This window comes from Micromonospora sp. NPDC050200, from assembly GCF_040656135.1.
Taxonomy (GTDB): Bacteria; Actinomycetota; Actinomycetes; order Mycobacteriales; family Micromonosporaceae; genus Micromonospora.
In genome coordinates this window covers 57,477-101,534 of the sequence record NZ_JBFALG010000023.1, presented here as the reverse complement: position 1 = coordinate 101,534, position 44,058 = coordinate 57,477, and the positions used below count along the sequence as shown (strand labels likewise).

Below are 44,058 nucleotides of genomic sequence, written 5' to 3'. Positions count from 1 at the left end.
GGAGAAGAGCCAGGTCAGCCGGAGCCCGACCCGCTCCGGGCGGTCAGGCTTGATCCCTGCGCGGGTCGGGCTCCGGCGAAAACCGTCCTGGTCCCGCTCTGCCCGTGAGTTCTGCTCTCCGGCGGGGCGGGGTCTTTTTGGTGGTCCGGCTCCTGCGGCTGTTCGGCGGACAGGTGGCTGCGGTCTGGGCGATAATTCTCCGGAAACGGTCGTACTCGGACGGAGGGGTTATGCCGCACTTTCCGGTGAACCACCCGGCCCGCCCGCTGTACCGGGTCTTCGCCGGCCTCGTCGGGCTCTACATCCTCGTCTTCGGCGTCTGGGGCGTCGTGCAGACCCTGGGACAGCCGCTGTTCCACCAGGGCCACGACTGGGTCCTCGGGCTCCGCACCAACCTGGCGTTCTCGCTGGTCTCGGTGCTCTTCGGGGCCTTCCTGATCATCGGCGCGTCCCGGCGCAGCAACCTCGGCCACTACATGAACCTGACCGCCGGGATCGTCTTCCTGGCCACCGCCCTCGGCATGATGGCCGTCCTGCAGACCACCGCGAACTTCCTCAACTTCTCCATGTCCACGGTGATCGTGTCGATGCTCTTCGGGCTGCTGCTGCTCGCCACCGGCCTCTACGACAAGGTCGGCCCGGACGAGCACGCCGAGGCGGAACGGCGCCACCGGCAACACCGGATCTCCGGGGCCGGCGCCCGCTGAACCGACCCGGCAGCCACGGTCAGGCCCGCTTACGGGTGATCAACCCCGGCTTCGCCTCCAGGTGCGACAGCCCGTTCCACGACAGGTTCACCAGGTGCGCCGCCACCGTCTCCTTGCGCGGCTTGCGCACCTCCAGCCACCAACGGCCGGTCAACGCCACCATCCCGACCAGCGCCTGCGAGTAGAGCTCGGCCAGCTTCGGGTCGTAGCCCCGACTGGAGAACTCAGCCGCCAGGATGTGCTCCACCTGGTGCCCGACGTCGTTCATCACGCTGCTGAAGTTGCCCGTCGCCGACATCAGCGGCGACTCCCGGACCAGCACCCGAAACCCGCTGGTCTCCTCCTCGATGTAGGTGAGCAGGGCCAACGCCGCCTGCTCCAGCAACTCCCGCGGGTGCCCGGCGGTCAACGCGGTGGTGATCCGGTCCAACAGGGCCCGCACCTCGCGGTCGACCACCACCGCGTAGAGGCCCTCCTTGCCGCCGAAGTGCTCGTAGACCACCGGCTTGGAGACCTTGGCGCGGGACGCCACCTCCTCGATGGAGGTGGCGTCGAAACCGCGCTCGGCGAAGATCTGCCGGCCGATCGTGATCAGCTGCTCCCGCCGCTGGGCGGCGGACATGCGTACCCGGGAGGTGGGCTTCGCGGCCGCCGCCGTCGTCGCCCGTCGTCGCCCGTCGGTGGCCTCGTCCGCCATTGCGTCACCTCGCCGGCGCTCGGTGACGCCCTGTCGTGGGATGTTCCTGCCGCCGTGCCCGTCTGCCTCGGTCACCCGGCCATCCTGCCAGGTGACCTTCGCGGGCACCGCCCGGTTTCAGCGCCGTGCCACCGGCTTCACCAGCTTGGCGGCGATCCGTTCCGGCTTCGGCCAGCGGACGTCCCGCGCCGCGCCCGCCTTCTCCAGCAGCCAGATCACCCGGGCGGAGATGTCCACCTGGCCGCGCAGCACGCCGTGCCGGGCGCTCGTCGGGTCGGCGTGGTGCAGGTTGTGCCAGCTCTCGCCGAACGACAGGATCGCCAACGGCCAGAAGTTCGACGCCCGGTCGCCCTGGCGCATCGCGAACGGCCGCTCACCGTAGACGTGGCAGACCGAGTTGATCGACCAGGTCACGTGGTGCAGCAGCGCGATGCGGACCAGGCCGCCCCAGAAGAGCGCCGTCCACGCCCCGGACCAGGACCAGGTCGCCAGGCCGCCCATCATGGCCGGCCCCAGCACCGAGACCACCACCAGCAGCGGGAAGAGCCGGTCCACCCGCCGGGTGTCCCGGTCGGCCAGCAGGTCCGGGGCGAAGCGGGCCCGGTTGGACAGCTCACGGCCGAAGAGCCAGCCCACGTGGGCGTGGAACAGACCCCTGGCCAGCCCGCGGACACTCGCGCCGTAGCGCCACGGCGAGTGGGGATCACCCTCGGCGTCGGAGAAGGCGTGGTGCCGGCGGTGGTCGGCGACCCACTGGATGACCTCGCCCTGGACGGCGAACGAGCCCGCCACCGCCAACGCGACCCGCACCGGGCGCGGCGCCTTGAACGAACCGTGGGTGAAGTACCGGTGGTAGCCGATGGTGATGCCCAGTCCGGAGAGCAGGTACCAGAACGCGGCGACCGCCAGGTCCGTCCCGCTCAGCCAGCCGCCCCAGGCGACCGGCACGGCCGCGAGCAGGGCCAGGAAGGGTACGACCACGAACGCCCACAGGGCGATCAGGATGCCGGTGGACTGCGGGCCCTGGGTGAGCGGCTTCGGGCCGGTGGCACTCTGGTCCGTCAGGGAGATCACATCGCACCTCGCAGAGGAGGAGTCACGCCTTCGTCACCGTACGCACGCCGCCGTCCGGGCGGGGTGAACAGTCGCGGACATGGATGAAGAGACTGTCGTACGGCCGTTCCAGTCTGCCGGTCGTGACCGATCCGATCGGCGCCGAGGTGCGCCGGCTGCGCGCCGAGGAAGGGCTGTCCGTCCGCGAGATCCGGGCCCGCACCGGGCTGGCACGCAACCGGGTGTACGAGTTGCTGCGCGGGGTGCCGCCGCCGGAGTGGACCCGGCGGCCCAACGCCAAGGACGAGCTGCGCGCGGAGGCGGTGGAGCTGCGGGGTCAGGGCTGCTCGGTCAACGACATCGCCCAGCAGTTCGGGGTGGCGAAGTCGACCGCGTACCAGTGGGTGAAGCATCTCCCGCTCGACTCCGACGAGGAGGTGGCGGCACGGCGCCGGGCCCACTCGAAGGGCACCAAGTCCAAACCCTGGCGACGCGCGGCTGCCTGGTGGTCGATGTGCCGCGTAGTCGGGAGCTGTACTGGAGGATCGAGGGACTCGTCGCAGGGCTTGATGAGGCGATCGCATAGGGGTGGGGGCACCTCAGGCGGAAGCGTTAAGCTGTCTTGCGTCACAATCGGCCGTGGTGTAATTGGCAACACCCGGGTCTTTGGTACCCGTGTTTCAGGTTCGAACCCTGGCGGCCGAGCCCTCCTCGCGTACGCGCCCCTCAGTCGGGGTATGGGACGAACCACCCGCGCAGCCTGGTTAGCATGGCCGCGAGACAGTCGCCTTCCCGACGGGAGCCACGTCGTGCCCCAGCCCCACCTCCGTACCGTTGTCGTGCTCGCCGCCGGTGAGGGCAAGCGGATGAAGTCGGCGCTGCCCAAGGTGCTGCACCCGCTGCTCGGTCGTACGCTCCTCGGCCACGTGCTGACCGCGGCCGCGCCGCTGGCCGCCGACCGCACCGTGGTCGTGGTCGGTCACGGTGCCGAGCAGGTCCGGGCGCACCTGACCGAGATCGCCCCGGACGCCACCCCGGTCCTGCAGGCGCAGCAGCTCGGCACCGGGCACGCCGTGCGGATCGCGCTGGAGGCGGTGCCGGAGGCCGCCGGCACGGTGGTCGTGATCAATGGCGACGTCCCGCTGCTGCGCGGCGAGACGGTGGCCGCGCTGGTGGCGGCGCACGAGGGCGAGGGTGCGGCGGCGACGGTGCTCGCGGCCGAGGTGCCCGACCCGACCGGCCTGGGCCGGATCGTTCGCGACGCCGCGGGCCGGCTGGAGCAGATCGTCGAGGAACGCGACGCCACCCCCGCGCAGCGCGCCCTGCGGGAGATCAACGCCGGCATCTACGCGTTCGACGCGGTGCGGCTGCGGGACGCGCTGGGCAAGCTCTCCACCGACAACGACCAGGGCGAGGAGTACCTGACCGACGTCTTCGGCCTGCTCGTCTCGGCCGGGGAGCCGGTGGGCGTGCACGTCGCCGCGGACCACGTCGAGACGCTGGGCTGCAACGACCGGGTGGAGCTGGCCGGGCTGCGCCGGCTGCTGCGCGACCGGGTCAACGAGGCGTGGATGCGGACCGGGGTGAGCATCCTCGACCCGGACACCACCTGGATCGACGTCACCGCCACCGTCGAGCGGGACGCGGTGATCGACCAGAACACCCAGTTGCGCGGCACGACCGTGGTCGGCGCGGAGGCGGTCGTCGGGCCGGACGTCACGCTGGTCGACACCGTGGTGGGCGCGGCGGCGACCGTGCTGCGCAGCCACGCGGTGGGCGCCGAGGTGGGTCCCGGGGCCAGTGTCGGGCCGTACGCGTACCTGCGCCCGGCCGCGCGGCTGGCCGAGAAGTCGAAGGTCGGCACGTTTGTCGAGGTGAAGAACTCCGAGGTCGGCCCGGGTGCGAAGGTGCCGCACCTGTCGTACGTGGGTGACGCGACGATCGGGGCGAAGGCCAACATCGGCGCGGCGACGATCTTCGTGAACTACGACGGGGTGAACAAGCACCGCACCACGGTGGGTGAGGCGGCCTTCATCGGCTGCGACACCAGCCTGATCGCGCCGGTCGAGGTGGGCGCGGGGGCGTACGTGGCGGCGGGCAGCGCGATCACGCAGGACGTGCCCCCGGGCGCGCTCGGGGTGACCCGGGCCCCGCAGCGCAGCATCGACGGCTGGGTGACCCGCAAGCGGGCCGGTACGGCGTCGGCTGCGGCGGCGGAGCGGGCGCTGGCGGAGGGTGCGTCGGCCGGTGGCCCGGTCGCAAGGGAAGGTGAGGCAATCCACGGGGGTGCGGAGACCGTGAGACGGGCGTCGGGCGCGGGGGATACTGCAACCGAATAGGCCCCGGCCACACACCGCCGCCGGGAACCACCGACCAACGGGAGCAGACGGGCCCATGGGCAGCATCGTCGCCGAAAACCGCAAGAGCCTGATGCTCTTTTCCGGACGTGGCTTTCCGGAGTTGGCCAAGGAGATCGGTGAGGTGCTCGGCGTCGCGCCAACGCCTTCCGACTCGTACGATTTCGCCAACGGTGAGATCTTCGTACGGTTCAAGGACTCGGTGCGTGGTTCGGACGCCTTCGTGGTGCAGTCCGTCACGCACGGGGTGAACACCTGGGTCATGGAGACCCTGATCATGATCGACGCGCTGAAGCGTGGTTCGGCCAAGCGGATCACCGTGGTGCTGCCGTTCTATCCGTACGCGCGGCAGGACAAGAAGCACCGGGGCCGGGAGCCGATCTCCGCCCGGCTGATCGCCGACCTGCTGAAGACCGCCGGGGCGAACCGCATCCTCACGGTCGACCTGCACACCGCCCAGATCCAGGGCTTCTTCGACGGCCCGGTGGACCACCTCTTCGCGATGGACATCCTCGCCGAGTACGTGGAACGCAAGTTCGCCGGCCGGCCGATGACCGTGGTCGCGCCGGACTCCGGCCGGGTGCGGGTGGCCGAGCGGTGGACCGACCGGCTGGGTGGCTGCCCGCTGGCGTTCATCCACAAGACGCGGGACCCGCTGAAGCCGAACCAGGTGGTGGCGAACCGGGTGGTCGGTGAGGTCGAGGGCCGGGTCTGCCTGATCGTCGACGACATGATCGACACGGGTGGCACGATCAGCAAGGCCGCCGACATCCTGAAGGAGTCCGGCGCGGCCGAGATCGTCGTCGCCTCCACCCACGCCCTGCTGTCGGACCCGGCGACCGAGCGGCTGAAGAACAGCCCGATCAGCGAGGTCGTGGTGACGAACACGCTGCCGCTGCCGCCGGAGAAGCAGCTCGACAAGCTCACCGTGCTGTCGATCGCGCCGCTGCTGGCCCGGGCGATCCGCGAGGTCTTCGACGACGGGTCGGTGACGACCCTCTTCGGTGGCCTGAGCTGACCTTCGCGCCGCGGCCGCGACCGTGGTGCGACACCGTTCCCGCCGGTCGGCGCGCCGGCGGGGACGGTGTGGAGGGGACTGCCGGAGGCCGCGGAATCAGCTCGGGTAGACTGGTGCGGTTGCCACGGCGAGGGTGCCCGGCGGGCCGCTGAAGAGCGCCGCACGGAGGCACCGTCATCGACGCGGTGCTCCGGGCAGTCGTTCATGACGCATGAGCCCCAGCGAGCCCCTCGCCCCAGCACCGCAAGTCGACAAGCCGCCGCAGCGAAAGCATCAGGAGTTTCCCCGTGTCCGAGGTAAAGATCAGCGCCGAGCCCCGTACCGAGTTCGGCAAGGGTGGTGCCCGCCGTACCCGCCGGGCCGGCAAGGTGCCCGCCGTGCTGTACGGCCACGGCGAGAAGCCCAAGCACATCGCGCTCCCGGCCCGCGAGTTCGCCGCCGCGATCCGCAAGGGCGGCGCGAACCAGCTCTTCGCGATCGAGGTCAGCGACGGCACCCAGGTGCTGGCGCTGCCGAAGGCGATCCAGCGTGACCCGATCAAGGACAGCTTCGAGCACGTCGACCTGCTGCTGGTCCGCCGTGGCGAGAAGGTCACCGTCGAGGTCCCGGTCCAGCTGATCGGCGAGGCCGCCAAGGACACCCTGATCGTGCACGACCACGACACCCTGTCGGTGACCGCCGACGCCACCAAGGTGCCGGACCACCTGGAGGCCTCGATCGAGGGCCTGCAGGCCGGCACCCAGGTGACCGCCGCCGACGTCGAGCTGCCGGCCGGCGTCGAGCTGGCCGCCGACTCGGAGATGGCCGTCGCCTCGGTGACCGCCGCCCCGACCGCCGAGCAGCTCGAGGCGACGCTCCCCGAGGTCGAGGTGGCCGACGAGGAGGCCGAGGCCGGGGTCGGCGAGGAGACCGCCGAGTCCTCCGAGGGCGCCGAGGTCGGCGCTCCGGCCGCCGCCGGGGGCGAGGAGAGCGCCGAGGCGCGGACCGAGGCCTGATCGGCTCGCATCATCGTTTTGCGGCAGGCGCTCCCGGCGGACACCGGGGGCGCCTGTCGGCGTATCGGGACACGTGTGGCGTTGACGCGGCGGCTGGGAGGGACGGGACGTGACGGACGAGGCGGGGCCGTGGCTGGTGGTCGGCCTGGGCAACCCCGGTCGGGAGTACGCCGGTAACCGGCACAACGTCGGTTTCATGGTCGCCGACCTGCTGGCCGGCCGGGTGGGCGCGAGGTTCGGCCGGCACAAGCGGGCGGTGGCGGACGTCGCCGAGGGGCGGCTGGGGTTCGGCGGGCCGAAGCTGGTGCTGGTCAAGCCGCTGACGTACATGAACCTCTCGGGCGGTCCGGTGGCCGGGCTGGCCCAGTTCCACAAGATTCCCGCCGAGCGGGTGGTCGCGGTGCACGACGAGCTGGACATCCCGTACGGCCAGCTGCGGATCAAGATCGGCGGCGGGGAGGGCGGGCACAACGGCCTCCGCTCGATGTCGAAGTCGCTGGGAACGAAGGAGTACGTCCGGGTGCGGTTCGGCATCGGCCGGCCGCCGGGGCGGCAGGACCCGGCGGACTACGTGCTGTCGGATTTCGGCGCCGCCGAGCGCAAGGAGCTGGAGTTCCTGGTGGACCGGGCGGCGGACGTGGTGGAGTCGGTGGTCACCAAGGGCGTGGAGCCGACGCAGAACGCGTACCACGGGGCCTGAGGGCGGGGCGTACCGGGAGGAAGGGCTGCTCCGGCCGGTAGTCTGCGCCTTCTGGCGTGGCGCGGCCCGCGACGCGGGTCGCGCCGAGGCGACGGGAGTGGTACGTGGGCAGTCCTCCGATGATCGACGGCGCGTTCGCCCGGTGGCTGGCGGCGCGGGCCGGGCAGTCGTTGCTGGGGTTGCGGGCCGAGCTGGGCTTCGCCGACCCGGGCGCGTTGAAGTCGGCGGGGGACAAGGTCTCGCACGAGCTGATCCGCACCGAGCTGGCCCGGTGGCGGCCGGGTGACGCGGTGCTCTCCGAGGAGGACGAGGGCTCGCGGCTGGCCTGGGCGGCGGAGGTGAACCCCGCGGCGGTGTCCCGGCTGACCGCCGACCGGGTGTGGATCGTGGACCCGCTGGACGGCACTCGGGAGTTCTCCGAGGAGGGGCGTTCGGACTGGGCGGTGCACGTGGCGCTCTGGGCGCGCAACGCGCCGACGCCGCACGGGCTGGTGGCGGGCGCGGTGGGGCTGCCGGCGCAGCATCGGGTGTTGGGCACGGACCACCCGCCGACGTACCCGCCGCTGACGTTGGAGGCGGCGACCTCAGGTGGCGGGCGGACGTTGCGCCTGGCGGCGAGCCGGAGCCGGCCGCCGGTGTTCCTGACCGATCTGGCGGAGGACGTGGGCGCCGACCTGGTGCCGATGGGTTCGGCGGGCGCGAAGATCGCCGCGGTGGTGACCGGTGAGGTGGACGCCTACATCCACGCCGGCGGCCAGTACGAGTGGGACTCGGCCGCCCCGGTCGCTGTGGCGACGGCCACCGGCCTGCACGCTTCCCGGATCGACGGTTCTGCGCTGGAATACAACGAGGCGGATCCGCGCCTGCCGGACCTGCTGGTCTGCCGCAAGGATCTCGCCACTCGGTTGCTTGCAGCATTGCAGAGGCATTCCGGGTAGCCTGAGCGCTTGTTCTTGATGTATCCGACCGGAAAGGTCTGGAATCCATGAGCGGATCCGCGCCGATCGAGACCGTGTCATGACCGCCCCCGCCCGCTTCTACCAGGTGTCCCACCTCGACGCGCTCGAGGCGGAGAGCATCTTCGTGATGCGTGAGGTGGTCGCGGAGATGGAGCGGCCGGTGCTGCTCTTCTCCGGCGGCAAGGACTCGATCGTCATGCTCCGGTTGGCGCAGAAGGCGTTCGCCCCGGCCAACATCCCCTTCCCGGTCATGCACGTGGACACCGGGCACAACTTCCCCGAGGTCCTGGAGTACCGCGACCAGCGGGTCGCCGAGCTGGGCCTGCACCTGGTCGTGGCCAGCGTGCCGGAGGCCCTGGCCAGCGGCATGGTCCGCGAGTCCGGCGACGGGATGCGCAACCGGATCCAGACCCCGGTGCTGCTGGACGCGGTGGAGAAGCACCGCTTCGACGCGCTCTTCGGCGGCGCCCGGCGCGACGAGGAGAAGGCCCGCGCCAAGGAGCGGGTGTTCAGCTTCCGCGACGAGTTCGGCCAGTGGGACCCGAAGAACCAGCGCCCCGAGCTGTGGTCGCTCTACAACGGCCGGCACCACCCGGGCGAGTCGATCCGGGTCTTCCCGCTGTCCAACTGGACCGAGCTGGACGTCTGGCACTACATCGCCCGCGAGCGCATCCCGCTGCCCCCGATCTACTACGCGCACGAGCGCGAGGTGGTCGAGCGCGACGGCATGCTCTACGCGGTGAACGAGTTCTTCCGCCCCCGCGCGGGGGAGGAGCGGTTCAAGGCCCAGGTGCGCTACCGCACCGTGGGCGACGCCTCCTGCACCGCGGCCGTCCGCTCGGACGCCGACACGGTGGAAAAGGTGATCGAGGAGGTGGCCGCCACGCGGATCACCGAGCGCGGTGCGACCCGCGGCGACGACCGGGTCAGCGAGGCCGCCATGGAGGACCGCAAGCGGGAGGGCTACTTCTGATGACCACCGAGACCGTGGCCCCGGCCGACGGCGTGACGGACGCCCGGGCTGCCACCGGGGCCGGGCCGGAGGCCCGGCCGATGGACCTGCTCCGCTTCGCCACCGCCGGCAGCGTGGACGACGGCAAGTCGACCCTGATCGGCCGGCTGCTGTACGACACCAAGTCGCTCTTCACCGACCAGCTCGCCGCGGTGGAGGCGGTCAGCGCGGCCCGGGGCGACGAGTACACCAACCTGGCGCTGCTCACCGACGGCCTGCGCGCCGAGCGGGAGCAGGGCATCACCATCGACGTGGCGTACCGCTACTTCGCCACCCCGCGGCGGAAGTTCATCATCGCCGACACCCCGGGGCACATCCAGTACACCCGGAACATGGTCACCGGCGCCTCCACCGCCGACCTGGCGCTGATCCTGGTGGACGCCCGCAAGGGCCTGGTGGAGCAGTCCCGCCGGCACGCCTTCCTCTGCTCGCTGCTGCGGGTGCCGCACCTGGTGCTCTGCGTCAACAAGATGGACCTGGTCGACTTCTCGCAGGAGGTCTTCGAGCGGATCTCCGACGAGTTCAGCGCGTTCGCCGCGAAGCTCGACGTGCCGGACCTGACCGTGGTGCCGATCTCCGCGCTGAAGGGCGACAACATCGTCACCCGCTCGGAGAACATGCCCTGGTACGAGGGGCCGTCGCTGCTGCACCACCTGGAGCGGGTGCACATCGCCTCCGATCGCAACCTGGTCGACGTGCGGTTCCCGGTGCAGTACGTGATCCGCCCGCAGTCGACCACCGTCACCGACTACCGCGGCTACGCCGGTCAGGTGGCCTCGGGCGTGCTCAAGCCCGGGGACGAGGTGAGGGTGCTGCCGTCCGGCTTCACCAGCCGGATCGCGTCCGTGGAGACGGCGGACGGCCCGGTGGACGAGGCGTTCCCGCCGATGTCGGTGACGGTCCGCCTGACCGACGAGATCGACATCTCGCGGGGCGACATGATCTGCCGGCCGAACAACTCGCCGGCGGTCTCGCAGGACATCGAGGCGATGGTCTGCTGGATGGACGAGACCCGCCCGCTCCAGGTCGGCGGCAAGTACGCGATCAAGCACACCACCCGGTCGGCGCGGGCCATCGTGCGCGGGCTGCACTACCGGCTGGACATCAACACGCTGCACCGGGACGAGGCGCCCGGCGAGCTGAAGCTCAACGAGATCGGCCGGGTGCGGCTGCGCACCACGATCCCGCTGCTGGCCGACGAATACCGCCGCAACCGCACCACCGGCGGCTTCGTCGTCATCGACGAGACCACCAACCGCACAGTCGCCGCCGGCATGATCCTCGACACCGCCTGACCGCACCCCCTCCGCACGTTGATCAAGAAGTTTGCGTCAGGAATCGCGCCGTTCCTGACGCAAACTTCTTGATCAACGTCGATGTGGAGCGGGGGGTCAGCTCAGGCGGGTGGCGCCGGGGGCGGGGAGGACCATGACGTGGGTGGGGGTGGGGAAGCCTCGGTCGGCGTAGGCGTCCGCCACGGCGTGGGCCACTGCGTCGGCCTGGTCGGCCTCGATGAGGGCGAGGACGCAGCCGCCGAAGCCGCCGCCGGTCATCCGGGCGCCGAGCGCGCCGGCCGCGAGGGCCGCCTCGACCGCGGTGTCGATCTCCGGGACGGTGATCTCGAAGTCGTCCCGCATCGAGGCGTGCGAGGCGGTGAGCAGCGGGCCGATCTCGCGTACCCGGCCGGCGCGGAGCAGGTCGACGGTGTCCAGGACCCGCTGGTCCTCGGTGACCACGTGCCGGACCCGGCGGCGGATCTCGTCGTCGTCGAGCCGGGCCAGCGCGCCGTCGAGGTCGGCGACCCCCACGTCCCGCAGCGCCGGCACCCCGAGCAGCGCGGCGGCCCGTTCGCAGGCCGCGCGGCGGGCGGCGTACTCGCCGTCGGCGTGCCGGTGCGGGGCGCGGCTGTCGACGACGAGCACGGCCAGCCCGGCGGCGTCGAGGTCGAACGGGACGTGCTCGACGGACTCGGAGCGGCAGTCCAGGAAGAGGGCGTGCCCCGCCCGGCAGCGGATCACCGCGGACTGGTCCATGATCCCGGTCGGCGCGCCGACGTAGGCGTTCTCGGCCCGCTGGGCCAGCCGGGGCTGCCGCTCGGCGGGCAGGTCCAGCCCGCCGAGGTCGACCAGGGCGGCGAGCACCGCCGCCTCGATGGCCGCCGAGGAGGAGAGGCCGGAGCCCACCGGCACGTCGGAGGCGATCGCCAGCCGGGCCCCGGGCACGTCGTACCCGGCCTCGCGCAGCGCCCAGACCACCCCGGCCACGTACGCCGCCCAGCCGGTGACCCGGCCCGGGGTGTCCAACTGCCCCCCATCGAACTCCACCGGCGGGTCGGAGAGCTCCGACCGGACCGTCCACCGCTCACCGGGCTGCGGGGCGGCGGCGACCACGGTCCGCAGGGTCAGCGCGAAGGGGAGCACGAAGCCGTCGTTGTAGTCGGTGTGCTCGCCGATCAGGTTGGCGCGGCCGGGAGCCGCCCAGCGGCCCGCCGGCTCCTCGCCGTACGCGGCGTGGAAGCCGGCGGCGGCGCGGTCCGCGACGTCGCCCGACGCGGCCGCCGGTGGCGCGGCGCTCGCGGCCGGCCCGTTCACCGCTGCCCCAGCACGTGCGCGCGGTAGAAGGCCCAGGCGTCGCCGACCATGTCGTGCAGGGTCGGCTTCTCCGGCGTCCAGCCCAGCTCCTCGCGGGCCAGCGCCGAGGAGGCGACCAGCTCGACCGGGTCGCCCTCGCGGCGCGGCGCGACCTCCACCGGCAGCGGGTGGCCGGTGACCTCGCGGACCACGTCGACCACCTGGCGGTTGGTGAAGCCGTTGCCGTTGCCCAGGTTGTAGATCCGGTGCCGGCCGGGCACGGCGGCGGTGAGCGCCAGCAGGTGGGCCTGGGCCAGGTCCGCCACGTGGATGTAGTCGCGTACGCAGGTGCCGTCCACGGTGGGGTAGTCGTCGCCGAAGAGTTGGAGCTTCTCCCGCCGGCCGGCGGCGACGTCCAGCGCGATCGGGATCAGGTGGGTCTCCGGGTCGTGCCGCTCGCCGAGCGCGACGTCGCCGCACAGGTACGCCCCGGCGACGTTGAAGTAGCGCAGCGAGACGGCGGCCAGGTCGTGGGCGATCGCCTCGGAGGTGAGCGCCAGGTCGACGGCGAGCTTGGTGGCCCCGTACGTGTTGGTGGGGGCCTTGACCGCGGTTTCCGGGATGGGCAGCTCGGTCGGGTTGCCGTAGACGGCGGCGGTGGAGGAGAAGACCAGGCGGGGCACCCGGGCGGCCCGGACCGCGTCGATCAGGGCGATCGAGCTGACCGTGTTGGCGTGCCAGTACAGCTCCGGCCGGACCATCGACTCGCCGGCGGCGATCAGCGCGGCGAGGTGCAGCACCCCGTCGAAGCCGGCCTCGGGGGTGAGCACCCGGGCGGCCTCGTGGACGGGCAGGTCGACGTGGGTGGCCTCCGGCGCGAGCGCCGCCCGGTGGCCGGTGCGCAGGTCGTCCAGGACCGTCACGTCGTGGCCGTTGTCGAGCAGCATCCGGGTCACCACGCTGCCGATGAAGCCGGCGCCGCCGGTGACGAGCAGTTTCACGTCGGGTCCTCCTGCCTGGCCGCGTCCCGTCGCGGCCGTTCGTGATCACCTTACGGCCGCACGCCGTGCGCGCGCTCAGCGTCGCGGCCCGCGCCATTCCATCATGAACCCTCACAGCTGAACAGATACGAACATCGGCCACCGTCGGTGACTCGCAGCCTTACCATCACTTCCATGCGGGAAGCGGGCGGTCCCGGGCTGCGCCGACGCGCGTCGGGGCGGGCCCGACGCCGACCCGGGCCGGTCGCCCGGGCGGTCGCCCGGCTCGTGGTCCGCGCCGCCGACGGCGCCACCCGCCGCGTCACCGACCTGCTCGGGGCCAGCCCGGCGGCCGGGCGGGAACGGATCAGCGAGGACGAGCTGCGCGACCTGGTCGCGGCCAACACCCTGCTCGACCCGGACGAGCGGCGGATCATCGACGAGGTGCTGGTCGCCGGGGCGAGCCTGGTCCGCGAGGTGATGATGCCCCGCACCGAGGTGGTCTTCCTCTCCGCCGGGCTGAGCATCGCCGAGGCCGAGCGGGTGGTCCGGGTTGAGACGCACACCCGCTACCCGGTGATCGACGGCACCCACGACGACGTGGTCGGCTTCGTGCACCTGCGGGACGTGCTGCTGCGCCCCGACCTCGACCCGTGCACCACGGTCGGCGAGCTGACCCGCGAGGTCAAACAGCTGCCCGGCAGCAAGCGGGTGCTCGCCGCGCTGACCGAGATGCGCCGGGAGGGGCACCACCTGGCGGTGGTGGTCGACGAGTACGGCGGCACCGCCGGCATCGTCACGTGCGAAGACCTGATCGAGGAACTGGTCGGGGAGATCCACGACGAGTACGACGCCGCCCCGGAGCCCGTGCACGCCGGCCTGCCCGCCGTGGTGGACGGCCGGCTCAACCTCGCCGACTTCGCCGAGCGGACCGGGGTGCCGCTGCCCGGCGGGCCGTACGAGACGGTCGGCGGCTACCTGATGGCGGCGCTCGGCCGGCTGCCGGTGGCCGGCGACGAGGTGCCGGTGTCCCCGGCCGACACCGCCGCGCCGGACGAGCCGGTCGGGGGCTGGCTGCTGCGGGTGCTTGCCCTGGAGGGGCGCCGGGTGTCCCGGGTGGCGGTCTCCGCCGCGCGCCTGCCCGAGCAGCGACGCGAGGCCCCCGCCCCCACCGCGCCGGCGGCGAGCCGACCCGCCGGCCCGTCATGACGGACGCCCGGCGTTGCTGACAGAATTGCCGGCATGTCCGACGTTCCCGCGCGCCCCCGCGTCTTCTCCGGCATCCAGCCGACGGCCGACTCGTTCCACCTCGGCAACTACCTCGGCGCGGTGCGGCACTGGGTGGCGCTCCAGGAGACCCACGACGCGTTCTACTGCGTGGTCGACCTGCACGCGATCACCGCGGGGCACGACCCGGCCGTGCTGAAGCAGCGGTCCCGGCTGGCCGCCGCGCAGCTCTTCGCGGTGGGGCTCGACCCCGACCGCAGCACCCTCTTCGTCCAGTCGCAGGTGCCCGAGCACTCGCAGCTGGCCTGGGTGCTCGGCTGCATCACCGGCTTCGGCGAGGCCAGCCGGATGACCCAGTTCAAGGACAAGTCGCAGAAGCAGGGCAGCGAACGGGCCAGCGTCGGCCTCTTCACGTACCCGATCCTGCAGGCCGCCGACATCCTGCTCTACCAGGCCAACGCGGTGCCGGTCGGCGAGGACCAGCGGCAGCACCTGGAGCTCTCCCGCGACCTGGCGCAGCGGTTCAACTCGCTGTTCGGCCCGACCTTCACGGTGCCCGCGCCGCACATCGTCAAGGACACCGCGAAGATCACCGACCTGCAGGACCCGACGGCCAAGATGTCGAAGTCGTCCTCCTCGCCGGCCGGCATCATCGACCTGCTGGAGGAGCCGGCCCGCTCGGCCAAGAAGATCCGCTCCGCGGTCACCGACACCGGCCGCGAGATCGTCTTCGACACCGAGACCAAGCCGGGCGTCTCCAACCTGCTGACCATCTACTCGGCGCTCTCCGGACGGGGCATCGACGACCTGGTCGCCGCGTACGCCGGCAAGGGCTACGGGGACCTCAAGAAGGACCTCGGCGAGGTGGTCCGGGAGTTCGTCACCCCGATCCAGGAGCGCACCGACGCCTACCTCGACGACCCGGCGCAGCTGGACAAGCTGCTCGAGACCGGCGCGGAGAAGGCCCGCGCGGTCGCCGCGGCGACGCTGCGGGCCGCGTACGACCGGATCGGGTTCTTCCCGCCGGTCCGCTTCGAGTAACGGCCCCGGGCCGACGGGTACGGGTGGAGGGGTGGCGCGGAGCGTGGATCGCAGGGACGGGGCGCCGGTGGCCGGCGGCACCATCCAGATCGGAATCGCGGTGGACGTCCCGGAGCCGTGGGGCGACATGCTCACCCGGCGCCGGGTCGAGGCGGGCGACCCTCAGGTGGTTCCGGCGCACGTGACGCTGCTCGGGCCCACCGAGATCCCGGTGGCGGGGCTGCCGGCGGTCGAGGAGCACCTGGCCCGGGTCGCCGCCACCCACCTGCCGTTCACCCTGCACCTGCGCGGCACCGGCACGTTCCGGCCGGTGACCCAGGTGGTCTTCGTGGCGGTGGCCGCCGGGATCAGCGAGTGCGAGCTGCTCGCCGCCGCCATCAACGCCGCGCCAGAGCTGCACCGGCAGGCCCGCTTCCCGTACCACCCGCACGTCACCGTCGCGCAGGACGTCGCCCCCGACGCGCTGGACCGGGCGTACGAGGACCTGGCCGACTTCTCGGCCATGTTCGAGGTCGACTCGTTCACCCTCTTCTCGCACAGCGGCGAGACCCGGTGGCAACCGCGCCGGGACTTCCGGCTCGGCGGCTGACCGGGCCGGGTGGCCACATGCCCGCCAAGGGGGCGGGAGATCGGCGAGGATGACGTGGTGGACGCGTGGGGCCGGCTGACGGCCGGCATCGACCGTCGGTTCACCGCGGCCCGGCACCGGTGGCCCCGCTTCGACCACCTGTGGCGGGCGATCGACCTGTACGGGAACGTGCTGGGCGGACGGCTGGCCGCAGCGATCGCCTACTACGGCTTCTTCGCGGTCTTCGCGCTCGCCCTGGTGGCGTACTCGGTCTTCGGGGCGGTCCTGAAGGACAACGACGGGGTCAGTCACGCCGCGGCCCGCTTCCTGCGGGAGAACCTGCCGTTCATCAACCCGCAGCAGGTCGCCGAGAGCAGCAAAGCGGTCGGGGTGGTCGGCCTGGTCATCCTGGTCTTCACCGGGATCGGCTGGGTGGAGGCGATCCGCTCCTCGCAGCGGCTGATGTACGGCTTCAACCAGCAGCCCGGCAACCTGGTGGTGCGCCGCCTGGTCGACCTGGGCGTGCTGGTGCTGGTCTTCGTGATGCTCGGCGTGTCGGTGGTGGCCGTCGACGCCCTGGGGTCCCTGCTGCGCTTCCTGCTGCGGGCCACCGGGTCGGTCGGGCTGACCACGGTCAGCGCGATGCTCAGCGTGCTGGTCAACGCGGTGCTGGTGACGGCGCTGCTGGTGGCGGTGCCCCGGCTGCGGATGAGTCGGCGGCGGCTGCGGCCGGTGGTGCTGATCGTCGCGGTGGGGATCACGCTGCTGAACACCGTCGGGCGCTACTACGTGATGCGGACCGAGCGGAACCCGGCGTACACGGTGGTGGCCGGTGCGGTGGGCCTGCTGCTCTACCTGTACCTGCTCAACCAGATGCTGCTCTTCGGCGCGGCGCTCGCCGCGACCAGCCGGCACGGGCGGGTGGTCGACCTTTCCGCCGGGCCCGCCCCGGCGGACCTCGACGTCGAGCTGGAGCCGGACACCGGTCCGGGTACGCCGGGAGGGGCTGGCTGACGTGCTGATCGAGATCGACCCGGGGTCGACGGTGCCCCCGTACGAGCAGGTGCGCGGGCAGTTGGCGGCGATGGTGGGCGACGGGCGGCTGCCGGTGGGCACCCGGCTGCCCCCGGTGCGCCAGTTCGCCGCCGAGTTGGGGCTGGCGGCGAACACGGTGGCCCGGGCGTACCGGGAGCTGGAGGCGGCCGGGCTGCTGGAGACCCGGGGGCGGCACGGGACGTACGTCGCGCCGGGCCGCGACGACGCGACCGACCGGTTGCAGCGGGCGGCGGCCCGGTACGCCGACGAGGCGGTGCGGCTCGGCGTGCCGCCGGACCGGGCGCTGGCCCTGGTCCGTGCCGCCCTCGACGCCGCCCGCCCGGGGTGAGCGGCACGGCCGGGACCTGGTGGAGAGGTCAGGAACCGACGATGCGCGAACCGGCAGTTGCGGCAAATGCCACTCACCTTTCCGCCCCGACCGGCCATGATGAGCGCGTGGGCGCACTCGTGACGTTGGACCTGCCGGACGACTCGCCGATGCTCGGCCTGCCGTGGATCATCACGTTCGGCCCGCTCGGCGACCCGGCGGAGTGGGAGCCGGTGGTCTGCGGCCCGTACGAGCGCCCGCACGCGCTGGCCCTGGCCGAGGCGGTGGTGGCCGAGGAACAGCTGATGGCGGTGGTCGAGCCGTTGGTGCCGGCGTTGTCGGCCGAGGAGGTGCGCGGCGAGATCGCCGCCGCGCAGCTCGCCGCCGCGGACGAGGCGGCCCGGATCGACGAGTCCGATCTCTACGGTGACTTCTCCGACGTCATCGACGAGGAGTTGGAGCAGGCCGCCGCGCGGGAGGAGCACCCGGCCGAGCCGCTGCCCGCGCCCAGCGAGGAGGAGCTGCGGGCCGGCTTCGACCGGATCGCCGAGCTGCTGCGGCGCAAGGGCCGCTGACCCCTCACCGCGGCGGGCGGTCCAGCACGCAGAACTCGTTGCTGGCGCGTCGGCGACGGAGCGGGCCGAACGGACACCGGCGCCCCGGGGAGTGGGCCCCCCGAGGCGCCGGTGCCACCTCACCCCCCACCACAAGGGGTCGGCGGCCCAGTCGCCCGTCGGCGCGGGGCACAACGAACGACCAGGTCAATGGCGGGTTACCCGGCTCAGCGCCGTTCGAACCACGCGGCTGCGTCCACCGGCAGGAGATGACCCGATCCCTGCTCGGTGAGTTCCTCGCTCGCGACAACCGGCCGGCCGTACCCCTCGACGAGGGCCGGGGCGCCGCTGATGTTGACCACGCAGGTCAGCGTGGTGTCGCCGCCGGTGCGGTGGAAGGCCAGCATGCCGGGCCCGCCCTCCAGCCAGGTCACCCCGCCGATCGTGCCGGCCAGCGCCGGGTGCTCGTGCCGGATCCGCAGCGCGGCGCGGTAGAGCTCCAAGGTGGACCCGGCGACGCCGGTCTGGGCGGCCACCGAGAGGGCACGCCAGGTCGCGGGGGCCGGCAGCCAGCTCAGCTCGCTGCCCTCCGGGCCGAAGCCGTACGGGGCCAGCTCGCCGCTCCACGGGATTGGCACCCGGCAGCCGTCGCGGCTCTCCCCGGTACGCAGGAACGCGGGGTCCTGGCGCAGCTCGTCGGGGAGGTCCAGCACCTCCGGCAGGCCCAGCTCCTCGCCCTGGTAGACGTAGGCGCAGCCGGGCAGGGCCAGCATCAGCAGCGCGGCGGCCCGGGCCCGGCGCAGGCCGACCTCGCCGTCGCCGTACCGGGTGACGTGCCGCTGCCGGTCGTGGTTGGAGAGCACCCAGGTGGTCGGGGCGCCGACGATGGTGGACTCGGCCAGCGCGGTGTCGACGACCTTGCGGAACGAGTCGGCCGACCAGGTGGCGTCGAGGAAGTCGAAGCTGAACGCCTGGTGCAGCTCGTCCGGGCCGATGTAGCGGGCCAGCCGCTGCGGGGTCTCCGCCCACGCCTCGGCCACGGCCATCCGGCCGCCCGGGTAGCTGTCCAGGATCGGCCGCCAGGCGCGGTAGATCTCGTGCACCTCGTCCTGGTCGAAGTAGGGCAGGGCGCCCTTGCCGAGCAGTTCGGACTGGCGCTGGCCGGTGGTCATCGAGCTGAAGCCGACGTCCGGCAGCCCCTCGGCCTTGATCATCCCGTGCGCCACGTCGATCCGGAAGCCGTCCACGCCCCGGTCCAGCCAGAAGCGCAGCACGTCCTCGAATTCGGCGCGCACCTCGGGGTGCCGCCAGTTCAGGTCGGGCTGGGCCGGGTCGAACAGGTGCAGGTACCACTGGCCGTCGGGCACCCGGGTCCAGGCCGGGCCGCCGAAGATGCTCTCCCAGTCGTTGGGGGGCAGCTCGCCCCGCTCGCCCCTGCCGTCGGCGAAGAGGTAGAACTCCCGCTCCGGCGAGTCCGGGCCGGCGGCCAGCGCGGCCTGGAACCACAGGTGCGCGCTGGAGGTGTGGTTGGGCACCAGGTCGACGATGATCCGCAGGCCCAGCGTGTGCGCGTCGGTGATCATCGCGTCGAAGTCGGTGAGCGTGCCGAACAGCGGGTCGACGTCGCGGTAGTCGGCGACGTCGTAGCCGGCGTCGATCTGCGGCGAGGTGTAGAAGGGGGTCAGCCAGAGCGCGTCGACCCCGAGGTCGCGCAGGTACGGCAGCCGCTCCCGGATGCCCCGGAGGTCACCCACGCCGTCGCCGTCGGCGTCGGCGAAGCTGCGGACGTAGACCTGGTAGACGACCGCGGAACGCCACCAGTCGTCGTCGGAGGTCAGCGGCGTGGGGTTGGTGGCGGTCATCGGTGACGATCCCCGTTTCTGTGGCGCGGGACGGCGAGCACCCGCACGCGGGCGGGTGGTGGGCGCGGGTGTCAGAGCAGAATGCCGCCCGATGGCTGCAAGAGTCAAGCATTCCTTGCGCAAGAAATGCTGTCGCTCGCTGTCAGGGCAGGGCGACGACCGTGCGAGCGCTCACAACCCGGGACGGCTGGCGTCGGGCGGGGAGGGCGGGCGCGAGTCAGGCGGGGACGACGAGCGCGGGCGGCGCCGGCCGCTGCCGCGCCTCGCCCGGAGCCGGGGTGGCGCCGGCCGGGCGGACGACCGCGGTGGAGCCCCGGACCACCAGTTCCGGGCGGAACAGGTACTCCGAGTGCGGCGCGCCGTGGCCGTTGATCTCGTCGACCAGGGCCCGCACCGCGGCGACCGCCATGGCGGCGACCGGCTGGCGCATGGTGGTCAGCGGCGGGTCGGTGAAGGCCATCAGCGGGGAGTCGTCGTAGCCGACCACGGAGAGGTCCCCCGGGACCGACATGCCGCGCTGCCGGGCCGCCCGGATCGCGCCGAGCGCCATCAGGTCGGATCCGCAGACGACGCCGGTGACCCCGCGCTCGATCAGCCGGCCGGCGGCCGCCTCGCCGCCCTCCACGCCGAAGAGCGAGAGCTCGGCCAGCTCCTCCAGGTCCCGCTCGGTCGCGCCGGCGAGCCGGGACATCGCGGTACGCCAGGCGGCCACCTTGCGCTGCACCGGGACGAACCGGTCCGGGCCGGTGATCAGGCCGATCCGGCGGTGGCCGAGTGCGACCAGGTGGGCGACGGCCAGTTCGGCGGCCTCGCCGTCGTCGCAGGAGACGAAGGGGGCGGCGATGTTCGGGACGTATCCGTTGATCATGACGACGGGCAGCGGGCGGGCGATCAGCGCGCGGTAGCGGTCGTGGTTGGCGGCGGTGTCGGCGTGCAGGCCGGAGACGAAGACGATCCCGGAGACCTGGCGGTCCAGCAGCATCTCGACGTACTCGTCCTCGGTGACCCCGCCGGGGGTCTGGGTGCACAGCACCGGGGTGAACCCGCTCTGGGCCAGGGTGGACTCGATGACCTGGGCGAACATCGGGAAGATCGGATTGTCCAGCTCGGGGACGACCAGCCCGACCAGCCCGGCGCTGCGCTTGCGCAGCCGGGCGGGGCGTTCGTAGCCGAGCACGTCGAGGGCGGTGAGGACGGCCTGCCGGGTCTCGGGGGCCACGCCGGGGCGGTCGTTGAGCACCCGCGACACCGTGGCCTCGCTGACTTCGGCCTGCTGGGCGATGTCGGACAGTCGAGCGCGCATGGCGGCACTTTAGCTCACCGGCAAGTTCTTGCGTACACTCCTGCAAGCCCTTCCATTATCTGAAACCTCTTGCTAACGTCCCCGCAACACGCGAGAGCAGCGGCGCAGCACCCCGCGCCGGTTGGCAAGAATTTACCGAGGATTCCACTGGCGGGCCCGGCCTTCCCCCCCGGCGGGTCGCCATGACGACAGGAGTACCGATGCGCATCCGTACCGCGGGTGTGGTCACCGTTCTCGGCCTGGCGCTCGCCGCCTCCGGCTGCGGCGGCGACAACAAGAACGACGAGCCGGCCGCCAAGGCGACCTCCCAGGCGGCGAGCGGCAAGCTCGTCATCTGGGCCGACGACAAGCGGACCGCGGCGCTCAAGCCGTTCGCCGAGAAGTTCGGCCAGGAGAACGGCGTCACCGTCGAGGTGCAGGCCGTCTCCAAGGACCTGCAGACGAACTTCGTCAGCGCGTCCGGTCAGGGCAGTGGCCCGGACGTCGTGGTCGGCGCGCACGACTGGATCGGCAACCTGGTGCAGAACGGCGCCATCGACCCGGTGCAGCTCGCGGCCGAGCAGAAGAGCGGGTTCAACGAGACCGCGATCAAGGCCGTGACCTTCAACGGTCAGCTCTTCGGCGTGCCCTATGCCCAGGAGAACCTGGCGCTGATCCGCAACACCGAGCTGGCCCCCGAGGCGCCGAAGACCATTGAGGACCTCGTCGCCACCGGCAAGAAGCTCAAGGCGGAGAAGAAGGTCACCGAGACCCTCTGCCTGCAGGTGGGCCAGAACGGCGACGCCTACCACATCTACCCGCTGTACACCTCGGCCGGCGGTTACCTCTTCGGCACCACCGCCAACGGTGACTACGACCCGAAGGACCTGGGCGTGGGCAAGCCGGAGTCGGTCGAGGCGTTCAAGAAGATCGGTGCCCTCGGCGAGAAGGGCGAGGGCGTGCTGAAGCGCTCCATCGCCGACACCAACTCGATCGCCACCTTCACCGGCAAGAAGTGCGCCTACCTGGTTTCCGGGCCGTGGGCCACCGCCGACGTCAAGAAGGCCGGCATCAAGTACGACATCTCCGCGATCCCCGGCTTCACCGGTGGCAAGGAGGCCCAGCCGTTCGTGGGCGTCCAGGCCTTCTACGTGGCCGCGAAGGCCAAGAACAAGGCCCTGGCCCAGGAGTTCGTCGCCAACTACGTGACCAAGCCGGAGCTGGCGGTGGCGCTGTACAACGCCGAACCGCGCCCGCCGGCGCTGACCGCCGCCCTCGACCAGGTCAAGGGCAGCGACCCGGACCTGGGCAAGTTCCAGGAGGCCGGCAAGAACGGCCAGGTGCTCCCGGCGATCCCGGCCATGGCCGCGATCTGGGACCCGTTCAGCAAGGCCGAGGCCGCCGTCATCGGTGGTGCCGACCCGGCCAAGACGATCACCTCGGCCGGTAAGACGATCTCCGGTCAGATCAAGTAATGAGCGCGTCGCTGTCCGGCCCGGGGTCTGCCACGCAGACCCCGGGCCGGGGGCCCGTCCGCTCCGGGCTCCCGCGCACGTCCCGCGACGCGCGGCACCACACGCCGATCACCCTGACCGGCCTTGCGGTCAAGGTGGTCCTGCTCGGCCTGGTGGCCGGGATCGCGATCTGGGCGGCGTTCCCGCTCATCGAGGCCGAGAAATGGCCCGCTCTGGCCGTGCTGGTGCTGACCACCGCCGGCCTGTTCTACCTCTACCTCACCCGCCGGCACATCCCGGCGAAGTACCTGGTTCCGGGCACGCTCTTCCTGATCGCCTTCCAGATCGTCCCGGTGCTCTACACCGCCAGCACCGCGTTCACCAACTTCGGCGACGGGCACCGCAGCAGCAAGGACGCCGCGGTCGTCGCCATTCAGAGCTCGTCGGTCAGGCAGGTCGCCGGCTCCACCGAGTACGCGCTCTCCGTCGCGACCAAGGGCGACCCGACCACCGGGCCGCTGGTCTTCCTGGTCACCGACCCGAAGACCGGTACGGTCTCCGCCGGGGACGCCGGCGGGCTGCGCCAGCTCGACGCCTCCGAGGTCACCGTCGCGCCGGGCGGCAAGGTAACCGCCGCCGAGGGCTACCAGGTGCTGAACTTCGGCCAGGCCAGCGCCCGCAGCAAGGACATCACGGACCTCATCGTCCCGACCGCCAGCGGCGCACTCCGCTCGTCCGGCCTGTCCCGGGCGTACGAGGGCAAGGCGGTCCGGGCGTACGACGCGGGCTGCGACTGCGTCACGGACAGCGAGACCGGCAAGACGTGGACCGCCGACGAGGAGGTGGGCGCCTTCGTCGCCGGCGACGGCGAGCGGCTGGCCCAGGGCTGGAAGGTCAACGTCGGCCTCTCGAACTTCACTCGGGTGCTCACCGACGAGAACATCTCCGGGCCGTTCCTCGGGACGCTGCTCTGGAACTTCGCCTTCGCCATCGGCTCCACCGGCGGCACGTTCGCCCTCGGCATGCTGATCGCGCTCGCGCTGCACTCGCCCCGGATGCGCGGCACCAACCTCTACCGGGTGCTGCTGATCCTGCCGTACGCCATGCCGTCGTTCGCGATGCTGCTGGTCTGGCGGGACATGTTCAACACCGACTTCGGCCTGATCAACAACCTGTTCGGGCTCGGGGTCGACTGGTTCGGCCAGGACTGGACGGCCCGCTTCGCGGTCATCCTGGTCCAGCTCTGGCTCGGCTACCCCTACATGTTCCTGGTGGCGACCGGTGCGTTGCAGGCCATCCCGCGGGAGCTGACCGAGGCGACCTCGGTCGACGGAGCCTCGCCGTGGCAGTCGTTCAAGGCGGTCACCCTGCCGCTGCTGCTGGTCGCGCTCTCCCCGCTGCTGATCTCGTCGTTCGCGTACAACTTCAACAACTTCAACGCGATCTACCTGACCACCGAGGGCGCGCCCTTCCCGGCGGGCAACCCGACCAACGGGGCGACCGACCTGCTGATCACCTACACCTACCGGCTGGCGTTCGGCGGACAGGGTGCCCAGTTCGGCTTCGCCGCGGCGATCTCGCTCTTCATCTTCACCATCGTCGCGGTCGTCTCGGCGATCAGCTTCCGGCGCACCCGCAAGCAGGAGGAGGTGTACGCATGACCACGCTCACCGGCGCCCCCGTCACGGGCGGCGCGGCCGGCTCCCAGCCGGTCAACCGCAAGGCGGGTCGGCGCGGGAACCGCTGGTTCGCGCAGGTCGGCTGGCGGCACCTGGTTGGCGCGCTCGGGGTCGCGTTCAGCCTCTTCCCGATCCTGTTCGTCATCTCCGCGGCGCTCAACCCGCTGGGCACCCTCTCCTCGACGGAGCTGGTGCCGACCGGCGGGGTGTCGTTCGGCAACTTCGGTGAGCTGTTCGCGCGTACCGCGTTCGAACGGTGGCTCGTCAACTCGCTGCTCATCGCGGGTGTCGCCTCGTTCGCGTCGGTCTTCCTATCCGCGCTCGCGGCGTACGCCTTCTCCCGGATGCGCTTCCGCGGCCGGCGGGTCGGGCTGCTCTCGGTGCTGCTGATCCAGATGTTCCCGCAGTTCCTGGCGATCGTGGCGATCTTCCTGATCTTCGGCACGATCACCGACCTGTGGCCGGCGATCGGCTTCAACACCCCGTGGGGCCTGCTGCTGCTCTACATGGGTGGCGCGCTCGGGGTGAACACCTGGCTGATGAAGGGCTTCTTCGACACGCTCCCACGGGAACTGGACGAGTCGGCCACCATGGACGGCGCCACGCACGCCCAGGTCTTCTTCCGGATCATGCTGCCGCTGGTGGCGCCGATCCTGGCGGTGACCGGCCTGCTCGCCTTCATCGGCACCACCAACGAGTTCCTGATGGCGAACGTCTTCCTCACCGACACGAACTCGAAGACCCTCGCGGTCGGCATGTACGGCATGTTGCAGGGCAACGAGCGCAACAACAACTTCGGGATCTTCGCGGCGGGCACCCTGCTCACCGCGATCCCGACCGTGCTGGTGTTCCAGTTCCTCCAGCGCTACATCGTCTCCGGCCTCACCTCCGGAGCCGTCAAGGGATAAACAGGAGGGGTGGCCACTCGCCGCGCGGCGCGAGGTGAGTGGTCCGGGGCCGCCGAGGGGCGGGGCGGTCCGCCGAGTGGCGGGGCCGCCCGCCGAAGGTGGGACCGCACCTCCGACGGTGGTTCGCACGCTGCGGCAAGGGCGTCGGGTCGACGTACACCGGAGCAGTCACGGGTTTGGCCGCCGCGGCCGGGAGACCGGCCGTGGCGGGCGAGCCCGCTCTCCCGATCCTCTCGACGCACGAAAGGTCTCGCCATGTCCTTGCAGCCGCACCACGACGGATCCGCCCTCCACGTACCCGAGCAGGAGCCCGCGCTCGGTCAGACCGTGCCGGTCTTCGTCCGAGTCCCGGCCGGCGCCGACGTGCGGACCGTGCACGTGCGGACCACCGGCGACGGTGAGCCCCGGTTCGCCGAGGCCGTCGTGGACCGACGCGCCGGCGGCGACGTCTGGTGGCGGGCCGACGTCGAGGTCCGCAACCCGGTCAGCAACTACCGCTTCATGCTCTCCGGGGCGACGGGCCACCGCTGGCTCAACGCCGCCGGCGTGGTCTCCCACGACGTGCCGGACAACGCCGACTTCAAGCTCGTCAGCTACGCCCCGCCGCCCGCCTGGGCGCGGGACGCGGTGATCTACCAGATCTTCCCGGACCGGTTCGCCCGCTCCGCCGCCGCCGACGGCCGCACTCCGCCGGACTGGGCCGTCCCGTGCGACTGGGACACCCCGGTGATCGGTCGCGGGCCGGAGACGCCGTACCAGTTCTACGGCGGGGACCTGGACGGCGTCACCGAGCGCCTGGACCACCTGGCGCGGCTCGGCGTGAACACCCTCTACCTCACCCCGATCTTCCCGGCCCGCTCCAACCACCGGTACGACGCGGCCAGCTTCGACACCGTCGACCCGCTGCTCGGCGGGGACGCCGCGCTGGCCCGGCTCGCCGACGCGGTCCACGCCCGGGGTTGGCGGCTGCTCGGCGACATCACCAGCAACCACACCGGCGACGCGCACGAGTGGTTCACCACCGCCGCGGCCGACGTGCGCGCCGCCGAGCGGGAGTTGTACTACTTCGACGAGGCCACCGGCGACTACGAGTCCTGGAACGGGGTCACCTCGCTGCCGAAGCTGAACTGGGGCAGCGCCGAGCTGCGCCGGCGCTTCGCCACCGCCGAGGACTCGCTGCTGCGGCGCTGGCTGCGCCCGCCGTACGGGCTGGACGGCTGGCGGGTCGACGTGGCCAACATGACCGGCCGGCGGGGCGCGGACGCGTACACCCACGAGGTGGCGCGGCTGCTGCGCGAGGTGGTCGCCGACACCCGCGCCGACGGCCTGCTGCTCGCCGAGCACGGCCACGACCACACCGGCGACCTGGACCGGGACGGCTGGCACGGCACCATGAACTACGTCGGCTTCACCGACCCGGTCTGGTCCTGGCTGCGGCGCGGCGCGGAGCCGGTGCCGAACTTCCTCGGCACCCCGGGCGGGGTGCGGCGGCGGGACGCCGACGCGGTGCTGGCCACCATGGACACCTACCGGTCGCTGATCTCCTGGCGCTCGTACACCCACTCGTGGCAGCTGCTCGGCTCGCACGACTCGGCCCGGATCCGCACCGTGGTCGGCGACGCCGCCCGGCAGGAGGTGGCCGCCGGCCTGCTCGCCACCATGCCGGGCACCCCGGTGGTCTTCGCCGGGGACGAGCTGGGGCTGACCGGCACCAACGGCGAGGGCTCGCGGACCCCGATGCCGTGGCACCGGCCGGAGAGCTGGGACCAGGCCACGCTCACCGCGTACCGGGGGCTGCTGGCGCTGCGCCGGGACGAGCCGGCGCTGCGCCACGGCGGCCTGCGCCGGGTGTACGCCGACGCCGACACCCTGGTCTTCCTCCGCGAGGCCCCGACCGGCGCGGTGCTGGTGCTGGCCCGCCGCGGCCCCGGCACGCCGGTCCGCCTCCCTGGCCTTCCGGCCGGCGAGAACATCTACGGCGGCGCCCCCGCCCTCCGCCCCGACTCGGCCGGCGCCATCACCCTCCCCGCGGACGGCCCCACCTTCCAGCTCTGGCGCCTCTGACCCTCACCCCCCTCAAGGTCCGCGCACTTTCGGAGAAAGAGTGGCTATCCGGCGCGGAATAGGCACTCTTTCTCGGAAAGTGCGGCAGAAGTGCGGGCCCGAGGCGGCGCCGGCCGCCGCGGAGATCACGGTATGGGCTCACCCCGCCGGGCGGCCTACTACAAACTGTCGTTGATGGGGGAGGATGGCCGGCGTGGAAGCTCTTCGGCTGGTACTTCTCTACGTTCATCTGATCGGGTTCGCGCTGCTGCTCGGCGGCGCGATCGCCCAGTACGTCAGCGGCCGGCTGCGGATCAACGCGGCCATGCTCTGGGGCTCGGTGATCGGTCTGCTCACCGGCATCGGCCTCGCCGCGCCGCTGCGCGACGGCGACGAGCCCGCACCCGCGAAGCTTGTTACCAAGTTGGTGCTGGCTCTGCTGATCTTCGTCATGGTCTTCTTCTCCCGTAAGCGGGAGCAGGTCGCCCGCGGCCACTTCCTCGCGATCATCGGGTTGACCCTGGTGAACGCCGCGGTGGCGGTGTTCTGGCGGTAGCCGTCCGGACCCGCCCGGGTCCCGGGGAAAGGGACGTTCGGGACGGCGGGCGGGTCATCTACCAGCACTGTGAGTGATCTGCCCCACGCCAGGGTTACGCCGGGATAACGAGCGTTCAACAGTCGTGCACGATTGGCGGCCGGTGGGTGGGCGCGGGCGTACGCTCCCGTCCGTAACGTGGGATGCCGGCAGCACAACGCTCGCTGGTTCAAGGGCTGCCACCGCACGAGGCGCGGTGTGCAATGGGAAGGAGACGTCTTGCGCTCTGTGCGTGGGATGCGGATCGCCTCCGCCATCGCGGCGGGTGGGCTGGTGCTGGGCGCCGCCGCGTGTGGTGAGGCCCCCAAGGACGACAACAACGCCGGCAGCGGTGCCAAGAAGTACAGCGCCTGCATGGTGACCGACGTCGGCGGCATCGACGACAAGTCCTTCAACACCTCGGCCTGGAAGGGGCTCCAGGAGGCGAAGAAGGCGAACGACAACATCGACATCAAGTACGTCGCGTCGAAGGCCGAGGCGGACTACGAGGTCAACCTGACCGGGTTCGTCAACCAGAAGTGCGACTTCATCCTGGCGGTCGGCGGCCTCATGACCGACGCCACCAAGAAGGCCGCCACCGCGAACCCGAACCAGCAGTTCGGCATCGTCGACTCGAACCCGGGTGTGGACAACATCTACCCGATGCAGTTCGACACCGCGCAGGCCGCGTTCCAGGCCGGCTACCTGGCCGCCGGGATGAGCAAGACCGGCAAGGTCGGGACTTACGGCGGTCTGCCGATCCCGCCGGTGACCATCTTCATGGACGGCTTCGCCGACGGCGTTGCGCACTACAACAAGGCCAAGGGCAAGAACGTCCAGGTCCTCGGTTGGGACAAGGCGACCCAGAAGGGCTCCTTCACCAACGACTTCGTCAAGCAGGACGAGGGCAAGAAGGTCTCCGACGCGCTGGTCGCCCAGGGCGCGGACATCGTCATGCCGGTCGCCGGTGGCGCCGGCCTCGGCACCACCGCCGCGGCCCAGGCCTCGGGCGGCAAGTACTCGGTGATCTGGGTGGACGTCGACGGCTGCGAGAGCACCCCGAACTGCCCGACGCTGGTGACGACCGTCGTGAAGAACATCCCGGACGCCGTCAAGGAGGCCGTGCTCAAGGCCGCCGGTGACGAGAAGCTCCAGGCCAAGCCGGGCTTCGTGGGCACCCTGGCCAACAACGGCGTCTCGATCGCCCCGTACCACGACTTCGACAGCAAGGTCCCGGCGGAGCTCAAGGCCGAGGTCGACAAGATCAAGGCGGACATCGCCGCCGGCACCATCACGGTCACCTCGAAGGCCCAGCCGACCAAGTGACCACCTCCCCGGCCGCCGCGATCGGAACATCGCCAGCGGGGGCCGGCGGGAACCAGGCACGACGATCGGCCGCCTCGGCGTACGTGGGACGACCCCTGTACGCCGGGGCGGCCGATCCGCTCCACCCGCACGGCCGGCCCCCCGGCGGCCGGCCGACCAGCAGCTAGGCTGCACCATCGCTCGCACTCCAGGAGGTTGCGCTGAGACTCGAACTGCGCGGCATCACCAAGCGGTTCGGTGATCTGGTCGCCAACGACCACATCGACCTGACGGTGGAGCCTGGAGAGATCCACGCCCTGCTCGGCGAGAACGGCGCCGGCAAGTCGACCCTGATGAACGTGCTCTACGGGCTCTACCAGCCCGACGAGGGCGAGATTCTGGTCGACGGCCAGCCGCTGAAGCTGAAGGGTCCGTCGGACGCGATCGCGGCCGGGATCGGCATGGTGCACCAGCACTTCATGCTGGTGCCGGTCTTCACGGTCGCCGAGAACATCATGCTCGGCGCCGAGCAGGTCAGGGGCGGCATCGCCGGGTTCCTGGACCGCCGGCGGGCCCGCCGCGAGGTGGCGGAGGTCTCCGAGCGGTACAACCTGCGGGTCGACCCGGACGCGGTGATCGAGGACCTGCCGGTCGGCATCCAGCAGCGGGTGGAGATCGTCAAGGCGCTCACCCGCGACGTCGACCTGCTCATCCTGGACGAGCCGACCGCGGTGCTCACCCCACAGGAGACCGAGGAACTGCTCACGGTCATGCGGTCGCTCAAGGCCGCCGGCAAGTCGATCGTCTTCATCACCCACAAGCTCGGCGAGGTCAAGGCCATCGCCGACCGGATCACCGTGATCCGGCGCGGGAAGACCGTCGGCACGGCCTCTCCGGAGGCCAGCCGGGACGAACTGGCCGCGCTGATGGTCGGCCGCAACGTCCGGCTGACGGTGGACAAGCAGCCCGCAACCCCGGGCAAGCCGATCCTGGAGGTCGCCGGCCTGGTCGTCGACGACGACCGGCAGATCCGCGCCGTCGACGGCGTCGACCTGACCGTGCACGCCGGTGAGGTGCTCGGCATCGCCGGTGTGCAGGGCAACGGGCAGACCGAGCTGATCGAGGCGATCATGGGCCTGCGGCCCACCCTCGCCGGCTCGATCACCCTGGACGGGCAGGCCGTGCACGGCTGGTCGACCAAGAAGGTGCTCCGCGCCGGGGTCGGCTACGTGCCGGAGGACCGCAGCGTCGACGGCCTGGTCAAGGAGTTCTCCGTCGCGGAGAACCTGGTCCTGGACATCTACGACCGGCCGCCCTTCGGTAAGGGCCTGGCGCTCAGGCCGGACGCGATCGTGAAGTCGGCGAAGGAGCGGATCGAGCAGTTCGACGTCCGTACCTCCTCGGCCGACGCCGCGGTGGGCACCCTCTCCGGCGGTAACCAGCAGAAGGTGATCGTGGCCCGGGAGCTGTCCCGGCCGCTGAAGCTCTTCATCGCCGCCCAGCCGACCCGGGGCGTGGACGTCGGCTCGATCGAGTTCATCCACAGCCGGGTCATCCGCGAGCGGGACGTCGGCACCGCCGTCATGGTCGTCTCCAGCGAGCTGGACGAGGTGATCGGCCTGGCCGACCGGATCGCGGTCATGTACCGCGGCCGGATCATCGGCGTCGTGGGCCCGGACACCCCGCGCGAGGAGATCGGCCTGCTGATGGCCGGCATCACCCCGGACACGCCCGGCGGCGCCGTGGCCCCGGCCCCCGAGAGCCCTGGTAACGAGGACGAGGCATGAGCGAGCGTCAGCGAGCGATTCATCGGTACGGCGCAGTGGTGCCTCATGCCGGCGCCGAGCGGAGCGAGGTGGCGGCATGAGCAACCCCAACCCGGCGTCGGGCTCCCCGGACAAGGAGCCGGCGACCGAGGCGGAGCTGACCGCAGCCGGCAAGGCCGACCGCGGCGCCACCATGACCGCCCCGAAGCAGCCCGCGGAACAGCCCCGGCCCACCCTGGGCCGGCTCTTCCTGGACAACCTCTGGGCCGCCAACACGGTCACCGTCACGGTGCTCGCGCTGGTCCTGGCGATGCTGGTCGGCGCGGTCCTGATCATCGTGTCGGACCCGGAGGTGCTGGCCACCTACGGCTACATCACCGCCCGGCCGGCCGACGCGATCAACTCCAGCTGGACGTTGGTCAGCGAGGCGTACGGGAACCTGTTCAAGGGCGCCGTCTTCGACCCCGAGGCGCGCGGCTTCCAAGCGGCGTTGAGCCCGATCTCCGAGACGCTCACCTACACCGCGCCGCTGGTCTTCACCGGCCTGTCGGTCGCGCTCGCCTTCCGGGGCGGCCTGTTCAACATCGGCGCCCAGGGCCAGGCGACCATGGGCGTCATCCTGGCCGCGGTCGCCGGCTTCGCCCTGCCGCTGCCGCCGGTGGTGCACCTGCTCGTCGCGCTGATCGCCGGTGCCGCCGGTGGCGCGATCTGGGGCTTCATCCCCGGCATCCTCAAGGCGCGGACCGGGGCGCACGAGGTGATCAACACGATCATGCTGAACTACGTCGCGGTCTACTTCCTCTCCTGGATCATCATCCAGAACGGGGTGCAGAACCCGGGCCGCTCCGACGCGATCAGCAAGCCGGTCGACACGGCGGCCCAGCTGCCCCGACTGCTCGGCGACAACCTGCGCGTGCACGCCGGCATCCTGGTCGCCGTGCTGGCCACCTGGTTCGTCGCCTGGCTGCTCAACCGCTCCACGCTCGGCTTCGAGCTGCGCGCCGTCGGCGCCAACCCGGACGCCGCCCGGACCGCCGGCATCAGCGTCACCCGGACGTACGTGCTGATCATGGTGATCGCCGGCCTGCTCGCCGGCCTGGGGGGCAGCCAGATGGTGCTCGGGTCCACCGCGAACGCGCTGACCCCGCTGGTCGTCGCGCAGATCGGCTTCGACGGCATCCTGGTGGCGCTGCTCGGCCGGGTGAAGCCGTGGGGCGTGCTGCTGGCCGCGCTGCTCTTCGGCGCGCTGCAGGCCGGCGGCAACCGGATGCAGTCGTACTCGGGGATCTCGCTGGAGCTGGTCACCGTGCTCCAGGCGCTGATCGTCATCTTCATCGCCGCGCCGGCCCTGGTGAAGGCGATCTTCCAGCTCCGGGCCGCCCGCGCCGCCCGGTTGCAGACGAGCCTGGCGAAGGGCTGGTAAGGCATGTCCACCATGGCTGTCCCCGACGTCGCCGTCGCAGCGGTCGACGAGGGCTTCTGGACGCGCAACCGCAAGATCGGCGCGGTCCTGCTGGCGCTGGGCGTGCTCGCCGCGGTGCTCTTCGGCGCGCTCGCCACCGACCGGCAGGCGCGCTTCACCCTCAGCGAGACCGAGGGCGGCGCGGCGCTGGAGATCAACGGCACGGTCGGCGCGATCCTCTTCGGGGTCATCACCGCCGCGGCCGGGGCCGCCCTGCTGGCCGGGATCCCGAAGCGTTGGTTCACCCTGGCGCTCGGCGTCGGGCTGGTCGCCTTCGTGCTGAGCTTCCTGTGCTGGCAGGTGTCGGCCGCCCCCGAGGGCCGCAACTTCATGCCGATGGTCAACATCGTCCGGGCCACCTTCGTCCTGGCCCTGCCGCTGATCTTCGGCGCCCTGGCCGGGGTGCTCTGCGAGCGGTCCGGCGTGGTCAACGTCGCCATCGAGGGCCAACTGCTGATGGGCGCGTTCAGCGGCGCGCTCTTCGGCAGCCTCACCGGCAGCGTCTGGGTGGGCCTGGTCGCCGCGGCGATCGGCGGTGCGTTCATCTCGCTGCTGCTGGCGGTCTTCGCGATCCGCTACCTGGTCGACCAGGTGGTCATGGGCGTCGTGCTGAACCTGCTGGCGGTCGGCGTCACCGGCTTCCTCTACGAGCGGCTGATGCAGACCGACGCGACGAAGTACAACAGCGCGCCGCGCTTCTCCAACTGGGAGATCCCGCTGCTCAGGGACATCCCGTTGATCGGGCCGGCGCTGTTCCGCAGCAACATCTTCCTCTACCTCGGCCTGCTGCTGGTGCTGGTCATCCACATCGCGCTGTTCCGTACCCGGTGGGGCCTGCGGACCCGCTCGGTGGGCGAGCATCCGACCGCGGCGGACACCCTCGGCGTCAAGGTGCTGGGACTGCGCTACCGCAACGTGCTGCTGGCGGGTGTGGTCGCCGGCATCGGGGGCGCCTCCTACACGCTGGCGCTCTACAGCTTCACCAAGAACATGATCGGCGGTAAGGGCTTCATCGCCCTGGCCGCGCTGATCTTCGGCCGGTGGAGCCCGACCGGGGCGCTGCTCGCGGCGCTCTTCTTCGGCTTCGCCGACCAGCTCGCCACCTACCTGGGCGCGATCGGCAGCAGCATCCCCAGCCAGTTCCTGGCGATGCTGCCGTACCTGGCGACGATCCTGGCCGTGGCCGGGCTGGTCGGCCGGGTCCGGGCGCCCGCGGCGGACGGCAAGCCGTACGTCAAGGGCTGAGCCCTCGGCAGACGCCTGTGATCCGTGCCCGGTGGGGATTCCCCGCCGGGCACGGTTGTTTCACGCCGACGCCGACGCCGGGTGCGGCCATTCGGACCCCGCTGGGCGCCGGGCAGGGCAGGCCCCCGGAGGGAAAGGGGCCAAGCGCCTCCAGGTCGGCGGACTCCATCGAGGCCCTTTGGAGCTGATGACACGAATGGATCAGGTGAGTCGTCCACATCATCAGCTCCAAAGCTTCCGACCACACCTGGCGAACGTCGCTCCCCGCGTCTCGCAACGCCCAGGTCGTCCCGATCCCCGTCCGGTATGCCCGCCGGCTTCCGGGTGCCCGCCGGTGTCGGCGGCCACCCGAGGGCGACCCTTCCCGCGCCCCACCAGGGGGGCTTGGGCAGAATGGTGGGATGACCGAGATCGACTGGGAGCGGCTGCGGGCCGCCGCCACCGAGGTGATGCGGCACGCGTACGTGCCGTACTCGAAGTTCCCGGTCGGGGCGGCCGCCCTGGTCGACGACGGCCGGGTGGTGACCGGCTGCAACGTGGAGAACGCCGGCTACGGCGTCACCCTCTGCGCCGAGTGCGGCGTCGTCTCCTCGTTGCACGCCACCGGCGGCGGCCGGCTCGTCGCGATGTCCTGCGTCGACGCCACCGGCGAGCCGCTGATGCCGTGCGGCCGCTGCCGGCAGCTGCTCTGGGAGAACGGCGGCCCGGAGTGTCTGATCGAGTCCAGGGGCGGCCCGCTGCGCATGGCGGAGCTGTTGCCGCACGCCTTCGACGTGGCCGACCTCGAGGCGGTGACCGGGGAACACCCGGTACCGGTGGTGCCGGAACGGCTGGCCGCCTGGCGTGGGCGGGGCACCGTCTTCGTGCACCCCGACATGTCCGCCGGGCAGCAGGTCTGGACGGCGTACTGGGAGCGGTCGGCGGGGGACGCCGAGGGCGCCGAGACCGGGGTGCTGGAGGAGGGCCCGAGCTGGGACGAACCCGCCGAGGCGATCACCTGGGGGCACGCCCGTACGCCCCGGGTGGTGGTGGTCGACGCGAGCGGCACCATCTTCTGGGCCGGCGAGGGCGAACCCCCGATGGAGATCCCCACCCGCTGGCCCGCCGGCTGAACCCTTCACGGCGTACCGCCGATCAGCAGAACTACCAAGCAGAGGAACTCGACGATGAGTGCGTTCACGGCGGTCGACGTCATCCGTACCAAGCGGGACGGGGGTGTGTTGAGCGACGCCCAGATCGACTGGGTGGTCGACGCGTACACCCGGGGGCTGGTTGCCGACGAGCAGATGGCGGCACTGGCCATGGCGATCCTGCTGCGCGGGATGACCCCGCCGGAGATCGCCCGGTGGACCGCCGCGATGATCGCCAGCGGCGAGCGGCTGGACCTGTCCCCGGTGGCCCGGCCGACCGTGGACAAGCACTCCACCGGTGGTGTCGGTGACAAGATCACCCTGCCGCTCACCCCGCTGGTCGCGGCGTGCGGCGGCGCGGTGCCGCAGCTCTCCGGGCGCGGCCTCGGGCACACCGGCGGCACGCTGGACAAGCTGGAGTCGATCCCCGGCTGGCGGGCGGCGCTGACCAACGACGAGTTCATCTCCCAACTGCGCGACGTCGGCGCGGTGATCTGCGCGGCCGGCGAGGGGCTGGCCCCGGCCGACCGCAAGCTGTACGCGCTGCGCGACGTCACCGGCACCGTCGAGGCGATCCCGCTGATCGCCAGCTCGATCATGAGCAAGAAGATCGCCGAGGGCACCGGCGCGCTGGTGCTCGACGTCAAGGTCGGCTCCGGCGCGTTCATGAAGTCCGTCGACGACGCCCGGGAACTGGCCCGGACCATGGTCGAGCTGGGCGGCGCGCACGGCGTGAAGACGGTCGCCCTGCTCACCGACATGTCCACCCCGCTCGGCCTGACCATCGGCAACGCGGTCGAGGTGACCGAGTCGGTGGAGGTGCTGGCCGGCGGCGGCCCCGCCGACGTGGTGGAGCTGACCCTCGCCCTGGCCCGGGAGATGCTGGACGCGGCCGGCCTGCCGGACACCGACCCGGCCGCCGCGCTGCGCGACGGGCGGGCGATGGACGCCTGGCGCAGGATGATCCGCGCGCAGGGCGGCGACCCGGACGCCCCGATGCCGACCGCCAACGAGGTCGAGGTGGTCCGCGCCCAGGCCGACGGCTTCGTCTCCTCCGTCGACGCGTACGCGATCGGGGTGGCCGCCTGGCGGCTCGGCGCCGGGCGGGCCCGCAAGGAGGACCCGGTCAGCGCCGCCGCGGGCGTGGTGCTGCACAAGCGCCCCGGCGACCCGGTCCGGGCCGGCGACCCGCTCTACGAGCTCCGGGCCGACCAGGCCACCCGGATCCCGGCGGCGCGGGCGGAGGCCGAGCGGGCGGTCCGCCTGGCGCCCACCGCGCCGGGCGCGTCGTCGCTGGTCATCGAGCGGATCGGCTGAACGGCCGACCGCCTGTGACTGGTCGGCCGGTGGGGGGATCTCGGCATGGTGCCGACCCGCCGCGGACGCTATCCTCCCAGCCCAGGGGGACAGGCCGGCGGTGACGCCGGAGCGAGCAGACAGGGACTTCGACCGTGTTGGTACCCGCCCCCGATCCCCGGGAAGTCCGTGAGGCGAGCCTGGACGAGCTGTCCCGGCTGCGCCTGCCGTTGCCGCCCGCCCAGTTCCCGCTGGTGTGGGAGCCGGGCGACGAGATCGAGTTGCGTCCCACCGGGGAGATCGAGGCGCGGATCGCGGTCCTGCACCTGATCCTGGCCCGCTGCTTCGGGATGCCGCCGCAGGCGGCGATGAGCTGGCTGCTCGACTCCCACCTGGTCGAGCTGGTCACTCCGCCGGAGTGGCAGTTCGTGATGGGCGGCAACGGTGACCACCGCTCGTTCGTGCTGCACCACGACGCGCTCTTCTCGCTGGCCTGGGTGCTCGGCCTGAGCAAGCAGCTCGACCCGACGATCCCGGTCGACGAGCGGCTGGTGGAGCGGATGCCGCACCTCGCCGCCGGGGAGACGTTCGGCCAGTGGCGGGCTCGGATCCTGGCCGCGCCGCAGCATCCGGCCGACGCCGCCGCCCTGCTCGACCTGCACTACTGCCTGGACTGGGCGTACCTGGAGGCGGAGGAGCGGGGCCTGGCGCTGCCCGGGCTGGTCGACGCCAACGCGATCGGTCAGCGGCGCTGGGCGCTGGAGTGGGCGGTGGTGCTGCGCGGGCCGTACCACGACGAGCCGCCGGGTTGGGAAGAGGTCGACCTGTCCACCTGACTCCGGGTCAGCGCGGGCGCCAGACGGTGAGCCGGACCGCGGCGGTGACCGCCACCGGCTCGGGCAGCGTGGCGACCCGGGCGGCGAGCCGGTCCGGGTCGGTGTGCCAGGCGCTGGGGCCCATCCCGACCAGGGTCGCCACCTCGGCCCGGGTCAGCCGGAGCCGGGCGGTGTGCACGCCGCTGCGCTCGTCGGTGAAGTGACCGGCCAGGCTGTCGGCGACCCGGTCCGCCTTGGCCGGGTCCACCCGAAGCAGGTCGAGCGCGTCGACCAGTTCGGCGAGGTGCGCGTCGGTCGGGGTGACCACCAGCAGCGCCCCGGCCGGGTCGAGCACCCGATGGAACTCCGCGCCGTTGCGCGGGGCGAAGACGTCCAGCAGCACGGCGGTCGAGGCGTCGGCGAGCGGCAGCCGCTGCCAGGTGTCGGCCAGCGCCGCCGCCGCCCGCGGGTGGGCCAGGGCCGCGCGGCGCAGCGCCGGCTTGGAGACGTCCAGGGCCAGACCCACGGCGTCGGGCAGCGCCGCCAGCACCGCGGCGAGGTGCCGCCCGGTGCCCGCCCCGGCGTCCACCACCAGCGGGTACGCCCCGACGCCCGGCTCCCCGTCCGCCCGCCGGCCGCCGGTCACCGGGGCGACGAACCGCGTCGCCGCCTCGGCCAGCGCGGCGGAGATGACGTCGTAGTGCCCGGCGGCCAGGAAGTCGGCCCGGGCGGCCACCATCTCGGCGGTGTCCCCGACGTGCGGGGCGCGGCCGGTGAGCAGGTTGACGTACCCCTGTCGGGCGACGTCGAAGCTGTGCCGGCGCGGGCAGCGCAGCGCGCGGGTGTCGGGGGCCGCGGCCAGCGGTTCGGCGCAGACCGGGCAGCGCAGCCGCGCCACCACCTGCGGGTGCACCGCGTCCCCGGACTGGTCGGGCGGGTGCGGCGCGGTCACCCGGTGAGCCTATGTGAGCGGGGAATGCGCGGTCGCGCCCCCGTCATGCCCGTACGGGGTGGTGCGGTTCACACCGGCGCGCCGCCGGGCGGTCCCGTCCCGGGGGCCGGTCGGGGCTGACTAGGGTCTGAGCATGGTCGCAATCCGATACGAGGACATCGTCAAGGTCCCCAAGGCGCTGCTGCACGATCATCTCGACGGCGGCCTGCGGCCGGCGACGGTCGTCGAACTCGCCGCCGAGGTCGGTCACGAGCTGCCCACCACCGACCCGGAGGCGCTCGGCCGCTGGTTCGTGGAGGCGGCGAACTCGGGTTCGCTGGAACGCTACCTGGAGACGTTCGCGCACACCGTCGCCGTGATGCAGACCGCGCCGGCGCTGCGCCGGGTGGCCCGGGAGTGCGCGCTCGACCTGGCCGCGGACGGCGTGGTCTACGCCGAGGTGCGGTTTGCCCCGGAGCAGCACCTGGAGCAGAACCTCACCCTGGACGAGGTGGTCGAGGCGGTGGTGGCCGGCTTCGTGGAGGGCAGCGCGGAGGCCGCCGCGGCCGGCACGCCGATCCGGGTCGGCACGCTGCTGACCGCGATGCGGCACGCCGCGCGCTCCCAGGAGATCGCCGAGCTGGCGGTGCGGCACCGGGACGCCGGGGTGGTGGGCTTCGACATCGCCGGCGCCGAGGCGGGCTTCCCGCCCACCCGGCATCTGGACGCCTTCGAGTACCTGCAGCGGGAGAACTTCCACTTCACGATCCACGCCGGCGAGGCGTTCGGGCTGCCCTCTATCTGGCAGGCGATCCAGTGGTGCGGCGCGGACCGGCTCGGCCACGGGGTCCGGATCGTGGACGACATCACCCCCGGCCCGCAGCCGGTGCTCGGCCGGCTGGCCGCGTACGTGCGGGACAAGCGCATCCCGCTGGAGCTCTGCCCGTCGTCGAACGTGCAGACCGGCGCCGCCGCGTCGATCGCCGACCACCCGATCGGGCTGCTGCGTGACCTCCGGTTCCGGGTGACGGTCAACACCGACAACCGGCTGATGAGCGGCACCTCGATGTCCCGGGAGATGGCGCTGCTGGTGGACGCCTTCGGCTACGGCTGGAAGGAACTCCAGTGGTTCACCATCAACGCCATGAAGAGCGCCTTCATCCCGTTCGACGAGCGGCTGCGGATCATCGACGAGGTGATCAAGCCGGCGTACGCGAAGCTGCTGGCCTGATCAGTGGTGCGGGTGGCTGGCGATCAGGCCGGCCACCCGCCGCAGCACGTCCCGGGCACGGGCGGCCTCGGCGCCCAGGCCGGTCTGCCGGCGCAGCACCGCCGGTTCGGCGCGCAGCAGCGCCACCCCGCGCCGCAGCAGGACCTTCGGCGCCTTGCGCTGCTCGGCGAGGTCGCGGGTCAGCCGGCGGACGAAGGTCGCCCCGCGCGGGCGACGCAGCGCGTACGCCCCGGCGAGCAGCCCCCGGCGCCGACACTCCTCGACGATCTCGGCGGCGAAGATCCCTTCGGCGACGAAAAGTGGCGATCCGGCCAGTTCGAAGGGCCGGGTGGACACCCGACGGTCGGCACCGATCGCATAAACCGGCACTTCGGCCTTGCCCTCCCGGGCCAGCCGGGCAATTGTTTCCACGGCCGTCCCGGCGTCCCAGGATTCGGGTGAGTCCCAGTCAACCAGTCCGTTCTGGCGTGGCAACGTAGGGTCATCGCCGTCCTTGTAGAAGTCGTCCAGGCAGAGCACTGGTAGTCCGGTTCGATGTGCTACGTACGACTTCCCGGAGCCGGAAGGGCCGGCGAGCAGGACAACGCGGTAACGATATTCCATTACGTTCGGTAACTCCGGCCAGACGGATTGCTATCAAATTGCATCAACATCTCATCACACCCCCGGCGACCGCCAACGTGGGCTTTCTCTTTCAGGGGCGGCGTGATGGAATCTCGGGGGTCCGATCCGCCGGGTCGGTCGCTGGGCGTTGCCCGGGGCAACGCGGGGACGCTGTAATCGCGAGGACGGTGACGTGAGCAAACGGCCGAAGACGGCGGGCTCCTTCCTGTCGCGTCTGCGCTGGCCTGCCGGCCGGCTCCGCGACATGCCGATCTGGTCCAAGCTCGGTCTGATCATGATCGTGCCGACCATCGCCACGGTCGTCGTGGGCACCAGTGGTCTGGTGGACCACCTGCAGACGCTCAACAATGCCAACCGGGCGGGAGACCTGGCCAACCTGATCGGTTACTCAGGTGACCTGGTCAACAGCCTCCAGGACGAGCGCACCAACGCCGTCCTGCTGCTGGGGGCGCCCAAGGGGCAGGCCCGGGCGCAGTACCAGGAGGCGTACAACCGGGTCAACCAGCGGGTCGACCAGTCCAAGGCGCCGTACTCGCGGCAGCGGCTGAAGATCGAGGATCTACCGGCCAGCCTGGAGACGCTGCTCGACCGGATCGACCAGGAGCTGAGTGACCTTCCGGGCACCCGCAGCCAGGTCTACAACGGCCGGCTCAAGCTCAGCGACGCGGTCGGGTCGTACGAGGGCCTGATCAACCAGCTGATCAGCGTCCGGGACTCGGCCACCCAGCTCGCCGGTGACAACGATCTGAGCGACCGGATGCGGGCCGCCGCCGCCGTCGCGCGGACCAAGGAGTTCCTGTCGCTGCGCCGGGTGGCGGTGCACCGGGTACTCATCCAGAAGTCGTACATCGCGCCGCTGCGCGACGACTTCATCCGCAGCCAGAAGGGTGAGCAGCTGGCGCGGCAGACCTTCCAGTCGGTCGCCAACCAGTCCGAGCGCGAGTTCTACCAGCAGACCGTGGCCGGCTCCGACCTGCGCCAGGCGGAGGCCTACAGCGCCTTCATCAGTTCCCGCGACACCGATAGCATCGCCGGCGTCGAGTTCGGCACGGACCAGTGGGACGCGGCCATGGTCGCCAACGCCCAGTTGATCCGTACCGTCGAGGTCAAGCTCGACGGCAACGTGGTCCGGCAGGCCGACCAGCTCCGATCCGACGTGCAGCGCCAGGTCTTCCTGGAGACCGGCCTGCTGCTGAGCATGCTGCTGCTGGCGATCCTCTTCGCGTACCTGGTCGCCCGGTCGATGGCCCGCTCCCTGCGCGACCTGCGCCAGGGCGCCCTGTCCATCGCGCAGTACGGCCTGCCGCAGGCGGTGGCCAGGCTGCGCGACCCGCAGGTCAGCGGACAGCTTTCCCCGGCGCAGCTGGCCAACCAGATCGCCGAGCCGCTGCCGGTGCGCAGCAAGGACGAGTTCGGCCAGGTGACCGAGGCGTTCAACGCGGTCCACCTGGAGGCGGTCCGCACCGCCGCCGAGCAGGCCGCGCTGCGTTCCTCCGTCGCGACGATGTTCGTCAACCTCGCCCGCCGCTCGCAGATCCTGGTCGACCGGCTGATCGGCCACCTCGACCGGCTGGAGCGCGGCGAGGAGGACCCGGACCGGCTGGCCGAGCTGTTCCAGCTCGACCACCTGGCCACCCGGATGCGCCGCAACGACGAGAACCTGCTGGTCCTCGCCGGTGCGGACTCCACCCGGGTGCAGCGCGAACCGGCCGCCCTGATCGACGTGCTGCGCGCCGCGCAGTCCGAGGTCGAGCACTACACCCGAATCGAGTTCGGGGTGATCGACCGGGACATCGAGGTCGCCGCGCACGCCGTCAACGACATGGTGCACCTCATCGCCGAGCTGTTCGACAACGCGACCGCCTTCTCTCCGCCGGACTCCCAGGTCATGGTGGAGGCGCGCCGCATCGGCGACCGGGCCACCCTCTACGTCGAGGACCGTGGCATCGGCATCAGCCCGGAGCAGCTGGGCGACCTCAACGAGCGGCTCGCCACGCCGCCCCAGGTGGACGTGGCCGTCTCCCGGATGATGGGCCTGGTCGTGGTCGCCCGGCTGGCCTCGCGGCACGGCGTCAAGGCGGAGCTGCGTCCCGGCTCCGACCGCGGCACGGTCGCCGAGGTCACCATGCCCACCTCCGTGCTGGTGCCCCGGGCGCTCGCCGGTCGCGGCCAGCCGGTCCCGGCGCTGCCCGCGGCCGGCCCGCAGCAGCCCGGCCCGGCCCCGACCTTCGGTGCCCTGCCCGCGTTGGGCAACGGCCCGATGCCGACCCCGCGGTCCGGCGAGTCCGGCAACCAGGTCACCCTCGGTGGGCGGCCCTTCGACCCCGCCCCGCGCAACGGCTCCCCGGCCAACTCCGGCGGGACGCGCTCCATGCCGGCCTGGTCGGACCTGACCGGCGCCAACGCCGTCAACGGCAACGACAGCTTCACGCCGCGGTCCTCCAACGGCCAGCAGATCGACCCACTGCCGCAGCGGCGGGCGTCCGGCGACGACGACCCGGCGACCGGCCAGCAGCCGGCGATCCCGCGGCAGCTGCCGAGCAGCCCGGAGGCCCGCCCCTACAGCGCGCCCCCGATGCCCCCGATCTCGGCGCCGCCGCTGCCGCCCGTGTCCGCCTCGCCCTACTCCGGTCCGCCGGTGTCGGCTTCGCCGTACTCCGGTCCGCCGTACTCCGGGCACCCGGTTTCCGCCTCGCCCTACTCCGGTCCGCCGGTCTCGGCCTCGCCGTACTCCGGTCCGCCGTACTCCGGGCACCCGGTTTCCGCCTCGCCGTACTCCGGCCAGCCGCCCGTCTCGGCCGCCTCGGCCGCCCCGCCGGCCTGGCCGCCGGTGGCCAACCCGGAGCCGGCCGCCCCGCCGGTGCCCGAGCGGCTCGCCGCCGCGCTGGACATGACCACCGAGCTGCCGCGGGTGGCGCGTCCCGAGCAGACCCAGCCGACCGCGCAGCCCCCGGTCCAGGCCACTCCGCCGGCGGCGCGGCAGCCCGCCGCACCGCAGGTCCGTGCGGCGCAGCCGGCACCGGTCAACCGACCCCCGACCCCGCAGGAGACGGCCAACCGGCAGCGGTACGCGGACGAGACGATGGAGCTGCCGATCTTCCGGGAGCTCGAGTCGGCCTGGTTCCGTACCCGCAAGCCGGGCCCGGAGGAGCCGGGCGTCGCGGCCGCCAAGCAGGGGGTCGACGGAGGCGCGACCCAGCAGATGCCCGCCGTCGACGCCGGTCGCTCCGTCCCGCACAACGCACCACGGACGACAGGTAACGCACCGATGGCAAACACTCCGATGGCCGGAGGGACGCCGCGCGACAACGGGTCGGCGACGAACGGAGGCGGTCGCCCCGGTCAGGCCGACGGCCTGCCCAACCGCCGGCCCGCCCCGCAGACCGCCGGCTGGCAGACCGCGGCCGACGACGGCTGGCGTGCCGCCGTGGCAGCCTCCGAGGTGCCGGTGGCGGCCACCACCCAGACCGGCCTGCCGAAGCGGACGCCGATGGCGCAGCTCGTCCCGGGTGCCGTGGAGAAGCCGACCACCTCGGTGCAGCGGCGTACGCCGGAGGCGGTGCGCGGTCTGTTGTCGGCCTACCATCGGGGCGTGCAGCGCGGGCGCACCAACCCCTCGGACAGCAACCCCACCAGCTCGGAGGCGACTCCGGGAGGGCAGCAATCCTCGCAGTCTGGCTTCGGCCCGGCGGCCGGGAGCGGGCAGAAGGAGCAAGATCGATGACAACTACGCAGGATCTCGGTTGGCTGCTGGCCAACTTCGCCGACCGGGTGCCCGGTGTCGCGCACGCGGTCGCCGTCTCCGCGGACGGCCTGCTCCTCGCGTCGTCACGGGACCTGCCGCGGGACCGGGCCGACCAGTTGGCCGCCATCGCCTCCGGTCTGGTCAGCCTCACCCAGGGCGCGGCCCGCTGCTTCGAGGGTGGCGCGGTGCTGCAGACCGTCGTCGAGATGGACAACGGCTTTCTGTTCCTGATGTCCATCTCAGACGGTTCGTCCTTCGCGGTGCTGGCCGCCCGCAGCAGTGACGTGGGCCAGGTCGGCTACGAGATGGCGCTGCTGGTCGACCGGGTGGGTGACGCGCTGACCCCGCAGCCCCGCACGGCGGTCGGGATGATGGGCTGACCGAGCTGACCACCGGGTCGGCACGGCAGCAACGACACGACAACAACGACGGGTTCCACCAGGCGCGAGCCGGTGCCGGGTACGAAGGAGGTGAGCGGCGACATGGCCGATCGTGACGAACCGACCGGAGCGTTGGTCCGTCCATACGCCGTGACCCGCGGTCGTACCCGTCCCCGGCTCGACATCGCCATGGAGGCGCTCGTCGAGACGACGGTGCGCGGTCGCGCCGCTGCCAGTGGCAACGGCGGTCAGGGCCGGGAGCACCAGTACATCGCCGCGCTGTGTGACGGACGTGTGCAGTCGCTCGCCGAGATCGCGGCGCGAATGCAGCTTCCGCTGGGCGTGGCCCGGGTGCTCATCGCCGACATGGCGACGGACGGCCTGGTCGCGGTGCACGAGCCGACCATCTTGGACGACTCCGACGACGCGGTGGGCACTGAACTGCTGGAGAGGGTGCTGAGTGGACTTCGCAGGCTCTGACATGTCGCACCGGCCGTCGGCCCCGAGCGGGCGCGTGACGTCGGC

At 72.0% G+C, this 44,058-nt stretch carries 41 protein-coding genes, 1 tRNA gene and 1 pseudogene (1 of these 43 cut by a window edge); 33 read left to right on the top strand and 10 right to left on the bottom strand.

Translation table 11 applies throughout. The features are described 5' to 3' along the window. The first annotated feature begins 230 nt into the window (after positions 1 to 230). Positions 231 to 707, top strand: a complete 477-nt coding sequence (locus AB0I41_RS17600) for a DUF4383 domain-containing protein (RefSeq protein ID WP_357108192.1) — start codon at positions 231 to 233, stop codon at positions 705 to 707. A gap of 19 nt (positions 708 to 726) precedes the next feature. Here the strand turns inward: AB0I41_RS17600 and AB0I41_RS17595 are convergent, their stop codons facing one another. The 3 genes from AB0I41_RS17595 to AB0I41_RS17585 all read right to left on the bottom strand — a co-directional run bounded on the left by AB0I41_RS17595 (position 727) and on the right by AB0I41_RS17585 (position 2,758). Continuing rightward, positions 727 to 1,404, bottom strand: a complete 678-nt coding sequence (locus AB0I41_RS17595) for a TetR/AcrR family transcriptional regulator (protein WP_357108217.1) — start codon at positions 1,402 to 1,404, stop codon at positions 727 to 729. A 117-nt stretch (positions 1,405 to 1,521) separates the two neighbouring features. Beyond that, positions 1,522 to 2,475: an acyl-CoA desaturase gene (locus AB0I41_RS17590; RefSeq protein ID WP_357108214.1), complete on the bottom strand. Its 954-nt coding sequence runs from the start codon at positions 2,473 to 2,475 to the stop codon at positions 1,522 to 1,524. 25 nt (positions 2,476 to 2,500) lie between these two features. Then, positions 2,501 to 2,758, bottom strand: a complete 258-nt coding sequence (locus AB0I41_RS17585) for a hypothetical protein (protein ID WP_357108189.1) — start codon at positions 2,756 to 2,758, stop codon at positions 2,501 to 2,503. On the opposite strand from AB0I41_RS17585, the pseudogene AB0I41_RS17580 reads away from it, so the two are divergent. Further along, positions 2,721 to 2,816 (top strand): annotated as a pseudogene (locus AB0I41_RS17580) (resolvase); the annotation flags it as partial. The gene AB0I41_RS17585 and the pseudogene AB0I41_RS17580 sit on opposite strands and share 38 nt — an antisense overlap. On the opposite strand, the gene AB0I41_RS17575 reads toward AB0I41_RS17580, so the two are convergent. Beyond that, positions 2,795 to 2,929 (bottom strand): hypothetical protein, encoded by a 135-nt coding sequence (locus tag AB0I41_RS17575; RefSeq protein WP_357108186.1) that lies wholly within the window; start codon positions 2,927 to 2,929, stop codon positions 2,795 to 2,797. The pseudogene AB0I41_RS17580 and the gene AB0I41_RS17575 overlap by 22 nt on opposite strands. 161 nt (positions 2,930 to 3,090) lie before the next feature. On the opposite strand from AB0I41_RS17575, the gene AB0I41_RS17570 reads away from it, so the two are divergent. The 8 genes from AB0I41_RS17570 (at position 3,091) to AB0I41_RS17535 (ending at position 10,793) form a co-directional block, all read left to right on the top strand. After that, positions 3,091 to 3,162: transfer RNA gene (locus tag AB0I41_RS17570), tRNA-Gln, on the top strand. 104 nt (positions 3,163 to 3,266) lie between these two features. Continuing rightward, a complete protein-coding gene (glmU, locus tag AB0I41_RS17565; protein WP_357108183.1) occupies positions 3,267 to 4,796 on the top strand; it encodes a bifunctional UDP-N-acetylglucosamine diphosphorylase/glucosamine-1-phosphate N-acetyltransferase GlmU in 1,530 nt (509 codons plus the stop codon). Between the two features lie 55 nt (positions 4,797 to 4,851). Then, entirely contained in the window at positions 4,852 to 5,832 is a 981-nt protein-coding gene (locus tag AB0I41_RS17560; RefSeq protein ID WP_357108181.1) for a ribose-phosphate diphosphokinase, read from the top strand. A gap of 287 nt (positions 5,833 to 6,119) precedes the next feature. After that, positions 6,120 to 6,827, top strand: coding sequence for a 50S ribosomal protein L25/general stress protein Ctc (locus AB0I41_RS17555; protein WP_357108178.1), 708 nt, complete (start codon positions 6,120 to 6,122; stop codon positions 6,825 to 6,827). 109 nt (positions 6,828 to 6,936) lie between these two features. Further along, complete coding sequence (gene pth, locus AB0I41_RS17550; protein ID WP_357108175.1) at positions 6,937 to 7,527, top strand: aminoacyl-tRNA hydrolase; 591 nt, start codon at positions 6,937 to 6,939, stop codon at positions 7,525 to 7,527. Between the two features lie 119 nt (positions 7,528 to 7,646). Next, positions 7,647 to 8,465 carry an inositol monophosphatase family protein gene (locus AB0I41_RS17545; RefSeq protein WP_357108211.1) on the top strand — a complete coding sequence of 273 codons (819 nt, stop codon included), beginning with the start codon at positions 7,647 to 7,649 and terminating at the stop codon, positions 8,463 to 8,465. Positions 8,466 to 8,544: 79 nt separating this feature from the next. Continuing rightward, positions 8,545 to 9,459, top strand: a complete 915-nt coding sequence (cysD, locus tag AB0I41_RS17540; protein ID WP_357108172.1) for a sulfate adenylyltransferase subunit CysD — start codon at positions 8,545 to 8,547, stop codon at positions 9,457 to 9,459. An 80-nt stretch (positions 9,460 to 9,539) separates the two neighbouring features. Continuing rightward, on the top strand, positions 9,540 to 10,793 hold the full coding sequence (locus AB0I41_RS17535; protein ID WP_357108208.1) for a GTP-binding protein: 1,254 nt from the start codon (positions 9,540 to 9,542) through the stop codon (positions 10,791 to 10,793). 96 nt (positions 10,794 to 10,889) lie between these two features. On the opposite strand, the gene galK is transcribed toward AB0I41_RS17535, so the two are convergent. Both galK and galE read right to left on the bottom strand, forming a co-directional pair. Then, positions 10,890 to 12,089 carry a galactokinase gene (gene galK / locus AB0I41_RS17530; protein WP_357108168.1) on the bottom strand — a complete coding sequence of 400 codons (1,200 nt, stop codon included), beginning with the start codon at positions 12,087 to 12,089 and terminating at the stop codon, positions 10,890 to 10,892. Then, positions 12,086 to 13,069 carry a UDP-glucose 4-epimerase GalE gene (gene galE / locus AB0I41_RS17525; protein WP_357108165.1) on the bottom strand — a complete coding sequence of 328 codons (984 nt, stop codon included), beginning with the start codon at positions 13,067 to 13,069 and terminating at the stop codon, positions 12,086 to 12,088. Before galE ends, galK begins: the two co-directional genes overlap by 4 nt. A gap of 174 nt (positions 13,070 to 13,243) precedes the next feature. On the opposite strand from galE, the gene AB0I41_RS17520 reads away from it, so the two are divergent. The 6 genes from AB0I41_RS17520 to AB0I41_RS17495 all read left to right on the top strand — a co-directional run bounded on the left by AB0I41_RS17520 (position 13,244) and on the right by AB0I41_RS17495 (position 17,822). Continuing rightward, on the top strand, positions 13,244 to 14,257 hold the full coding sequence (locus AB0I41_RS17520) for a hemolysin family protein (RefSeq protein ID WP_357108162.1): 1,014 nt from the start codon (positions 13,244 to 13,246) through the stop codon (positions 14,255 to 14,257). A 33-nt stretch (positions 14,258 to 14,290) separates the two neighbouring features. After that, a complete protein-coding gene (gene trpS, locus AB0I41_RS17515) occupies positions 14,291 to 15,316 on the top strand; it encodes a tryptophan--tRNA ligase (protein ID WP_357108159.1) in 1,026 nt (341 codons plus the stop codon). A 43-nt stretch (positions 15,317 to 15,359) separates the two neighbouring features. Further along, positions 15,360 to 15,905, top strand: coding sequence for a 2'-5' RNA ligase family protein (locus AB0I41_RS17510; RefSeq protein WP_357108156.1), 546 nt, complete (start codon positions 15,360 to 15,362; stop codon positions 15,903 to 15,905). Between the two features lie 57 nt (positions 15,906 to 15,962). Further along, positions 15,963 to 16,898 carry a YhjD/YihY/BrkB family envelope integrity protein gene (locus AB0I41_RS17505; protein WP_357108153.1) on the top strand — a complete coding sequence of 312 codons (936 nt, stop codon included), beginning with the start codon at positions 15,963 to 15,965 and terminating at the stop codon, positions 16,896 to 16,898. Position 16,899: 1 nt separating this feature from the next. Further along, positions 16,900 to 17,268, top strand: a complete 369-nt coding sequence (locus AB0I41_RS17500; RefSeq protein WP_357108151.1) for a GntR family transcriptional regulator — start codon at positions 16,900 to 16,902, stop codon at positions 17,266 to 17,268. Between the two features lie 107 nt (positions 17,269 to 17,375). Continuing rightward, positions 17,376 to 17,822, top strand: coding sequence for a hypothetical protein (locus tag AB0I41_RS17495; protein WP_357108149.1), 447 nt, complete (start codon positions 17,376 to 17,378; stop codon positions 17,820 to 17,822). Positions 17,823 to 18,028: 206 nt separating this feature from the next. Here the strand turns inward: AB0I41_RS17495 and AB0I41_RS17490 are convergent, their stop codons facing one another. Next, positions 18,029 to 19,663, bottom strand: coding sequence for a glycoside hydrolase family 13 protein (locus AB0I41_RS17490; protein ID WP_357108146.1), 1,635 nt, complete (start codon positions 19,661 to 19,663; stop codon positions 18,029 to 18,031). A gap of 217 nt (positions 19,664 to 19,880) precedes the next feature. Further along, positions 19,881 to 20,966, bottom strand: coding sequence for a LacI family DNA-binding transcriptional regulator (locus tag AB0I41_RS17485; protein ID WP_357108144.1), 1,086 nt, complete (start codon positions 20,964 to 20,966; stop codon positions 19,881 to 19,883). Positions 20,967 to 21,166: 200 nt separating this feature from the next. Between AB0I41_RS17485 and AB0I41_RS17480 the strand changes: the two genes are divergently transcribed. The 12 genes from AB0I41_RS17480 to AB0I41_RS17425 all read left to right on the top strand — a co-directional run bounded on the left by AB0I41_RS17480 (position 21,167) and on the right by AB0I41_RS17425 (position 36,643). After that, positions 21,167 to 22,420 (top strand): maltose ABC transporter substrate-binding protein, encoded by a 1,254-nt coding sequence (locus AB0I41_RS17480; RefSeq protein ID WP_357108142.1) that lies wholly within the window; start codon positions 21,167 to 21,169, stop codon positions 22,418 to 22,420. Further along, positions 22,420 to 24,060: an ABC transporter permease subunit gene (locus AB0I41_RS17475; protein ID WP_357108139.1), complete on the top strand. Its 1,641-nt coding sequence runs from the start codon at positions 22,420 to 22,422 to the stop codon at positions 24,058 to 24,060. Before AB0I41_RS17480 ends, AB0I41_RS17475 begins: the two co-directional genes overlap by 1 nt. After that, positions 24,057 to 24,986 (top strand): sugar ABC transporter permease, encoded by a 930-nt coding sequence (locus AB0I41_RS17470; RefSeq protein WP_357108136.1) that lies wholly within the window; start codon positions 24,057 to 24,059, stop codon positions 24,984 to 24,986. The genes AB0I41_RS17475 and AB0I41_RS17470 overlap by 4 nt, the downstream gene beginning before the upstream one ends. Positions 24,987 to 25,241: 255 nt before the next feature. After that, the gene (locus tag AB0I41_RS17465) at positions 25,242 to 27,050 is read left to right on the top strand and encodes a glycoside hydrolase family 13 protein (RefSeq protein WP_357108133.1); all 1,809 of its coding nucleotides are present in this window, start codon (positions 25,242 to 25,244) and stop codon (positions 27,048 to 27,050) included. 193 nt (positions 27,051 to 27,243) lie between these two features. After that, on the top strand, positions 27,244 to 27,585 hold the full coding sequence (locus tag AB0I41_RS17460; RefSeq protein WP_357108131.1) for a hypothetical protein: 342 nt from the start codon (positions 27,244 to 27,246) through the stop codon (positions 27,583 to 27,585). A 276-nt stretch (positions 27,586 to 27,861) separates the two neighbouring features. After that, positions 27,862 to 28,929, top strand: a complete 1,068-nt coding sequence (locus tag AB0I41_RS17455; protein WP_357108206.1) for a BMP family ABC transporter substrate-binding protein — start codon at positions 27,862 to 27,864, stop codon at positions 28,927 to 28,929. 200 nt (positions 28,930 to 29,129) lie between these two features. Beyond that, positions 29,130 to 30,695: an ABC transporter ATP-binding protein gene (locus AB0I41_RS17450; protein WP_357108204.1), complete on the top strand. Its 1,566-nt coding sequence runs from the start codon at positions 29,130 to 29,132 to the stop codon at positions 30,693 to 30,695. Positions 30,696 to 30,771: 76 nt separating this feature from the next. Beyond that, complete coding sequence (locus AB0I41_RS17445; RefSeq protein ID WP_357108128.1) at positions 30,772 to 32,097, top strand: ABC transporter permease; 1,326 nt, start codon at positions 30,772 to 30,774, stop codon at positions 32,095 to 32,097. A gap of 3 nt (positions 32,098 to 32,100) precedes the next feature. Beyond that, a complete protein-coding gene (locus AB0I41_RS17440; protein ID WP_357108125.1) occupies positions 32,101 to 33,381 on the top strand; it encodes an ABC transporter permease in 1,281 nt (426 codons plus the stop codon). 401 nt (positions 33,382 to 33,782) lie between these two features. Then, positions 33,783 to 34,493, top strand: a complete 711-nt coding sequence (locus tag AB0I41_RS17435; RefSeq protein ID WP_357108123.1) for a cytidine deaminase — start codon at positions 33,783 to 33,785, stop codon at positions 34,491 to 34,493. Between the two features lie 54 nt (positions 34,494 to 34,547). Beyond that, positions 34,548 to 35,828 carry a thymidine phosphorylase gene (locus AB0I41_RS17430; protein ID WP_357108120.1) on the top strand — a complete coding sequence of 427 codons (1,281 nt, stop codon included), beginning with the start codon at positions 34,548 to 34,550 and terminating at the stop codon, positions 35,826 to 35,828. 134 nt (positions 35,829 to 35,962) lie between these two features. Then, a complete protein-coding gene (locus AB0I41_RS17425; RefSeq protein ID WP_357108118.1) occupies positions 35,963 to 36,643 on the top strand; it encodes a DUF4272 domain-containing protein in 681 nt (226 codons plus the stop codon). A 7-nt stretch (positions 36,644 to 36,650) separates the two neighbouring features. On the opposite strand, the gene AB0I41_RS17420 is transcribed toward AB0I41_RS17425, so the two are convergent. Beyond that, entirely contained in the window at positions 36,651 to 37,535 is an 885-nt protein-coding gene (locus tag AB0I41_RS17420; RefSeq protein ID WP_357108201.1) for a putative RNA methyltransferase, read from the bottom strand. A gap of 172 nt (positions 37,536 to 37,707) precedes the next feature. Here AB0I41_RS17420 and AB0I41_RS17415 point away from each other — a divergent pair, with 172 nt between their 5' ends. Further along, positions 37,708 to 38,784, top strand: coding sequence for an adenosine deaminase (locus AB0I41_RS17415; protein ID WP_357108115.1), 1,077 nt, complete (start codon positions 37,708 to 37,710; stop codon positions 38,782 to 38,784). Here the strand turns inward: AB0I41_RS17415 and AB0I41_RS17410 are convergent, their stop codons facing one another. Further along, positions 38,785 to 39,303, bottom strand: a complete 519-nt coding sequence (locus AB0I41_RS17410; protein ID WP_357108112.1) for an ATP-binding protein — start codon at positions 39,301 to 39,303, stop codon at positions 38,785 to 38,787. Between the two features lie 277 nt (positions 39,304 to 39,580). Here AB0I41_RS17410 and AB0I41_RS17405 point away from each other — a divergent pair, with 277 nt between their 5' ends. From AB0I41_RS17405 to AB0I41_RS17390, 4 genes are all read left to right on the top strand, one after another. Then, positions 39,581 to 43,132 carry a nitrate- and nitrite sensing domain-containing protein gene (locus tag AB0I41_RS17405; protein WP_357108109.1) on the top strand — a complete coding sequence of 1,184 codons (3,552 nt, stop codon included), beginning with the start codon at positions 39,581 to 39,583 and terminating at the stop codon, positions 43,130 to 43,132. Continuing rightward, positions 43,129 to 43,533 (top strand): roadblock/LC7 domain-containing protein, encoded by a 405-nt coding sequence (locus AB0I41_RS17400; protein WP_132186590.1) that lies wholly within the window; start codon positions 43,129 to 43,131, stop codon positions 43,531 to 43,533. Before AB0I41_RS17405 ends, AB0I41_RS17400 begins: the two co-directional genes overlap by 4 nt. Positions 43,534 to 43,635: 102 nt before the next feature. Beyond that, positions 43,636 to 44,013 (top strand): DUF742 domain-containing protein, encoded by a 378-nt coding sequence (locus tag AB0I41_RS17395; RefSeq protein ID WP_088964879.1) that lies wholly within the window; start codon positions 43,636 to 43,638, stop codon positions 44,011 to 44,013. A gap of 1 nt (position 44,014) precedes the next feature. Then, positions 44,015 to 44,058, top strand: the 5' portion of a protein-coding gene (locus AB0I41_RS17390) for an ATP/GTP-binding protein (protein ID WP_357108105.1). It continues 550 nt past the right edge of the window; only the first 44 of its 594 coding nucleotides appear in the window; its start codon is at positions 44,015 to 44,017; its stop codon lies beyond the right edge, outside the window.

What these genes read in the sequence shown, in the direction of transcription:
- AB0I41_RS17600 (WP_357108192.1), top strand. Translation starts at nt 231, where the DNA reads ATGCCGCACTTTCCGGTGAACCACCCGGCCCGCCCGCTGTACCGGGTC.
- AB0I41_RS17595 (WP_357108217.1), bottom strand. Translation starts at nt 1,404, where the DNA reads ATGGCGGACGAGGCCACCGACGGGCGACGACGGGCGACGACGGCGGCG.
- AB0I41_RS17560 (WP_357108181.1), top strand. Translation starts at nt 4,852, where the DNA reads ATGGGCAGCATCGTCGCCGAAAACCGCAAGAGCCTGATGCTCTTTTCC.
- AB0I41_RS17545 (WP_357108211.1), top strand. Translation starts at nt 7,647, where the DNA reads ATGATCGACGGCGCGTTCGCCCGGTGGCTGGCGGCGCGGGCCGGGCAG.
- cysD (WP_357108172.1), top strand. Translation starts at nt 8,545, where the DNA reads ATGACCGCCCCCGCCCGCTTCTACCAGGTGTCCCACCTCGACGCGCTC.
- AB0I41_RS17535 (WP_357108208.1), top strand. Translation starts at nt 9,540, where the DNA reads ATGGACCTGCTCCGCTTCGCCACCGCCGGCAGCGTGGACGACGGCAAG.
- AB0I41_RS17520 (WP_357108162.1), top strand. Translation starts at nt 13,244, where the DNA reads ATGCGGGAAGCGGGCGGTCCCGGGCTGCGCCGACGCGCGTCGGGGCGG.
- trpS (WP_357108159.1), top strand. Translation starts at nt 14,291, where the DNA reads ATGTCCGACGTTCCCGCGCGCCCCCGCGTCTTCTCCGGCATCCAGCCG.
- AB0I41_RS17490 (WP_357108146.1), bottom strand. Translation starts at nt 19,663, where the DNA reads ATGACCGCCACCAACCCCACGCCGCTGACCTCCGACGACGACTGGTGG.
- AB0I41_RS17485 (WP_357108144.1), bottom strand. Translation starts at nt 20,966, where the DNA reads ATGCGCGCTCGACTGTCCGACATCGCCCAGCAGGCCGAAGTCAGCGAG.
- AB0I41_RS17480 (WP_357108142.1), top strand. Translation starts at nt 21,167, where the DNA reads ATGCGCATCCGTACCGCGGGTGTGGTCACCGTTCTCGGCCTGGCGCTC.
- AB0I41_RS17475 (WP_357108139.1), top strand. Translation starts at nt 22,420, where the DNA reads ATGAGCGCGTCGCTGTCCGGCCCGGGGTCTGCCACGCAGACCCCGGGC.
- AB0I41_RS17470 (WP_357108136.1), top strand. Translation starts at nt 24,057, where the DNA reads ATGACCACGCTCACCGGCGCCCCCGTCACGGGCGGCGCGGCCGGCTCC.
- AB0I41_RS17465 (WP_357108133.1), top strand. Translation starts at nt 25,242, where the DNA reads ATGTCCTTGCAGCCGCACCACGACGGATCCGCCCTCCACGTACCCGAG.
- AB0I41_RS17455 (WP_357108206.1), top strand. Translation starts at nt 27,862, where the DNA reads ATGCGGATCGCCTCCGCCATCGCGGCGGGTGGGCTGGTGCTGGGCGCC.
- AB0I41_RS17445 (WP_357108128.1), top strand. Translation starts at nt 30,772, where the DNA reads ATGAGCAACCCCAACCCGGCGTCGGGCTCCCCGGACAAGGAGCCGGCG.
- AB0I41_RS17440 (WP_357108125.1), top strand. Translation starts at nt 32,101, where the DNA reads ATGTCCACCATGGCTGTCCCCGACGTCGCCGTCGCAGCGGTCGACGAG.
- AB0I41_RS17435 (WP_357108123.1), top strand. Translation starts at nt 33,783, where the DNA reads ATGACCGAGATCGACTGGGAGCGGCTGCGGGCCGCCGCCACCGAGGTG.
- AB0I41_RS17430 (WP_357108120.1), top strand. Translation starts at nt 34,548, where the DNA reads ATGAGTGCGTTCACGGCGGTCGACGTCATCCGTACCAAGCGGGACGGG.
- AB0I41_RS17415 (WP_357108115.1), top strand. Translation starts at nt 37,708, where the DNA reads ATGGTCGCAATCCGATACGAGGACATCGTCAAGGTCCCCAAGGCGCTG.
- AB0I41_RS17400 (WP_132186590.1), top strand. Translation starts at nt 43,129, where the DNA reads ATGACAACTACGCAGGATCTCGGTTGGCTGCTGGCCAACTTCGCCGAC.
- AB0I41_RS17395 (WP_088964879.1), top strand. Translation starts at nt 43,636, where the DNA reads ATGGCCGATCGTGACGAACCGACCGGAGCGTTGGTCCGTCCATACGCC.